The sequence below is a fragment of the Mesorhizobium sp. CAU 1741 genome (assembly GCF_039839275.1).
GTDB lineage: Bacteria > Pseudomonadota > Alphaproteobacteria > Rhizobiales > Rhizobiaceae > Aerobium.
In genome coordinates this window covers 277720-334801 of the sequence record NZ_JBDOQP010000003.1, presented here as the reverse complement: position 1 = coordinate 334801, position 57082 = coordinate 277720, and the positions used below count along the sequence as shown (strand labels likewise).

The 57082-nt window shown below is 61.9% G+C and carries 54 protein-coding genes, 1 tRNA gene and 1 pseudogene (1 of these 56 cut by a window edge); 41 read left to right on the top strand and 15 right to left on the bottom strand.

Annotated features, from left to right (window positions below):
- The 5 genes from parC to AAFN84_RS15255 all read left to right on the top strand — a co-directional run.
- Positions 1-1039 carry the end of a DNA topoisomerase IV subunit A gene (parC, locus tag AAFN84_RS15275; RefSeq protein WP_347515461.1) on the top strand. The gene continues 1244 nt to the left of window position 1, outside the view, so 1039 of the gene's 2283 nt are visible here — the last part of the coding sequence; the start codon falls outside the window, past its left edge; its stop codon occupies positions 1037-1039.
- Positions 1040-1170: 131 nt separating this feature from the next.
- Positions 1171-2118: a protein-methionine-sulfoxide reductase catalytic subunit MsrP gene (msrP, locus tag AAFN84_RS15270; protein WP_347515460.1), complete on the top strand. Its 948-nt coding sequence runs from the start codon at positions 1171-1173 to the stop codon at positions 2116-2118.
- 2 nt (positions 2119-2120) lie between these two features.
- Positions 2121-2750: a protein-methionine-sulfoxide reductase heme-binding subunit MsrQ gene (gene msrQ, locus AAFN84_RS15265; RefSeq protein WP_347515459.1), complete on the top strand. Its 630-nt coding sequence runs from the start codon at positions 2121-2123 to the stop codon at positions 2748-2750.
- A gap of 104 nt (positions 2751-2854) precedes the next feature.
- Positions 2855-3424 (top strand): DUF3592 domain-containing protein, encoded by a 570-nt coding sequence (locus AAFN84_RS15260; protein WP_347515458.1) that lies wholly within the window; start codon positions 2855-2857, stop codon positions 3422-3424.
- Positions 3425-3499: 75 nt separating this feature from the next.
- Entirely contained in the window at positions 3500-5014 is a 1515-nt protein-coding gene (locus AAFN84_RS15255; RefSeq protein ID WP_347515457.1) for an ATP-binding protein, read from the top strand.
- Here the strand turns inward: AAFN84_RS15255 and AAFN84_RS15250 are convergent, their stop codons facing one another.
- The 3 genes from AAFN84_RS15250 to AAFN84_RS15240 form a co-directional block, all read right to left on the bottom strand.
- Positions 5015-5914 carry a DMT family transporter gene (locus tag AAFN84_RS15250; protein ID WP_347515456.1) on the bottom strand — a complete coding sequence of 300 codons (900 nt, stop codon included), beginning with the start codon at positions 5912-5914 and terminating at the stop codon, positions 5015-5017.
- Between the two features lie 44 nt (positions 5915-5958).
- Positions 5959-6717, bottom strand: a complete 759-nt coding sequence (locus AAFN84_RS15245) for an arginyltransferase (RefSeq protein WP_347515455.1) — start codon at positions 6715-6717, stop codon at positions 5959-5961.
- A gap of 102 nt (positions 6718-6819) precedes the next feature.
- A complete protein-coding gene (locus AAFN84_RS15240) occupies positions 6820-7293 on the bottom strand; it encodes an RDD family protein (RefSeq protein ID WP_347515454.1) in 474 nt (157 codons plus the stop codon).
- A 177-nt stretch (positions 7294-7470) separates the two neighbouring features.
- On the opposite strand from AAFN84_RS15240, the gene sthA reads away from it, so the two are divergent.
- A complete protein-coding gene (gene sthA, locus AAFN84_RS15235; RefSeq protein WP_347515453.1) occupies positions 7471-8862 on the top strand; it encodes a Si-specific NAD(P)(+) transhydrogenase in 1392 nt (463 codons plus the stop codon).
- 9 nt (positions 8863-8871) lie between these two features.
- Here sthA and hemB read toward each other — a convergent pair whose 3' ends face one another.
- The gene (gene hemB / locus AAFN84_RS15230; RefSeq protein WP_347515452.1) at positions 8872-9903 is read right to left on the bottom strand and encodes a porphobilinogen synthase; all 1032 of its coding nucleotides are present in this window, start codon (positions 9901-9903) and stop codon (positions 8872-8874) included.
- Positions 9904-10073: 170 nt separating this feature from the next.
- Between hemB and AAFN84_RS15225 the strand changes: the two genes are divergently transcribed.
- From AAFN84_RS15225 to AAFN84_RS15170, 12 genes are all read left to right on the top strand, one after another.
- A complete protein-coding gene (locus AAFN84_RS15225) occupies positions 10074-10493 on the top strand; it encodes a DUF6163 family protein (RefSeq protein WP_347515451.1) in 420 nt (139 codons plus the stop codon).
- Between the two features lie 146 nt (positions 10494-10639).
- Positions 10640-11155: a MarR family winged helix-turn-helix transcriptional regulator gene (locus tag AAFN84_RS15220; RefSeq protein ID WP_347515450.1), complete on the top strand. Its 516-nt coding sequence runs from the start codon at positions 10640-10642 to the stop codon at positions 11153-11155.
- A gap of 247 nt (positions 11156-11402) precedes the next feature.
- Positions 11403-12656, top strand: a complete 1254-nt coding sequence (locus AAFN84_RS15215; protein WP_347515449.1) for a L,D-transpeptidase family protein — start codon at positions 11403-11405, stop codon at positions 12654-12656.
- A 168-nt stretch (positions 12657-12824) separates the two neighbouring features.
- Complete coding sequence (gene glyA, locus AAFN84_RS15210; RefSeq protein ID WP_347515448.1) at positions 12825-14138, top strand: serine hydroxymethyltransferase; 1314 nt, start codon at positions 12825-12827, stop codon at positions 14136-14138.
- A gap of 45 nt (positions 14139-14183) precedes the next feature.
- Entirely contained in the window at positions 14184-14648 is a 465-nt protein-coding gene (nrdR, locus tag AAFN84_RS15205; protein WP_347515447.1) for a transcriptional regulator NrdR, read from the top strand.
- A 6-nt stretch (positions 14649-14654) separates the two neighbouring features.
- On the top strand, positions 14655-15764 hold the full coding sequence (gene ribD / locus AAFN84_RS15200) for a bifunctional diaminohydroxyphosphoribosylaminopyrimidine deaminase/5-amino-6-(5-phosphoribosylamino)uracil reductase RibD (RefSeq protein WP_347515446.1): 1110 nt from the start codon (positions 14655-14657) through the stop codon (positions 15762-15764).
- Complete coding sequence (locus AAFN84_RS15195; RefSeq protein ID WP_347515445.1) at positions 15764-16381, top strand: riboflavin synthase; 618 nt, start codon at positions 15764-15766, stop codon at positions 16379-16381. Before ribD ends, AAFN84_RS15195 begins: the two co-directional genes overlap by 1 nt.
- 89 nt (positions 16382-16470) lie before the next feature.
- The gene (locus tag AAFN84_RS15190) at positions 16471-16911 is read left to right on the top strand and encodes a 6,7-dimethyl-8-ribityllumazine synthase (RefSeq protein WP_347515444.1); all 441 of its coding nucleotides are present in this window, start codon (positions 16471-16473) and stop codon (positions 16909-16911) included.
- Between the two features lie 2 nt (positions 16912-16913).
- Positions 16914-17420 (top strand): transcription antitermination factor NusB, encoded by a 507-nt coding sequence (gene nusB, locus AAFN84_RS15185; protein WP_347515443.1) that lies wholly within the window; start codon positions 16914-16916, stop codon positions 17418-17420.
- Positions 17417-18634 (top strand): MFS transporter, encoded by a 1218-nt coding sequence (locus AAFN84_RS15180; protein WP_347515442.1) that lies wholly within the window; start codon positions 17417-17419, stop codon positions 18632-18634. The genes nusB and AAFN84_RS15180 overlap by 4 nt, the downstream gene beginning before the upstream one ends.
- 55 nt (positions 18635-18689) lie before the next feature.
- Positions 18690-19463 carry an NYN domain-containing protein gene (locus AAFN84_RS15175; protein ID WP_347515441.1) on the top strand — a complete coding sequence of 258 codons (774 nt, stop codon included), beginning with the start codon at positions 18690-18692 and terminating at the stop codon, positions 19461-19463.
- Positions 19464-19636: 173 nt separating this feature from the next.
- Positions 19637-21775: a sodium-translocating pyrophosphatase gene (locus tag AAFN84_RS15170; RefSeq protein ID WP_347515440.1), complete on the top strand. Its 2139-nt coding sequence runs from the start codon at positions 19637-19639 to the stop codon at positions 21773-21775.
- A gap of 76 nt (positions 21776-21851) precedes the next feature.
- Here AAFN84_RS15170 and AAFN84_RS15165 read toward each other — a convergent pair whose 3' ends face one another.
- Complete coding sequence (locus AAFN84_RS15165; protein ID WP_347515439.1) at positions 21852-22367, bottom strand: outer membrane protein assembly factor BamE; 516 nt, start codon at positions 22365-22367, stop codon at positions 21852-21854.
- 111 nt (positions 22368-22478) lie between these two features.
- On the opposite strand from AAFN84_RS15165, the gene AAFN84_RS15160 reads away from it, so the two are divergent.
- The 7 genes from AAFN84_RS15160 to AAFN84_RS15130 all read left to right on the top strand — a co-directional run bounded on the left by AAFN84_RS15160 (position 22479) and on the right by AAFN84_RS15130 (position 27894).
- Complete coding sequence (locus AAFN84_RS15160) at positions 22479-23030, top strand: ubiquinol-cytochrome C chaperone family protein (RefSeq protein ID WP_347515438.1); 552 nt, start codon at positions 22479-22481, stop codon at positions 23028-23030.
- A complete protein-coding gene (locus AAFN84_RS15155; protein ID WP_347515437.1) occupies positions 23027-23575 on the top strand; it encodes a DUF177 domain-containing protein in 549 nt (182 codons plus the stop codon). Before AAFN84_RS15160 ends, AAFN84_RS15155 begins: the two co-directional genes overlap by 4 nt.
- 109 nt (positions 23576-23684) lie before the next feature.
- Positions 23685-24749 carry a phosphate acyltransferase PlsX gene (gene plsX, locus AAFN84_RS15150; protein WP_347515436.1) on the top strand — a complete coding sequence of 355 codons (1065 nt, stop codon included), beginning with the start codon at positions 23685-23687 and terminating at the stop codon, positions 24747-24749.
- A gap of 9 nt (positions 24750-24758) precedes the next feature.
- On the top strand, positions 24759-25730 hold the full coding sequence (locus AAFN84_RS15145; RefSeq protein ID WP_347515716.1) for a beta-ketoacyl-ACP synthase III: 972 nt from the start codon (positions 24759-24761) through the stop codon (positions 25728-25730).
- A gap of 112 nt (positions 25731-25842) precedes the next feature.
- Positions 25843-26166, top strand: coding sequence for an integration host factor subunit alpha (locus AAFN84_RS15140; protein WP_347515435.1), 324 nt, complete (start codon positions 25843-25845; stop codon positions 26164-26166).
- Positions 26167-26280: 114 nt separating this feature from the next.
- Positions 26281-26835: a MerR family transcriptional regulator gene (locus tag AAFN84_RS15135; RefSeq protein ID WP_347515434.1), complete on the top strand. Its 555-nt coding sequence runs from the start codon at positions 26281-26283 to the stop codon at positions 26833-26835.
- A 111-nt stretch (positions 26836-26946) separates the two neighbouring features.
- Complete coding sequence (locus AAFN84_RS15130) at positions 26947-27894, top strand: DUF4214 domain-containing protein (protein WP_347515433.1); 948 nt, start codon at positions 26947-26949, stop codon at positions 27892-27894.
- 58 nt (positions 27895-27952) lie between these two features.
- On the opposite strand, the gene AAFN84_RS15125 is transcribed toward AAFN84_RS15130, so the two are convergent.
- Positions 27953-28381 carry a DUF4431 domain-containing protein gene (locus AAFN84_RS15125; protein ID WP_347515432.1) on the bottom strand — a complete coding sequence of 143 codons (429 nt, stop codon included), beginning with the start codon at positions 28379-28381 and terminating at the stop codon, positions 27953-27955.
- A gap of 303 nt (positions 28382-28684) precedes the next feature.
- Here AAFN84_RS15125 and AAFN84_RS15120 point away from each other — a divergent pair, with 303 nt between their 5' ends.
- From AAFN84_RS15120 to AAFN84_RS15075, 10 genes are read left to right on the top strand one after another with little or no spacing between them, the layout of a single operon-like run.
- Entirely contained in the window at positions 28685-29665 is a 981-nt protein-coding gene (locus tag AAFN84_RS15120; RefSeq protein ID WP_347515431.1) for an ABC transporter substrate-binding protein, read from the top strand.
- Positions 29666-29720: 55 nt separating this feature from the next.
- The gene (locus AAFN84_RS15115; RefSeq protein WP_347515430.1) at positions 29721-30587 is read left to right on the top strand and encodes an ABC transporter ATP-binding protein; all 867 of its coding nucleotides are present in this window, start codon (positions 29721-29723) and stop codon (positions 30585-30587) included.
- A gap of 1 nt (position 30588) precedes the next feature.
- Positions 30589-31350, top strand: a complete 762-nt coding sequence (locus tag AAFN84_RS15110) for an ABC transporter permease (RefSeq protein ID WP_347515429.1) — start codon at positions 30589-30591, stop codon at positions 31348-31350.
- A 3-nt stretch (positions 31351-31353) separates the two neighbouring features.
- Positions 31354-32178: an ABC transporter permease gene (locus AAFN84_RS15105; protein ID WP_347515428.1), complete on the top strand. Its 825-nt coding sequence runs from the start codon at positions 31354-31356 to the stop codon at positions 32176-32178.
- Positions 32179-32208: 30 nt separating this feature from the next.
- Positions 32209-34266, top strand: coding sequence for a hydantoinase/oxoprolinase family protein (locus AAFN84_RS15100; protein WP_347515427.1), 2058 nt, complete (start codon positions 32209-32211; stop codon positions 34264-34266).
- A gap of 8 nt (positions 34267-34274) precedes the next feature.
- Positions 34275-35978, top strand: a complete 1704-nt coding sequence (locus tag AAFN84_RS15095) for a hydantoinase B/oxoprolinase family protein (protein ID WP_347515426.1) — start codon at positions 34275-34277, stop codon at positions 35976-35978.
- A gap of 11 nt (positions 35979-35989) precedes the next feature.
- Entirely contained in the window at positions 35990-37087 is a 1098-nt protein-coding gene (locus tag AAFN84_RS15090) for a Xaa-Pro peptidase family protein (protein WP_347515425.1), read from the top strand.
- Between the two features lie 10 nt (positions 37088-37097).
- On the top strand, positions 37098-38186 hold the full coding sequence (locus AAFN84_RS15085) for an aminopeptidase P family N-terminal domain-containing protein (RefSeq protein WP_347515424.1): 1089 nt from the start codon (positions 37098-37100) through the stop codon (positions 38184-38186).
- Complete coding sequence (locus tag AAFN84_RS15080) at positions 38186-39487, top strand: MmgE/PrpD family protein (protein ID WP_347515423.1); 1302 nt, start codon at positions 38186-38188, stop codon at positions 39485-39487. Before AAFN84_RS15085 ends, AAFN84_RS15080 begins: the two co-directional genes overlap by 1 nt.
- Positions 39474-40487: an amidohydrolase family protein gene (locus AAFN84_RS15075; protein WP_347515422.1), complete on the top strand. Its 1014-nt coding sequence runs from the start codon at positions 39474-39476 to the stop codon at positions 40485-40487. The genes AAFN84_RS15080 and AAFN84_RS15075 overlap by 14 nt, the downstream gene beginning before the upstream one ends.
- Here the strand turns inward: AAFN84_RS15075 and AAFN84_RS15070 are convergent.
- The 4 genes from AAFN84_RS15070 to AAFN84_RS15055 form a co-directional block, all read right to left on the bottom strand.
- A complete protein-coding gene (locus tag AAFN84_RS15070; RefSeq protein ID WP_347515421.1) occupies positions 40441-41388 on the bottom strand; it encodes a LysR family transcriptional regulator in 948 nt (315 codons plus the stop codon). The two genes, AAFN84_RS15075 and AAFN84_RS15070, sit on opposite strands and share 47 nt — an antisense overlap.
- Positions 41389-41524: 136 nt before the next feature.
- A tRNA-Pro gene (locus tag AAFN84_RS15065) sits at positions 41525-41601 on the bottom strand.
- Positions 41602-42014: 413 nt separating this feature from the next.
- Positions 42015-42230 (bottom strand): hypothetical protein, encoded by a 216-nt coding sequence (locus AAFN84_RS15060; RefSeq protein WP_347515420.1) that lies wholly within the window; start codon positions 42228-42230, stop codon positions 42015-42017.
- A 474-nt stretch (positions 42231-42704) separates the two neighbouring features.
- Positions 42705-44054 carry a YARHG domain-containing protein gene (locus tag AAFN84_RS15055; RefSeq protein WP_347515715.1) on the bottom strand — a complete coding sequence of 450 codons (1350 nt, stop codon included), beginning with the start codon at positions 44052-44054 and terminating at the stop codon, positions 42705-42707.
- A 502-nt stretch (positions 44055-44556) separates the two neighbouring features.
- On the opposite strand from AAFN84_RS15055, the gene AAFN84_RS15050 reads away from it, so the two are divergent.
- The 4 genes from AAFN84_RS15050 to AAFN84_RS15035 all read left to right on the top strand — a co-directional run bounded on the left by AAFN84_RS15050 (position 44557) and on the right by AAFN84_RS15035 (position 51817).
- A complete protein-coding gene (locus AAFN84_RS15050) occupies positions 44557-44961 on the top strand; it encodes an XRE family transcriptional regulator (protein ID WP_347515419.1) in 405 nt (134 codons plus the stop codon).
- Positions 44962-45054: 93 nt separating this feature from the next.
- Positions 45055-45900, top strand: a complete 846-nt coding sequence (locus AAFN84_RS15045; RefSeq protein WP_347515418.1) for an NYN domain-containing protein — start codon at positions 45055-45057, stop codon at positions 45898-45900.
- Positions 45901-46630: 730 nt separating this feature from the next.
- Entirely contained in the window at positions 46631-47044 is a 414-nt protein-coding gene (locus AAFN84_RS15040) for a hypothetical protein (protein WP_347515417.1), read from the top strand.
- 69 nt (positions 47045-47113) lie between these two features.
- Positions 47114-51817 carry a DUF3320 domain-containing protein gene (locus AAFN84_RS15035; protein ID WP_347515416.1) on the top strand — a complete coding sequence of 1568 codons (4704 nt, stop codon included), beginning with the start codon at positions 47114-47116 and terminating at the stop codon, positions 51815-51817.
- A 166-nt stretch (positions 51818-51983) separates the two neighbouring features.
- Here the strand turns inward: AAFN84_RS15035 and AAFN84_RS15030 are convergent, their stop codons facing one another.
- The 3 genes and pseudogenes from AAFN84_RS15030 to AAFN84_RS15020 all read right to left on the bottom strand — a co-directional run.
- The gene (locus tag AAFN84_RS15030) at positions 51984-52481 is read right to left on the bottom strand and encodes a hypothetical protein (protein WP_347515415.1); all 498 of its coding nucleotides are present in this window, start codon (positions 52479-52481) and stop codon (positions 51984-51986) included.
- A 199-nt stretch (positions 52482-52680) separates the two neighbouring features.
- The gene (locus tag AAFN84_RS15025) at positions 52681-53214 is read right to left on the bottom strand and encodes a hypothetical protein (RefSeq protein ID WP_347515414.1); all 534 of its coding nucleotides are present in this window, start codon (positions 53212-53214) and stop codon (positions 52681-52683) included.
- Positions 53215-53290: 76 nt separating this feature from the next.
- A pseudogene (locus AAFN84_RS15020) lies at positions 53291-53475 on the bottom strand (integrase core domain-containing protein); the annotation flags it as partial.
- 104 nt (positions 53476-53579) lie between these two features.
- Here AAFN84_RS15020 and AAFN84_RS15015 point away from each other — a divergent pair.
- Positions 53580-53930, top strand: coding sequence for a hypothetical protein (locus tag AAFN84_RS15015; RefSeq protein WP_347515413.1), 351 nt, complete (start codon positions 53580-53582; stop codon positions 53928-53930).
- A 151-nt stretch (positions 53931-54081) separates the two neighbouring features.
- Here AAFN84_RS15015 and AAFN84_RS15010 read toward each other — a convergent pair whose 3' ends face one another.
- Positions 54082-54906 (bottom strand): hypothetical protein, encoded by an 825-nt coding sequence (locus AAFN84_RS15010; protein ID WP_347515412.1) that lies wholly within the window; start codon positions 54904-54906, stop codon positions 54082-54084.
- Positions 54907-55043: 137 nt separating this feature from the next.
- Positions 55044-55514 carry a hypothetical protein gene (locus tag AAFN84_RS15005; RefSeq protein ID WP_347515411.1) on the bottom strand — a complete coding sequence of 157 codons (471 nt, stop codon included), beginning with the start codon at positions 55512-55514 and terminating at the stop codon, positions 55044-55046.
- A 145-nt stretch (positions 55515-55659) separates the two neighbouring features.
- Here AAFN84_RS15005 and AAFN84_RS15000 point away from each other — a divergent pair, with 145 nt between their 5' ends.
- On the top strand, positions 55660-56889 hold the full coding sequence (locus AAFN84_RS15000) for a hypothetical protein (protein ID WP_347515410.1): 1230 nt from the start codon (positions 55660-55662) through the stop codon (positions 56887-56889).
- Positions 56890-57082: the final 193 nt, after the last annotated feature.

Here is a 57082-nt window from a genome sequence, read left to right as displayed (position 1 = left end):
CATCCGTGAGGAGGACGAGCCCAAGCCGGTGATGATGGCGCGCTGGGAGCTGACCGACCTGCAGGCCGAGTCGATCCTCAACATGCGGCTGCGCGCCCTGCGCAAGCTCGAGGAATTCGAGATCCGCAAGGAATTCGATGCTCTCACCGCCGAGAAGGAGCAGATCGAGACCCTGCTGGCCTCCGAGGCGAAGCAATGGAAGACGGTGCGCTGGGAAGTCGAGAAGCTGCGCGACCGCTTCGGCTCGCACACCGAGCTCGGACGCCGCCGCACCCAGTTCGCCGATGCGCCGGAGCACGACGAGCAGCACATCGCCCATGCGATGATCGAGCGCGAGCCGGTGACGGTCGTTGTCTCCGACAAGGGCTGGCTGCGCGCCATGAAGGGCCATATGTCGGACTTCTCGACGCTCACCTTCAAGGAAGGCGACGGGCTGAAGATGGCGTTCCACGCCCAGACCACCGACAAGATCCTCGTGCTCACGACCGGTGGCAAATTCTTCACCCTGGGGGCCGACAGGCTGCCGGGCGGACGCGGCCACGGCGAGCCGATCCGCATCATGGTCGACATGGAGAATGACCAGGCGATCGTCACCGCCTTCGTCCACGACCCGTCGCGCCGGCTGCTCCTGGCGTCTCACCAGGGCAACGGCTTCGTCATTCCCGAGACCGAGATCGTCGCCAACACGCGCAAGGGCCGTCAAGTGATGAACGTCAAGGCACCCGACGAAGCCAGGCTCTGCGTGCCGATTTCGGGCGACCACGTCGCGATCGTCGGCGAAAATCGCAAGCTGCTGGTGTTCCCGCTGACGGAAATTCCGGAGATGACGCGCGGCAAGGGCGTCAGGCTGCAGAAATACAAGGATGGCGGCATCTCCGACCTCAAGACCTTCACGCTGGAAAACGGCCTCTCCTGGCAGGATTCCGCCGACCGCACGTTCACCCGCGGCCGCGAGGAACTGGCCGAATGGCTGGGCGCGCGTGCCAGCGCCGGGCGCATGGTTCCCAAGGGTTTCCCGAGGACCGGCAAGTTCGCGTGAGCCGGCCTTCACCAAAAAGTGGTGGAGGCCGGCTTTCCCCGTGAATGAAACTCTGCTCTTGCTTCCTACGTAAATAGGGAGAGGGAGCAGGCAGGCTGCTCGGCTCCCGGCAACACAGGCAGGAGGGCATGATGGCCGTTTTTAGAGTTCCGCCGATCCCCGGCTCGGAAATCACATCTGAGGCGGCATATCTCAACCGGCGCGCACTTCTTGTGGGCGCTGCCGCCTCGATCCCCGCTTTCGCGGCGCTGCCGGCGTTCGCCGCCCCGCTGGCCGCAGATCCCGGCCCTTTCGGCACGGATGAAGCGCTGACCAAGCGCGAGGACGTGACCAACTACAACAATTTCTATGAATTCGGCACCGGCAAGACCGATCCGGCCACACGCTCCGGCGATTTCCAGCCTGAGCCATGGACGATTGAGGTCGGCGGCATGGTCGCCAAGCCGCGCACCTTCGACCTTGACGCGCTGCGCGGGTTTCCGCTCGAGGAGCGCATCTATCGCATGCGTTGCGTGGAAGCCTGGTCGATGGTCATCCCGTGGATCGGCTTTCCGCTTTCGGCCCTGCTCGACCAGGTCGAGCCGCTGGGCAGTGCGAAATACGTTGCCTTCGAGACCGTGGTGCGTCCCGAGGAAATGCCCGGCCAGAGCGGTATCTTCCAGCCCATGGCGTGGCCCTATGTCGAAGGGCTGCGGCTCGATGAAGCGCGAAATCCGCTGACCATCCTGTCGCTGGGCCTGTTCGGCGAGACCTTGCCGAAACAGAACGGCGCGCCAGTTCGGCTCGTCGTTCCGTGGAAATACGGCTTCAAGGGAATCAAGTCGATCGTCCGTATCTCGCTGGTCGAGCAACAGCCGCCGACGAGCTGGTCGACGATGCAGCCGAGCGAATACGGCTTCTATGCCAACGTCAATCCGGCCGTCGACCACCCGCGCTGGAGCCAGGCGACCGAGATCCGCATCGGCGAAGGCGAGGGCGGTTTCTTCAAATCTGGTCGCCGCGAAACGCTGCCGTTCAATGGCTATGCCGAACAGGTCGCGAGCCTTTACGACGGCATGGATCTGACGGCCAATTACTGATCATGGCCGCCGCCCCCTCGAAGTTGTGGCGCTCGGGTAGCGTCTGGTTGCTGTACGCCGTCGGCTTCGTGCCGGCGGTCTGGTATTTCTACCTCGGCGCGACCGGCCAGATACCGGGGAATTCCGTCAAGGAGTTCGAGCACATCCTCGGCATCTGGGCGCTGCGTTTCCTGATCGCCACGCTGGCCGTGACGCCGTTGCGCGATCTCGCGGGCGTCAATCTGATCCGCTTCCGCCGGGCGCTCGGCCTGCTGGCGTTCTGGTATGTGGTGATGCACTTCCTCACCTACATGATCCTCGACCAGAGCCTGAACATGTCCGCGATCGTCCAGGACATCGCCAAGCGACCGTTCATCACCATCGGCATGGCCTGCCTCGTGATGCTGATTCCGCTCGCGGCAACCTCGAATTCCTTTTCGATCCGCAGGCTCGGCCCGCGATGGAGCAAGCTTCACAAGCTGGTCTACGTCATCGTGCTCGGCGGCGCGCTGCACTTCGCCATGTCGGTCAAGGTCATCACCGCCGAGCCTTTCATCTACATGACGCTGGCGGTCCTGCTTGTGCTCTACCGGCCCCTGCGGCCGCGTGTCATGCGCTGGCGCAAGCAGCGCAAGCTTGCGCCGGCACGCTGATCGGCATGATCGATACAATTTGAACGCTTTCCTTGCCCGTTCTGCAATGCGCGTCGGCTAATCTCTTCCCCGGGTAAAGATTTCAATCGGCGGGGGCCGACACAATGAGCACGCTGGGCTTCGAGGGAGCCGGGAGAAGGCACGCACCGACCGCGTGGAAGCATGGGGTCGCCGCGCTCTTCGCACTTATCGGGCTCGCCATCGCCGGTCTCGGCGCGACGATCCTTTCCGACCTGCCATGGAAGCAGGTGCTGGTTGACGTCCAGACGCGCCACTGGCCGACAACGGATGCAACGGTGCTCTCGGTCTCGTTGCACGAGGAACGCCCTTTCGCCGCGACGGGCAACACTGTCGGTGCCGAGCTCGTCCTCGGGGTGAGCTACCAATATAGTGTCGGAGGGGCGACATATGATGGTGTCGCCGCGAGTTATTCAGATCGCGCCGCTGTCGATGACCGCCGTCTGCCCACGCTCTATCGCCGCCTCGACTTCGCCCGGCTTACCGGCCGCGCGGTTCCTGTCTCTTATGACCCCCACGCGCCTGCCAGTGCCTATCTCGCGCGCGACTTCGATTGGCGGCCGATCGCCCCGAGGGCCGGCCTTGCGGTCATCGCACTCGTGTTTGGCCTCGCCTTGGTCACGCGCGCCATGCGCTCCCAGCGCTCTCTCTTGTGAATTGCGTCGTTGGCGCCGCGCATCCCATGCGCGGTGTGCTATGCCTGCTGCAATGCAATACGCACCGAGGCATCAATGAAAGTCGGCATCGATCTGGGAACGGGCGCCGGCGGCGCAGCCGCGACCGTCGATCTCGAGGAACTGCTTGCCACGCGCCTGCTGGTGCAGGGCAATTCGGGGTCCGGAAAGTCGCATCTTCTGCGTCGCCTGCTCGAGCAATCGGCCCCCTGGGTGCAGCAATGTGTCATCGATCCAGAAGGTGATTTCGTCACCCTGGCCGACAGGTTCGGCCATGTCGTCGTCGATGCCGCGCGCACCGAGGCCGAACTGACCCGCATTGCCGGCCGCATCCGCCAGCATCGTGTCTCCGTCGTGCTCAATCTCGAGGGGCTCGACGTCGAGCAGCAGATGCGCGCCGCCGCCGCCTTTCTCGGCGGCATGTTCGATGCGGAGCGCGACCACTGGTATCCCGTTCTTGTCGTTGTCGACGAGGCGCAGCTCTTTGCGCCCGCCGCTGCCGGAGAGGTGTCGGACGAGGCGCGGAAACTATCGCTTGGGGCGATGACGAACCTGATGTGCCGGGGTCGCAAGCGCGGGCTCGCCGGCGTGATCGCCACGCAACGCCTCGCGAAACTTGCCAAGAACGTTGCCGCCGAAGCGTCCAACTTTCTTATGGGCCGCACATTCCTTGACATCGACATGGCGCGTGCCGCCGATCTCCTCGGCATGGATCGCCGTCAGGCCGAGCAGTTCCGCGACCTCGATCGTGGCCGCTTCGTAGCCCTCGGCCCGGCGATCGCCCGCCGTCCGCTGCCGGTCGCCATCGGTCCGGTCGAGACGTCGGCGCGCTCCGTCAGCCCGAAGCTGATGCCGCTGCCGGAAACGACGTCCGAGGATGCGGCCGAATTGATCTTCAAGGTCGACCCGGCCGAACTTCGTCAGTCCGTTCGCAGGCAGGCGCCTCCGCCGCCCACACCAACCGCCGACATTCTGGCGCAACTCGTCAAGGCGCGGCCGGACCCCGCTGCCGCCGAACCAACGACGCTGTTTCCGGAGATCGACGAGGTCGAGCGCGAGGCAGCACTCGATAGCGTGATGCGTGAGATCGTTGCAGATCCCGACGCGTCGTTTCGTTCGGTGGCGGTGCTTTATCAGGATTTCCTGGTCCGTTGCCGGATCCATCGCGTACCGGGCAGCGCGCCGGACCTTGCGGCTTTCAAGCGAAGGCTCGCGATCGCACGCGCCGGCGCGGACGAGCACATGGCCGACGACGATTCCTGGCACCAGGCGCTGGCGATGTCGGAGACGCTTACCGACGACATCCAGGGCGTCTTCCTCATCGTCGCGCGTGCAGCGCTTGCCGGCGAGCCGTGCCCTTCGGACGCCGCGCTGGCGCGCGCCTATGGGACGCACTCGCCGTCACGCGCGCGCCGCTTGCTCACCTATTTCGAGGAGCGCGGACTGCTCGTCGTGCGCACCGATTTCCACGGCAAACGCATCGTCGTGTTCCCGGATCTCGACGCCGAGAGCGCGCCCGGCGATCCGAACGCACCGGACGATGCCGGGCAGGGCAGGGACGCGGCCGAGTGATCACGGCGCGTGGCGCACCACCGCGGCGGCGCGGCGTCGGCGCCCCTGGCTGATCTGCCACAGCGAGTGGGCGAGCAGCGTTGCGACCAGCAGTGCCCCGCCGATGAGGCTCTGCGTGCTCGGCACCTCCGCGAAGATCAGCCACACCCATATCGGTGCCAGCACGGTTTCCAGCAGATAGAACATCGCCACTTCCGGCCCGGAAATGTATCTCGGACCGGTGGCGAGCAGGAAGAACGCTATAGGGATCACGACGAAGCCGTCGAGGATGATCCACCATGGTGCGTCGACGTTGAGGCCGTTGGCGTAGACCATCGCGCCGCCGATGGCCATCGGCAGGATCACTGCCACCAGCGGCGTGAAGCCCATGTCGCGACCGCTGGCGCGCGACACCACGATTGCAGCGGCAACGCAAACCGCGGCACCCAGAGCCAACAGATCGCCGAACCATCCGTTTGAAGTGAGCCCGTCCTGGACGATGATGGCGATGGCGACGATCATCATGGCCATCGCCGCAAGGGTCTGGGGTCTCGGTCGTTCCCCGAGAAACAGCCACGAAAATGCCATCGCGAATACGGTGCTGAATGCGACGATGAACACCAGATTGGCGGTCGAGGTGTAAAAGACGGCGCTGATGAAGCACAGCGACGTGATCCCGTAGAGCCCGGCGACGGCAAGACCGGCCCTGCCGGGTATCAGCGGCGGCGCATTGCGGGCAACGGCACGCCATACGACCCACAGCAGCAGGGCTGCAGCCAGCGTCGAAATCCCGCGCAGCAGCAGGATCGACCAGACGTCGCCGCCGGCAAGCTTGATCAGCGGAATGTCGGCGGTCAGGGCGAGCCCGCCGATCGCGGTCAGCAGCAGGCCTTTAGAATGGTCAGTAAGTGGAACGGTCATGGATGGATGGCCACGCTGGCTTCGGGTTCGGCGGGAACCGGCGGTCAGCCCTTGGCAGGCACGTATCGTTCCCAGCCCTTCGGGCCGAGATGCTCCTGCGGCTCGAAGCGCACCTTATAGGCCATCTTGCGCGAGCCGTTGACCCAATAGCCGAGATAGACATGGGGCAGTCCTGCCGCCCGCGCCCGCGCGATATGGTCGAGGATCATGAAGGTGCCGAGCGACCGATCTTCCATCTCGGGATCGAAGAACGAATAGACCATCGACAGCCCGTCGCCCATGCGGTCGGTGAGGGCGGCGGCGATCAGTTCGCCTTCGCCTTTGCCGGTGATGAAGCTGTCGGGTCCGCGCTTGCGGTATTCGATGATCTTGGTGTCGACATGGGTGTCTTCCACCATCATCGCATAGTCGAGAACCGTCATGTCCGACATGCCGCCGCGCTTGTGGCGCGAATCGAGATAGGTGCGGAAGAGCGAATACTGTTCCGAAGACGGCTCGGCGCTGTAGGCCGTGCCGACCAGGTCGCTGTTGCGCGCAATCACCCGCCGCATGTTCTTCGACGGTTCGAACTCGTTGACCAGCAGGCGCACTGACACACAGGCGCGGCAGTGCTCGCACGCGGGACGGTAGGCGATGTTCTGCGAGCGCCGGAAACCGCCCTGCGTCAGCAGGTCGTTCAGTTCAGGCGCGCGGTCTCCAACGAGATGCGTGAAGACCTTCCGTTCGAACTGGCCCTCGACATAGGGACATGGCGATGGCGCAGTGAGGAAGAATTGCGGCGATTGTGTCGAATGGTGCGTCATGGACCGTTGCTGCGATTCAAGCTCATACGCTTGCCACGCCGGACGATAACGTCAACATCAAAATATTGAAAGAAGGTGTCCGTGGCGGATGTCCTTCACCGTTCAACGGATGTCGTCGCGCGTGACCACGGTGCCGAGCAGCAGGTCGTGGGCAGTGCGCTTGCGATCGAGGAACAGGCTGGCAAGAAGTATCAGCGGCGTCAGGAGTACGTTTCCGGCCCAGAAAAGCACCGTATGCACCACGGCCAGCAAACCATCGATGGGGCGGCCGTCGAGACGTTCCAGCCGGATGCCCATCATCTTCATGCCGATCGTTGCCTGGTTCGGGCCGCCCATCGTGTTCCACACATAGGCGAGTGCGACGGCGGGCCCCAATACGGAGAAAAGCATCCAGCCAAGGCCGAGCGTCAGCAGGCCGAGGAAGAAAACGAGGATCGCGAAGGGAATCAGCAACAGCGCAATCGTCACGTAGTCGATCACGAACGCCATCACGCGGCGTGTCCGCACGCCTTCATAGGCGCGCATGTCGTCGAGATGCGACGTGATGATTTCGCCGTCGAGAGTGCGTGTGTCCATCATTCTTTCCCTCATTACGCCAGTTTAGGTGGGGTTTGGTGCTGCGATTTCAAGATTTGGCGCTCCGCCGCCACGATCCGTCGGTGACGAAACGGACGTTCAACGGATTGAAAGGGTTTCGGGTCTATGTGTGCTATTGTGCGGCGCAGCATGGGGATGCCGCGAGGTTGGGGAAGCATGGAACATTTCGAGATGCTGGTCATCGGCAGCGGTCCGTCGGGCAGGCGCGCCGCCGTCCAGGCCGCCAAGCTGGGTCATACGGTGCTCGTGGCCGACAAGGGGCGCAATCTGGGCGGGGTTTCCGTTCACACCGGCACGATACCGTCCAAGACCCTGCGCGAGACGGTTCTCAACCTGTCGGGCTGGCGCGAGCGCGGCTTCTACGGGCGCGGCTATCGCGTCAAGCAGGACATCTCCTCCCATGACCTGATCCAGCGGCTGCACAAGACGCTCGACCACGAGGTGGAGGTGCTGCAGCATCAGTTCATGCGCAACGGCGTGCGCCACGCCCGTGCGACCGCCCACTTCATCGACGCCAATCGTGTGCGGCTCACCGCCGACACCGGCGAGATCAACGAAGTGACGTTCGACCACGCGATGATTTCGGTGGGAACGCGTCCCTATCGTCCCGCCACAGTGCCGTTCGACGGCGCGCGCGTGCTCGACAGCGACGAAGTGCTGGAAATGGACCGCCTGCCGCGAACGCTCACCGTCATCGGCGGCGGCGTGATCGGCGTCGAATATGCCACCATCTTCTCCGCGCTCGACGTGCCGGTGACGCTGATCGAGCCGCGCGAGCGCATCCTCGATTTCGTCGACCGCGAACTCGTTGACGACTTCATCCACCAGCTTCGCGACCGTGGCGTCACGGTCAGGCTCGGCAGTGCCGTGCAGACGGTCGAAATGGGCGCCACCGGCCCGGAAGTCACGTTGACAGACGGCCGTACCGTGCGGTCCGACATGCTGCTTTACGCCGCCGGCCGCGTCGGCAATGTCGAAGGCCTGGGGCTGGACACCGTCGGCATCGCCGTCGACGCGCGCGGCCGCATCAAGGTCGACGCCGAGACGTTCCAGACCTCGGTTTCGCACATCTACGCTTGCGGCGACGTCATTGGCTTTCCGTCTCTCGCATCGACGTCGATGGAGCAGGGCAGGGTGGCCGCATGCCATGCCTTCGGCGTACCGCTGCCGCCGCCACCCGAGACCTTTCCCTATGGCATCTACGCGGTGCCGGAGATTTCCACCGTCGGCCAGTCGGAGGAGGAGGTTCGCAAGAGCGGCGTTGCCTATGAGTGTGGCGTCGGACGCTTCCGCGAGACGTCTCGCGGCCACATCATGGGCGTGCATGCAGGCTTCCTGAAACTCATCTTCTCGCAGGAGACACGCCGGCTGCTCGGCGCCCACATCGTCGGCGAAGGCGCCACGGAACTCATCCACATCGGCCAGGCCGTCATCAACCTCGGCGGCACGGTCGACTTCTTCGTCGAGAATGCCTTCAACTATCCGACCCTGGCCGAAGCCTACAAGATCGCCGGCCTCGACGCATGGAACCGCATGGGGCGTCGCTAAGGCAGCGCGTCAGCCGCGCAGCATCTCGGCGACGCGCGGCGCGAAATAGGTCAGGATGCCGTCGCAGCCCGCCCGCTTGAACGCCATCAGGCTTTCCAGCATCGCCTTCTCGCCGTCGATCCAGCCATTGGCGGCGGCGGCCTCGATCATCGCGTACTCACCGGACACCTGGTAGGCGAAGGTCGGCATCGCGAATTCATCCTTGGCCCGGCGGATGATGTCGAGATAGGGCAGGCCGGGCTTGACCATGATCATGTCGGCGCCCTCGGCCAGATCCTGCTCGATTTCGCGCATCGCCTCGTCGGAGTTGGCGTGGTCGAGATAATAGGTCTTCTTGTCGCCCTTCAGCAGGCCCTGCGTGCCGATCGCCTCGCGATACGGGCCATAGAAGGCCGACGCGAACTTGGTCGCGTAGGACATGATGGCGACATCCTGGTAGCCGGCGGCGTCCAGCGCGTCGCGCACCGCGCCGATACGTCCGTCCATCATGTCCGAGGGGGCGACGATATCCGCGCCCGCTTGTGCCTGGAACACGGCGGCCGCTGCCACGGTCGCCACCGTCTCGTCATTGACGATCACGCCGTTGCGCAGGATGCCGTCATGGCCGTGGTCGGTGAACGGATCGAGCGCGCCGTCGGTGATGACGCCGATTTCCGGCACCGCCGCCTTGATCGCGCGCGTTGCACGATTGATGAGATTTTCAGGGTTGAGGATTTCGGAGCCTGCCGCGTCGCGCAGCGCCATGTCGACATTGGGGAACGTCGCCAATGCAGGAATGCCGAGTCTCGCCGCCCGTTCGGCTTCCTTGACCGCCAGATCGACGGACAGGCGGAACACGCCCGGCATGGCCGCTACCGCCTCGCGGCGGTTTTCGCCCTCGGCAAGGAATATCGGCCAGATCAGGTCGTCGACCGTCAGTCGGTTTTCCTGCACCAGCCGGCGTGACCAGTCGGCCCTGCGCATGCGCCTCAGGCGGCGCGAGCCAGTGATCTCGTCGACGTTTCTCGACGGGGTGAAGCGGGCGGTGTGCATCCTGTTCATCGGTATCTCCGTGCGCGAGGGCCTTCTAGCACGCGCCCGGGCCCGCGACAAAGCCCGGCAGCCCACCGCCATGGTCGACGATGTCGCAGGCAGAGCGCCTTTGCGCCTTTGCGTATCGGCCCGGCGAAACTATGCTTTGCGAATCGTATCGAGGAGAGTTTCCGCCTTCCATGCACGAGGCTTTCGAACGCCCGCCTTTGCGAGCGACGACGCTCGAACTGATTTATCAGTGGTTTCATCGCGTGGTGGCCGTCTACAGCCTGCTGTTCGGCGTTCTGTACTGGGTTCGCCTCATCGGTCTTTATGAAGGCACGTCCTGGCGCTTCGACCTGATGCCGGTGCATTGGCAAATCGCTTCCGTCAGCCTTGCCGTGCTTTTCCCCTTCGCGGCCAGCGGCCTGTGGATGCTCGCATCCTGGGGGCCGGTGATCTGGTTCATCTGCGCCGCGATCGAAACCGCGATGTATCTCGGGTTTCCCGAACTCTTCGGCTCCGGGCTGCAGGTTGTGGTGTCGCACGCCGGCGTGGCGCTACTCTATTGCGTTTTCCGCCTCGTTTTCTTCCTGCGCGCGCGAAAGGAGGCGCCTTAACCCTCTATTTAGCCTCTTTTGCAGACCCGCCGTGGTAAGCTGCTGTTAAGCCTGCGGTTTAAGTCGAATTTTATGTGCATTCGATAAGGTCGGGCCAAGGTGAGAACAAAAACAAGATCACCGGGCGTTAAACGAGAGGCAAGACCATGATGACTTCGCGACAGGCGGCGAAGCCCGCTGAAAACCATGACGACCGCAAAGATGCGATCCGTTCCCTTTACCTCGAATCTCTTCAACTTGTGGAGCGGCTGCACCGTCGCCTGCTCGACGTGATCAAGGACGAGTTCGACCGCAACGGCCGCAGCGACATCAATTCTATCCAGGCGCTGCTGCTGTTCAATATCGGCTCTGCCGAACTGACGGCCGGTGAACTGCGCTCGCGCGGTTACTACCTCGGTTCGAACGTGTCCTACAATCTCAAGAAGCTGGTCGATCTCGGCTTCATCAACCACCAGCGCTCGCGTGTCGACCGCCGCTCGGTGCGTGTCAGCCTGACCCCGAAGGGCCAGGAGATCGCCGAAGTCGTCGGTCGCCTCTACGAGCGTCACGTGGGTTCGATCGAGCAGGTCGGCGGCATCAATTCCGAAGAATTCCAGCAGATGAACCGGGCACTCCAGCGCCTCGACCGCTTCTGGAACGACACGATCGCCTACCGGATGTAACGGAAGAATACTGGTCTCCTCTTCGGGTTGCGGAGACGATCCCGCAACCCGCTTTCGGAGAGTCACGACATCTTGACGTGCATCGGCCACGATGCTGCCATATTGGAATGGGAGCGAAAGGGACGCCTCGTTCGTTACGATGGCGGCAACCTTTATGTTCGGTGAATCTTAACCATCCCGGACATCATAATGGCCGAAGTCATTCGCGGCCCGTGCCGCGACACTCAAGACCAGTTCGGGACCTTTGATGAAGACATCTCGCCGTACATTCCTCACCGGTACCGGCGCGCTCGCGGCAACCGCTCTGTCGCAGACCGCCTATGCCCAGACCGCGATCGACGAGATTCTGTCGTCCTCACAGCGTGGCCTGTGGGATGACCAGTTCGACGCGCGTGCATCGACTCAGGATGGCAAGGTCGTGTCGACCGAGCCGATCTTCAGCCCGGCCACGGTCAGTCACATCGAGCAGACCCTTCTCCAGTACCAGGACATCGTCGCGCGCGGCGGCTGGCCCATGGTGCCGGGAGAAAAGGCGCTCCGTCTGGGCGTCGTCGATCCCGACGTGGAGCACCTCCGCCGCCGGCTGATGTATTCGGGCGACCTGTCGGAACGCGCCGGCATTTCTCAGGCTTTCGACACCTATGTCGATGCCGCCGTCAAACGCTTCCAGACGCGCCACGGCCTGCCGGCCGATGGTGTGACCGGCCGCTTCACCTTCGCGGCCATGAACGTGACCGCACCCGTACGTCTCGGCCAGCTCGAGACCAACCTGGTGCGCCTGCGCTCCATGTCCGGTTTCCTGGGCGACCGCTACGTCATGGTCAACATTCCCGCCGCCCAGATCGAGGCGGTCGAGGGCGACCGCGTCGTGTCGCGCCATGCCGCGGTGGTCGGCAAGATCGATCGCCAGACGCCGATCCTCAATTCCAAGATCCACGAGATCATCGTCAATCCGTACTGGAACGCGCCGGAGTCGATCGTTCGCCGCGACATCATTCCGCTGATGCGCAAGAATCCGAACTATCTCGCTGAAAACAGCATCCGTATCCTCGCCGGCGACGGAACCGAGGTCGACCCGATGACCATCGACTGGTCGACGGAGGAAGCGGCAAAGCTGCGGTTCCGCCAGGATCCGGGCCGCATCAACGCCATGGCGTCGGTGAAGATCAATTTCCCGAATCCACATGCCGTCTACATGCACGATACGCCACAGCAGAGCCTGTTCAACGGCATCGAGCGCTTCCATTCTTCAGGCTGCGTGCGTGTCCAGAACGTCCGCGATCTCGTCACCTGGCTGCTGCGCGACACCGAGGGCTGGGACCGTCGCCGCTTCGAGCAGACGATCCAGAACGATGCCGACGTGCCGGTCCAGCTTTCCAACCCGGTGCCGGTCTACTTCACCTATATCTCCGCCTGGGCGACGGGCGATGGCGTGGCGCATTTCCGCGACGACATCTACGGCCGCGACGGCGTCGACGAGCTGCAGATCTCCACCCTCTGACGTCTCGTATCGCAATCTTCTCGAAAGGCCGCCCCAGGGCGGCCTTTTGCATTGCTACGGCGCAAAGCGGCGATCAAAATTCGCTCCGCGGACATGGCAGGCATGGGGGAAGTGTGTTAATGCGCCGACGACTTTTCCTGCTTTCAGGCATATCGAAGGACTGATCCCATGGCCCTTGACATCGAAGCGTCGGCCTCCGCCTCCGCCTTCTTCACCGAGCCTCTCGAATCGCGCGATCCGGAGATTTTCGACGCGATCCGAAAGGAACTCGGCCGCCAGTGTGACGAGATCGAGCTGATCGCTTCGGAGAACATCGTGTCGCGTGCCGTACTCGAGGCACAGGGCTCGATCATGACCAACAAATATGCCGAGGGCTATCCGGGAAAGCGCTATTACGGCGGCTGCCAGTTTGTCGACATCGCCGAGGAGCTGGCGATCGAGCGCGCCAAGAAGCTGTTTTCGTGCAACTTTGCCAACGTGCAGCCGAATTCCGGCAGCCAGATGAACCAGGCGGTGTTCCTGGCGCTGCTGCAGCCGGGCGACACCTTCATGGGCCTCGACTTGAACTCCGGCGGCCACCTGACACACGGTTCGCCCGTCAACATGAGCGGCAAGTGGTTCAACGTGGTCTCCTACGGTGTCCGCGAGGACGACCACCTGCTCGACATGGATGCCATCGAGAAGCAGGCGCACGAGACCAAGCCCAAGCTCATCCTGGCAGGCGGCACTGCCTATTCCCGCACTTGGGACTGGAAGCGTTTCCGTGAGATCGCCGATGCGGTCGGCGCCTGGCTGATGGTCGACATGGCCCACATCGCAGGTCTCGTGGCCGGTGGGCAGCATCCCTCGCCGATCCCGCATGCGCATGTGGTCACCACCACGACGCACAAGTCGCTGCGCGGGCCACGCGGGGGCATGATCCTGTGCAATGACGAGGCGATCGCCAAGAAGATCAACTCGGCCGTCTTCCCGGGCTTGCAGGGCGGTCCCCTGATGCACGTCATCGCGGCCAAGGCCGTCGCTTTCGGCGAGGCGCTCAAGCCGGAGTTCCAGGGCTATGCGCGTTCTGTCGTCACCAACGCCAAGGCGCTGGCGTCCAGCCTTCAGGAGACCGGCCTGGATATCGTTTCAGGCGGCACTGACAACCATCTGATGCTGGTCGACCTGAGGCCGAAGAACGCCACCGGCAAACGCGCGGAGGCAGCCCTTGGGCGCGCCCACATCACCTGCAACAAGAACGGCATCCCCTTCGATCCGGAAAAGCCCTTCGTCACCTCGGGCGTCCGTCTTGGAACACCGGCCGGTACAACGCGTGGGTTCGGCGAAGCGGAGTTCCGCGAAATCGGGGCGCTCATTTCCGAGGTGCTCGATGGTCTGAAGGCAGCGAATTTAGACGAGGGCAACGCTTCGGTCGAGGCTGCGGTGCGCGCCAAGGTCGAGGGCCTTTGCCAGCGCTTTCCGCTCTACCCATATCTGGGCTAAGCCTCTGGCGGGATCGATTCGCCGGACACCAGATAGAAGAGAGCCATGCGCTGCCCGTATTGCCAGTCCGAAGACACGCAGGTTAAGGATTCCCGCCCCGCCGAAGACGGGGCGGCGATCCGCCGCCGCCGCGTCTGCCCGGATTGCGGCGGGCGCTTCACGACATTCGAGCGCGTGCAGTTGCGTGATCTCGTCGTGGTCAAGAAATCCGGCCGCAAGGTCCCTTTCGACCGCGACAAGCTCGCCCGCTCTCTCGAAACGGCCGTGCGCAAGCGCAATGTCGACCCCGAACGCATCGACCGCGCCGTCACCGGCATCCAGCGGCAGCTCGAAAACTCCGGCGAATCCGAGATCGTCTCCGGCGAGATCGGGCGTCTCGTCATGGAGGCCTTGAAAGCCATAGATGACGTTGCCTATGTGCGCTTCGCCTCGGTCTATCGCAATTTTCGCGAGGCCAAGGATTTCCACGAAGTGCTCGGCGAGTTGCGGGGCGACGAGGACGAGGAGTAGCGGTCGATGGCGGAAGCGCGCGAGGAAGCCCGGCAGGGCGAGACCGACCGCCGCTTCATGGCCGCCGCGATCAGGCTGTCGCGCCGCCATCTTGGGCTGACCGGAACCAATCCCTCGGTCGGTACGCTGATCGTGCGCGACGGCGTCATCGTCGGACGCGGGGTGACCGCCGTCGGCGGCAGGCCGCATGCCGAGACCCAGGCGCTGGCGGAAGCCGGAGATCTGGCGCACGGCGCCACCGCCTATGTCACGCTGGAGCCCTGTGCCCATCATGGCCGCACGCCGCCTTGCGCCAACGCACTCGTAGCAGCAGGTGTCGCGCGTGTCGTGGGTGCCGCCAGCGACCCGGACCCGCGCGTCGCCGGCAAGGGCTACGCCATCCTGCGTGCCGCCGGCATCGACGTGGTGGAGGGCGTGCTGGATGCGCCTGCAGGCGAGGTGCTGGCCGGATACCTTAATCGATCGCTCAGCAAGCGTCCCGAAGTGACTCTGAAACTTGCTGTTTCGCCCGATGGCATGATCGGTCGTCAGGGCGACGGGCAGGTGGCCATCACCGGTGCCGTTTCGCGCCGGCAGGTCCACCTCATGCGTGCGGAAGCCGACGCGATCCTCATCGGTATCGGAACCGCGCTCAATGACGATCCGGAACTGACGTGCCGTTTGCCGGGCCTGGAGGGCCGATCGCCGGTCCGCATCGTGATCGACCGCTCGTTGCGCCTGCCGCTATCGTCGAAGCTCGCTTCGAGCGCGCGCCAGACACCGGTCCTGCTCGCCGGCGGCGGCAGCGCCGACCGGCGCGGCGTGCTGGCTGAAAAGGGCATCGGATTTCTCGCCGTCGAGGCGCACGAAGACAAGATCGCTCTGCCTGAACTGTTGGAGGATCTGGCTGCGCGCGGCATCGCAACCGTCATGGTGGAAGGCGGCGCGCTCACCGCAAGCCATTTTCTCGACGAAGACCTCGTCGACCGTATCGTGCTGTTTGTCGGCTCTGCCGAGATCGGCGAACGGGGCGTCCGCTCGCCGCTTCTTCCAGGGCCGATGCCGTCGGGCTTCGCGTTGGTTCGCCAGGACAGCTTCGGCGATGATCGTTGTTTCGAATACGTTAGGAAGCGCTGATGTTCACCGGGATCGTCACCGACATAGGGACCATCGCCGCCGCGTCGCCGCTGCCGGAAGGCGTCCGGCTGCGCATCGACACGGCGTATGATCCCGCCACCATCGACATCGGCGCATCCATCGCCTGCAGCGGCGTCTGCCTCACCGTCGTCGGCTTGCCGGAGCAGGGGTCGAACCAGCGCTGGTTCGAAGTCGAGGCGTGGGAGGAGGCGCTGCGCCTGACGACTGCCGCGCGCTGGCAGCCGGGCACGCGCATCAATCTTGAGCGTGCGCTGAAAGTCGGCGACGAGTTGGGTGGACATATCGTTTCGGGCCATGTCGACGGCATGGCGGAGCTCGTCGAGCGCAGGGACGAGGGCGACGCCGTGCGCTTCACGCTGGAGGCGCCCGCCGCTCTCGCGAAATTCATCGCCCCGAAGGGCTCGGTGGCGCTCGACGGAACGTCGCTGACGGTCAATCGCGTCGACAGGACGCGCTTCGACGTGCTCCTGATCCACCACTCGCTGTCGGTGACGACATGGGCGGACCGCATGGTTGGCGATTTCGTCAATCTGGAGATCGATACGATGGCGCGCTACGCGGCGCGGCTCAGCGAAGCCGCCGCGCAGGGGCTCTGAGCCGAGCACCACGGACCCGTCAATTTCAAGGAACGGCTTGCTAAGGCCTGATCTTCGGCCTAAGTCAGCCGCGATTGCCGGAGACCATCATGCCAAGCACAGATCCCCTCAAGATTCTCATCGTCGAGGCGCGCTTTTACGACGACCTGTCCGATGCGCTGCTGGCCGGCGCCAAGGCGGCGCTCGACGAGGCCGGCGCGCGCTACGAGGTGGTGACCGTTCCCGGTGCGCTGGAAGTGCCGGCGGCAATCTCCTTCGCTTTGGATGGAGCAGACTATGACGGCTTCGTCGCGCTCGGCTGCGTCATTCGCGGCGAGACCTATCATTTCGACATCGTTGCCAATGAATCGTGCCGCGCACTAATGGAGCTTTCCGTCGCGGAGTCGCTGGCCATCGGCAACGGCATACTCACGGTCGAGAACGAGGCGCAGGCATGGGCGCGCGCCCGGCGTGAGGAAGGCGACAAGGGTGGCTTCGCGGCCCGCGCCGCCCTCACCATGATTGACCTGCGCAAACGCCTCGGAGCGTGACATTGACCTCCAACCCCGACCCAGCCAAGCCGAACCAGCCGCGCCAGGCCAACAAGCGGGGCGCCGCGCGTCTGGCTGCCGTGCAGGCGCTTTACCAGATGGACGTGGCGGGAAGCGGCATTCTCGAGATTACCGCGGAATACGAACAGTTCAGGCTCGGCAAGGAAGTCGACGGAGCGCAATACCGCGAAGCGGACGCGCAGTGGTTCCGCGCGATCCTCGCGGGCGTCGTCGAGAACCAGAAGACCGTCGACCCGGTGATCCGCCAGTCGCTGACGGAAGACTGGCCGCTGTCGCGGCTCGATTCGACGCTGCGCGCCATCCTGCGCGCTGGCGTCTACGAACTGATGAACCGCTCAGACGTGCCGGTCGCCGTAATCGTGTCGGAATATGTCGACATCGCCAACGCATTCTACTCCGAGGACGAACCCAAGCTCGTCAACGCTGTGCTCGACAGGGTCGCCCGTCGCGTGCGCGGCGAGGGCAGGGGCAGGGACCCCGGGACATGAACGCAGCGCAGGATGCCGGCGCGCGGCGCACCGCGCTGATCCTGGCCGCCTCGCAGGCGATCATCGGCTCGGCCGCACCCATCTCGATCTCGATCGGCGGCCTTGCCGGTTTCTACCTTCTGGGTGACGACAAGTCCCTCGCGACCGTCCCGGTTACCGCCTACACCGTGGGTGTGGCGATCGGTGCGATCCCCGCGGCCACGATCATCAAGGGCATGGGACAGCGCGGCGGCTTCATGACCGGCACCGGCATCACCGCGCTCGGCGGCGCGATCGCCACGCTCGGCCTCTACGAATTTTCCTTCTGGCTGTTCGCGCTCGGCCTGCTCGCCATCGGCCTGGGCGGCGCCTTCGTCCAGCAATTCCGTTTTGCGGCTGCCGACAACGCGCCGCCGGCCTTCAAGGCAAGGGCGATCTCCTTCGTGCTCGCGGGCGGCATCGTCACCGCCATCCTGGGGCCGCAGGTCGTGATCTTCACACGGGAGATGCTGGCGCCGGTAATGTTCGCCGGCTCATTCGTCTCGGTCATCGCGCTCGCCGCGGTCGGCGCGGTGATCCTCGCCTTCCTGCGAACGCGGACCAGCGGCAGTCAAACGTCTGCCGGAGCGGACGAGCCCGCGCGGCCATTGGCCGAGATTGTCCGGCAGCCGATCTTCGCGGTCGGCCTGCTGTGCGCCGTCGGCACCTACGCGCTGATGAGCCTGGTGATGACCGGCGCGCCGCTTGCCATGGTCGGCTGCGGCTTTTCACCTGACGAAGCGGCGCTGGGCATTTCCTGGCACGTGATGGCAATGTTCGGTCCAAGCTTCTTCACCGGTCGCCTGATCGCCCGCTTCGGGCGCGAGAAGATCGTCGCGACGGGTCTGCTGCTGCTCATCGGATGCGCCATCGTCGCGCTGTCAGGCATTGCCCTGTGGCAGTTCTGGACCGCGCTCATCCTTCTCGGGCTCGGCTGGAATTTCGGTTTCATCGGTTCGACGGCCATGGTCGCCGACGCCTATCGCAATTCCGAGAAGGGCAAGGTGCAGGGCTTCCACGATTTCGTGCTGTTCGGCTCCGTGGCGGTCGCGTCCTTCATGGCCGGCGTGGTCTATAACCACTGGGGCTGGGAAATGCTCAACTGGATCGTCTTCCCGGTGGTCGGGCTGTGTCTCGTCGGGCTGGGTGGCCTCTATGTTCTGACGCGGCATGAGCGGGTCGCCGCCGTCCACTAGGCCCGATCGCCTTGCCGGTCGAAACCATCTACGCTGCTTGCGAGAGGATTTGACGATGCCTGAAGGTTCCCTGACGACGCCGCGCGCGCGGTTGGCGCTTCTGATCGACGCCGACAATGTCCGCGCCAGTTTCCTGCCGATCATCATCCGGGAGGCCTCGGCGCTCGGGACCGTGACCGTGAAGCGCGTCTACGGGCACTTCGCCAGTTCCGCCATGAATGCCTGGCAACCACTGGTGCACGATTACGCTCTGACGCCCGTCCACATCCCGCCGGCGGCGACCGGCAAGAACGCGACCGACATGAAACTCGCCATCGAGGCGATGGACCTGTTGCATCGGGGCCAGATCGAGGGCTTCTGCATCGCCTCGAGCGACAGCGACTTCACGACGCTCGCCAGCCGCATCCGCGAGGACGGGGTCGCCGTTTACGGCTTCGGCGAGCAGAAGGCCACGGTGGCTTATGTGCGCTCCTGCGACCGCTTTTTCTATTGCGACCTGCTGATGCAGGAGGAGAAGAAGCCGGAGGCCCAGGACACCACGTCGCCAAAGGCCAGCGATCCTGCCGCCGGCGAGGTGAAGGCTGATCCGACGCGCCTTCCGGTGGACGACATTCTCGCGGCGATCGATGATCTTTCCGGCGACGAGGGCTGGTCGCATCTGGGCGAGGTGGGGCAGATCCTCAACAAGCGCCGGCCGGATTTCGACCCGCGCAATCACGGCTTCAAGAAGCTCAGTGCCCTGATGGAGAGCCTCAAGCCGGTAGAAGTTCGCCGCAAGAACACGTCGGGCGGCAGCAGCATGATCGAGGTCCGCGTCAAGACGCGCTGAGCGGCGACCTCGCGCCCGGCTGCGAAAGCCGGGCAAAATTCCCAATGGAACCTTGACGTTAGGAATACCGGACAGCAAGCTGCGCCCGAAGGGTGGAGGCCGACTGGATTCTGCTCCGTTCAAACCGGTCCGGGGAGGGGTCTTTCGGGCCACCAATCGAGGAAATCCGTGAAATGACAATGCTTTATGTCGTCATGTTCTGCGGCGTCTTGTCCATCGTCTACGCAGTGTGGGCGACGCAGTCGGTCCTGGCGGCCGACCAGGGCAATGCGCGCATGCAGGAAATCGCCGGCGCGATCCGGGAGGGCGCGCAGGCCTATCTGAACCGCCAATACACAACCATCGCCATCGTCGGCGTCATCGTCTTCATCCTGGCGTGGTGGCTTCTCTCCGCCGCCGCCGCGTTCGGCTTCCTGATCGGCGCCGTGCTGTCGGGGGCTGCGGGGTATATCGGGATGCACGTCTCGGTGCGCGCCAACGTGCGTACCGCACAGGCCGCCTCCAACAGTCTTGCGGCAGGCCTCGACGTCGCCTTCAAGGCAGGCGCCATCACCGGCATGCTGGTCGCCGGCCTCGCGCTGCTGGGCGTGTCCGTCTATTACTGGGTCCTGATCGGACCGATGGGCCACGCCCCGAGCGACCGTGCCGTCATCGACGCTCTGGTCGCGCTCGGCTTCGGCGCATCGCTGATTTCGATTTTCGCGCGCCTCGGCGGCGGCATCTTCACCAAGGGTGCGGACGTCGGCGGCGATCTGGTCGGCAAGGTCGAGGCGGGTATTCCGGAGGATGACCCGCGCAACCCGGCCACCATCGCCGACAACGTCGGTGACAATGTCGGCGACTGCGCAGGCATGGCAGCCGACCTTTTTGAAACCTACGCTGTCACCGTTGTCGCCACCATGGTCCTCGCTGCCATCTTCTTCGCCGGCACCGAGATTCTGTCCTCGGTGATGCTCTACCCGCTTGTCATCTGCGGCACCTGCATCATCACCTCGATCATCGGTACCTTCTTCGTCAAGCTCGGAGCCAACGGCTCCATCATGGGCGCCCTCTACAAGGGACTCATCGTAACCGGCCTGTTGACGATCGTCGGAGTCGGCGCCGCCAACTCGCTGACCATCGGCTGGGGTGACCTGACGCTTGCCAATGGCGAGGTGCTGAACGGCACCAACCTGTTCATCTGCGGCCTCATCGGCCTCGTCGTGACGGGTCTGATCGTGGTGATCACCGAGTACTACACCGGCACCAACAAGCGCCCGGTCAACTCGATCGCCCAGGCCTCGGTAACCGGCCACGGCACCAACGTCATCCAGGGCCTCGCCGTCTCGCTGGAATCAACGGCGCTCCCGGCGATCGTGATCGTCGGCGGCATCATCGCGACCTTCCAGCTTGCCGGCCTGTTCGGCACCGCCATCGCGGTGACGACAATGCTCGGCCTTGCCGGCATGATCGTGGCACTGGACGCCTTTGGCCCTGTCACCGACAATGCCGGTGGCATCGCCGAGATGTCCGGCCTTCCGCCGGAAGTGCGTCACTCCACCGACGCGCTCGACGCGGTTGGCAACACCACCAAGGCGGTCACCAAGGGCTACGCGATCGGCTCGGCCGGTCTCGGCGCGCTGGTCCTGTTTGCGGCCTACTCCTACGATCTGGAGTATTTCATCGCCAACAGCGACCAGTATCCGTACTTCGCCGGCATGGAGAACGTATCGTTCTCGCTGTCGAACCCTTACGTGGTCGCTGGCCTGATCTTCGGTGGCCTGATTCCATATCTGTTCGGCGGCATCGCGATGACTGCCGTTGGCCGTGCCGCAGGCTCGATCGTCGAGGAAGTGCGTCGCCAGTTCCGCGCTGATCCGGGCATCATGGCCGGCACGTCGAAGCCCGACTATGCACGGGCCGTCGACCTGCTGACCAAGGCGGCGATCAAGGAGATGATCATTCCGTCGCTGCTGCCGGTGCTGGCGCCGCTCGTCGTTTATTTCGGCGTGCTGCTGATCTCCGGCTCCAAGGCTTCCGCCTTCGCGGCACTTGGCGCCTCGCTCTTGGGCGTGATCGTCAACGGGCTCTTCGTCGCCATTTCGATGACCTCAGGCGGCGGTGCCTGGGACAACGCCAAGAAGTCGTTCGAGGACGGCTTCGTCGACAAGGACGGCGTCAAGCACCTCAAGGGGTCGGAGGCGCACAAGGCGTCGGTAACGGGCGATACGGTGGGTGATCCCTACAAGGACACCGCCGGCCCCGCCGTCAACCCGGCGATCAAGATCACCAACATCATGGCGCTCTTGTTGCTGGCCGTGCTCGCGCACTGAGCCACGCCACGTTCAAACGAAAGAGGCCGCGGCGTTCGCCGCGGCCTCTTTGTTTTCGTAGCCGATGTTTTCGCGGTCAGATGCCCGGGAAGCTTGGTGCGCTCGTGCCGCCGGCAACGCCGGTGATCAACTGACCGATGAACGATTCTTCCGCACCGCCCGTGGGCGTCGTGCGCGAGATGAAGTCGAACACCTTGCCGTCCTGCAGGCCGTAATTGGCCAGGTTGGTCACGCGTCCGTCCTCGCCGAGATAGACTGCCAGCACCGACTGGCTGACGACCTGAGGCCGTGAGAAGGCGAAACTGCGCTTGCGCGTCTGCGAGACATAATAGAGCACTTCGTTGCCAAACGTCGCCGTCGTTGACGGGCTGCCAAGCGCCAGCAGCACCTGCTCGCGGCTCGATCCGACCGGCACCATGGCGATCGTCTCTTCATCGACGACATAGCCATGCGAAATCGTCTCACTGGCCCTCAGCGCTTCGCCGGCATTGCACCCGGCAAGCAGCAAAGCCGTTCCTGCGGCGACCAGCGCCATGCGTGCCGGAAACACGGCTCCTGCCTTAAAAACGCGCGATTGCACAAGCAACTCCATGATCAATCTCTTCCCCCGCGCCGCTTGCACCGGGCGGCAAAAGCGGTAAACCAGCTTGCGTGGCGATGCAACCACGCCGCAATTGGAAACAGAGCCTCGGAAGCGTACGGCATGTTCAAGTCACTCATGAATTTTGGCCGTCGCCCCAACCTCGCGGTCATCGAAGCCCTCTACGGTGAAATCGTGGCATCCGCGCGGCAGCCTGTCTTTTATGCGCAATGGGACGTGCCCGATACCCCGCTTGGCCGGTTCGAGATGATGTCGCTGCACATGTTCCTGTTTCTCGAACGCGTGCGTGGCGCGTCCGCGGCGCTGTCGGACGTCGCGCAGGACATCACCGACGAGTTCTTCAAGGATGTCGAGCACTCGTTGCGCGAACTTGGGATTGGCGATGTTGGTGTGCCCAAGCGGATGAAGAAGCTTGCCCGCATGTTCTATGGCCGCGCCGAAGCCTATCGCGGGGCGGTGGCGGCCGACGACGATGCTGCGTTCGCCGCGGCGCTGGCACGAAACGTGTTTCCCGGTCGCGGTGACTGGCCGCACGGCGCCCAAGTGGCGGCCTATGCGAGGCGTGCGCTGGCGCATCTTGCGACGCTGCCGGAATCGGATCTGCTGTCCGGACGTATCAGTTTTCCCGACGCGCAAGGGGAGGTGCGGACGTGAACGAAAAGCCGGTCAGTCCCGTCTCGCTCCTCGTTCAGGTGTCGCGCCTGCCCAAGAAAGGCATGGCGGTGGAGGTGGGAGCCGACGCAGCCCAGCGCGAGGCGCTGGCGCGTGAGCATGGCCTCCGCGGGGTCGAGCGCTTCAAGGCCGATCTCGACGTCGTCGGCTGGAAGAAGGGCGGCGTGCGCGTCACCGGCCGGGTGCGCGCCGACATCGTCCAGTCCTGCATCGTCACGCTTGAGCCGGTTGCGGAGCGCATCGACGAGGATGTCGCGGCGCTGTTCCTGCCAGAAGGGTCGCCGCTGGCCGTGCCGCGCACCGGTGCGGATGGAGAGATCGTTCTTGAACCCGAGGGGGAGGACGGGCCTGAACTCTTTACCGGCGACACGATCGACGTCGGCCAGCTCGCCGAGGAATTCTTCGCGCTGGGAATAAATCCCTACCCGCGCAAGGCTGGCGTTCAGTTGGACGTGGCCGTTGCCGATGAGGATGAAAAGCGCGGACCGCTGTACGAAAAGCTTCAATCGTTGAAGAAGAAACTTTGAATCGCTGGGCAGCGACCCCAAATTCGGTTGTGCGGCGGGCCAAAACCGCTATTTTCGCCAAACATTTTTCCAGCCGGTCCGCTTCCGGAAACAGAAGAGACGTTGCCGCTTGATACGCATAGCCATTGACGCAATGGGTGGAGACCATGGCCCGGAGGTCGTGATCCCCGGTCTCCAGAAGGTAGTCGAGCGCAGGCCCGACATACGCTTCCTGCTGTTCGGTCGCGACGAGGCAGTCCGTCCGCTGCTCAACCGGTATCCCGCCGTTGCCGCGGTCAGCGAGTTGACCCATTGCGATGTCGCCGTGCGCATGGACGACAAGCCTAGCCAGGCGCTGCGCCAGGGGCGGTGGAAATCGTCGATGTGGAAGGCCATCGAGGCGGTCAAGACCGGCGATGCCGATGTCTGCGTCTCGGCCGGCAACACCGGTGCACTGATGGCGATGTCGAAATTCTGCCTGCGCACCATGGCGGCGATCGAACGGCCGGCCATCGCCGCCATATGGCCGACCATCAGGGGCGAAAGCGTCGTGCTCGACGTCGGCGCCACCATTGGCGCGGACGCGCACCAACTCATCGATTTTGCCATTCTCGGCTCGGCGATGGCCCGCGCAATCTTCGGCATAGAGAAGCCCTCGGTCGGACTGCTCAATGTCGGCGTCGAGGAGATCAAGGGCCAGGAAGACGTCAAGGAAGCCGGCCGTATCCTGCGCGAGGCCAATCTGCGCTCGATGGACTATCACGGCTTCGTCGAAGGCGACGACATCGGCAAGGGGTCGGTCGACGTGGTCGTCACCGAGGGTTTTGCCGGCAACATCGCCCTCAAGACTGCCGAAGGCACCGCGCGCCAGATCGGCGGCTACCTGCGCGAGGCCATGAGCCGCGGCCTCATGGCCAGAATTGGCTACGTCTTTGCGCGCGGCGCCTTTGCCCACCTGCGCGAGAAACTCGACGTGCGCCGCTCCAATGGCGGGGTTTTCCTCGGGCTCAACGGCATCGTCGTGAAGAGCCATGGCGGCGCCGACGACGAGAGCTTCGCGGCCGCCGTCGAACTGGGTTACGACATGGGTCGCAGCCGCCTGATCGACGGGATCCAGCGTGAACTGGAAGCATTCCATGGCCACCTTGCCGACAAGCGACTGGCGGCGGCGAAGAACTCCGCTGAGGATGACTAGGACAATATGATGATCAGATCAGTCGTGCGCGGCGTGGGAACCGCCCTGCCGCGTCGCCTCATGAAGAATGCGGAATTCGAGGAACTCGTCGACACCTCGGACGAGTGGATCGTCCAGCGCACCGGCATCACACAGCGCTACATTGCCTCCGAGGACGAGACCACGGCGTCGCTTGGCGAAGCCGCCGCGCGCGCCGCCCTCGACAATGCCGGGCTCACCCCCGCCGACATCGACCTCATCATCCTGGCGACGTCCACGCCCAACAACACGTTCCCGGCCACCGCAGTGGAAATCCAGGAGCGGCTCGGTATCCATCACGGGTTCGCCTTCGACATGCAGGCGGTGTGCAGCGGCTTCGTCTATGCGGTCACGTCCGCAGATGCGCATCTGCGCACCGGTCTTGCACGGCGCGCGCTGGTCATCGGCTCGGAGACCTTTTCGCGCATCCTCGACTGGACCGACCGCACCACCTGCGTGCTCTTCGGTGACGGTGCCGGCGCGATCGTGCTGGAAGCAACGGAGAGCGAGGGCACGCCGGCTGACCGTGGCATCATTGCTGCCAGCCTGCGCTCCGACGGCGCCCACAAGGAAAAGCTTTTCGTCGATGGCGGTCCGTCGACCACCGGCACCGTCGGGCACCTGCGCATGGAGGGCAAGGAAGTCTTCAAGCATGCGGTCGGCATGATCACCGACGTCGTCGTCGACGCGCTCGACAAGGGCGGCATCGGCGCTGACGATCTCGACTGGTTCGTCCCCCACCAGGCCAACAAGCGCATCATCGATGCATCCGCCAAGAAACTGGGCATCGACGCCGACAAGGTCGTGGTTACCGTTCATCTGCACGGAAACACGTCTGCCGCCTCCGTCCCCCTGGCGCTCGGCGCCGCCGTTGCCGACGGCCGCATAAAGCAGGGCGACCTCGTGCTGCTGGAGGCGATGGGCGGCGGCTTCACCTGGGGCGCCGTGCTGTTGCGCTGGTAAACGCGGTATCAACCATAGGCCGAAGTTCGGTTCTTGACCTCGGCTGGCCAATTCCTTAACGTCTCGTAATATTGTGGATTTTTCAGTTATTACGACATGGTTGGACGGCCGGATGGGGGGAAACACTTTAACGCGCGCTGACCTTGCCGAGGCCGTCTACCGCAAGGTGGGGCTCTCGCGCACGGAGTCGGCGCAGCTTGTCGAGATGGTGCTCGACGAAATCTGTGAGGCCATCGTGCGCGGGGAGACGGTCAAGCTCTCCTCATTCGCCACATTCCACGTCCGTGACAAGAACGAACGCGTAGGCCGCAATCCCAAGACAGGAGAGGAAGTGCCCATCCTCCCGCGTCGGGTGATGACCTTCAAGGCCTCCAATGTGCTGAAGCAGCGTATCCTGCGCGCGCACCAGGGCACCAAGGCCAAGTCACGCAAGTAGCTGACAGCCTTCCGCAACGTAACAAAAAGTGAATCCCGGGCCAACGAAGAGCTTGAAAGCGGCGTCTTAAATCGCTGGTATGTCTGCTGATTCGTAGCTGGAGCCCCGTACTGCATGGACAAGAGCCCGGACGCTTTCCGCACCATCAGCGAAGTTGCTGAACAGCTTGATCTGCCGCAGCATGTGCTGCGCTTCTGGGAGACGCGTTTCACCCAGATCAAGCCCATGAAGCGCGGGGGCGGACGCCGTTATTACCGGCCACAGGATGTCGAGCTCATCAAGGGCATCCGTCACATGCTCTACGATCAGGGCTACACCATCAAGGGCGTGCAGAAGCTGCTGCGTGACAATGGCAGTCAGTTCCTGGTGGCGATCGGCAATGGCGACATGGCCGCCGTGGAGGCGATCGCCCAGCGCAAGCAGGCCGAACTGGACGCCGCCGAAGAAGCGGCAGTGGCGCGCGAGCGCAGCGAGCGTGGCGACGACGAGATGCTCGTCGGTCAGCCCCGCGTGCGGCCCGGACGGCGCTTTTTCGGGCTCGGCAAATCCGAGGAAGACGGGCCGGTGCAGGAGGGCGAACAGCGCCTGTCGCGCGATAACCGCGCCCTGCTGCAGGAGGCATTGTTCGATCTTCTCGAATGCAAACGTCTCCTCGACCAGGTCCGCTGACCCTTCGCCCTGACCATTCTCTGCGTCGCGTATGGAACCTTTGGCGTTGACCCCGATTCATGTTCTTGCGAGCATCGCCCGCGAAGGGTGATTGAAACGGAGGCAGAGACTATGGCGACAGTGCGGGCCGAAACCAGCATCAACCTTATTGATCCAGCCGTGTGGTACGGCGATCTCGTTGCGGCGTATTCAAATGAGATCGAGGTCAGCGACGGTTACCTGACGGCGGTTTATTCAGGTTATGGGTTCCAGTTCAGCGGCGACTACCTCGTCGGCGGCACGCTTACGGGATTCGAGCAATACGATCCCTATGGCCTGCAATACGGGATCTACGACTTCGCGGTATCGGCGTCGCTTGCGGCATCGTATCTGGAGAACAATGACACCCAGGGGCTCTATTCCCTCGCGCTGTCGGGACGCGACACGGTCTACGGCTCGAGCGTTGACGACGATCTGGCCGGCTATTCCGGCAACGACATCTTCTACGGCGGGGGTGGCCAGGATTACGTCGATGGTGGCTCTGGCGTGGACATGGTCATCTACGATCATCCCGGGGACGACTATGTGGTCGATATCTTCTCCGGCAACATGATCGTCAGCGACCTCTACAGCAACGACGCGGACAATCTTGTCTCAGTCGAGCGGCTCGGCTTCACCGATGGAACGCTGGCCTTTGACGAAGGCGCGGCACAGAACTATCGTCTTTATCAGGCTGCTTTCGGACGCACGCCGGACAAGGCCGGCCTTTCCTATTGGGTCGACCACATGGACGATGGCGGAACGCTTCTGTCGGCGGCCGGCAATTTCCTTGGTTCGGCCGAGTTCCAGGGACTATACGGCTCGAACCCCACCTCGGCCGAATACGTCAACCTGCTGTACCTGAACGTGCTTGGCCGCGAAGCCGACCAGGGCGGATACGATTACTGGCTCGGCGCCATGTCGAGCGGCCTGGGTCGCGACAGCGTGCTCGTCGAATTCTCGGAAAGCTTCGAGAATCGCGACAACGTTGCGAGCGAGATCGCCAGCGGCATCTGGCTAGACTATTACGTCACCGTCTGATTTCGACGTTAAGGCGAACTGACGCGCCGGCCCGTAAAACCCGTGCCGGCGCGTCGTGCTATTCGCATAGCAGCAGCACCGGCGTTCGGTGGTAGCCCGTATGTTGCGAGAATAAGCTGCCGTTGAAGCTGACTACCCGGCCGCGCATCTGCGAGAGCGGCATGCCGGAGCAGGCGAGTTGCACGAGCTCAGTGGATTCGACCGGTTCCGCGTCCATCGCGTCCGGACCGTCGACGCAGATCGGTTCGAGCAGGTAAAGCATCTCTGCGTGCAATTCCATGTCGCCGTTGGCAATGTCCTCGTAGCCGGGCGGTCCGGGAAAGATGCCTTCGACCACATAGCCTTCCAGGGTCGCTGGTCCGTCCCATTTCAGGCATGAGCCGGGGGCGCCAGCCATGGCTTTACCCGCCGCCAGAAGACTTGCCACAGCGCTGATGACGCCCACGGCGAGCCGCATTCTCAGACCGATACGTTCATGGCCCGTCATACTTCGCCTCGCTGGCAGTCAGCCTGGGAATGTTGGCGTCATCGCCTTTGGAATGGAGCGCCAAACCGCAAAACTTTCAAGCTGAAAACGAAGCGCAACGAATCTTCCCTAAGGGCAACAGGCAATGGGACTCCTAGGCTTGTCATTATGTCCACGCCACAATGATTACCCTATGACTCGTGATAGTGCGGGGGCGGGTTGCTCGGCGCGGCCCCAGGTGAAAAGCTTCGAGTGTCGGTGGGAGGAAAGCTGCCGGCGTCTCACGGGACCCGGAATGGCGGTTCCGCATCAGGGAGGAAGATCATGAAAGCTACGAGGCGAGCCATATTGGCCGCTGCTCTCGCGCTGGGAGCAAGCGTACCGCTTGCAGGCGGCGCATTCGCGCAGGAGCTGGATAAGTTGCGCGTCGGCAAGTCGGTGACCAGCTCTCTTGCATTTTCGACGCTTCAGGTTGGCGAGGCTGCCGGCATCTGGGAGAAGGTCGGGCTCGACATCGAGTTCTACGCCTTTGCCGGCGATGCCAAGATGCAGCAGGCCTTTGTCGCGGGCGAGCTCGACATCGGGCTTGGTTCGGGGCCGAGCATGGCCTATGCGGCCAAGGGCGTGCCGATCACCACGGTGGCAACGCTTGCCGGACCGCCGCGCAACATGGCGCTCGTCGTCGGCGCCAAGTCCGACTTTCACGCCATCGATGACCTCAAGGGCCAGCGCGTCGGCGTAACCACCGCCGGCTCGCTGACCGCCTGGATCGTCGACGAACTGAACCGCCAGAAGGGCTGGGAAGGCGACGACCTCTTGGAACCCGTGGCGATGGGCGAGATGCGCACGCGTCTGGCGGCAATGGAGACCGGTGAACTGCCGGCCAGCGTCACCTCGACCGTCCAGGGATACGACCTTGAGGATCGCGGCATGGCCCGCGTTCTTGTCGATTTCGGCGATCTCGTTCCGCACTTCCACACCCACGTCATCTTCGCGCATCTCGACGTGGTCGAGGAGCGGCCGGAAGTGGTCGAGAAGTTCCTCAAGGGCTGGTTCATGTCGGTCGCCCACATGAAGGCCAATAAGGAAAGCTCGGTGAAGGTCTCCGCCGAGGAAATGAAGGTCAGCGAGCACATCGTCGAGAAGGTGTTCGACACCGAGATGGGCATGATGTCGACCGATGGCAGCTTCGATCCCGATGCGATCGACGTGCTGAAGAAGTCCTATGTCGAACTCGGCATCCTCGACTACGAGCCCGATGTTTCGGAGCTCTACACGGACCAATTCATCCCGGTTCAATACTGATGTGCCGCGCGGCCGGCTCGTCCGGCCGCCGACCCCTCTTTCGACAGGAACGACGATGAACGCGCTTGCACCACGAGCGACGGCGGATGCCGTACAGGCCCCCGTTGTCATCTCGGTTGAAAATGTCAGTAAACGTTTCGGCGACGAGAATTCCAGCCAATCTGTCCTGGCGCTGGACAATGTCTCGCTGGACATCCGCAAGGGCGAATTCGTATGCCTTCTCGGGCCTTCGGGCTGCGGCAAGAGCACGCTCTTGAACATCATCGGCGGGCTGACCAGTGCAAGCAGCGGAAGCGCGAGCATCAACGGGCGCCAGATCAAGGGCCCGACGCCGGACGCCATCTCCTTCGTCTTCCAGGAAAGCACGCTGTTCCCCTGGTACACGATCATCGAAAATTTCAACATCGCGCTGAAATTCCAGGGTGTTCCCCAGTCGGAGTGGTCCGACCGGACCATGAAGGCGCTGAAATCCGTCGGCATGGCGACCTTCGCCAACCATTATCCCAATCAGCTCTCCGTCGGCATGCGCCAGCGGGTCAACATGGCTCGCGGCATCGCCTTGAAGACCGACGTCCTGCTGATGGACGAGCCGTTCGCGGCCCTCGATGAACAGACCCGCATGGTGCTTGGTGAGGACTTGTCGATCCTGCTCGCCGAAACCGGCAAGACGATCGTGTTCGTCACCCACAGCCTTGCCGAAGCCGTTTTCCTGTCCGACCGCATCATCGTGATGTCGGCGCGGCCCGGCAAGATCAAGACCGTGGTGGAAGTTGGCGAACCGCATCCGCGCTCGCCTGACTTCATGCTCGAACCGCGCTTCAGCGAGATGCGCAACGATCTCTACGCCTTGCTCCGCGACGAGATCCGCGCTGCCACCGCAGCGATGCGCGATCCCGCGGATGCGCCGGCGAGCGGAGGCTGAGATGGGCGGCAAGGAAGGCAATACGCTTTCGACGCGCGCGATCCAGATCGGCTTTCTCGTTCTGGTGGGCGCCCTGTGGTACTGGCTCGCCGCCAATCGCATGGTGACGCCGCTGTTTCTGCCGCGTCCCGACGTGGTCTGGCGTTCCTTCGTGGCGCTCGTCTCTGGTGGCGAGTTCTGGTCGGCGGTCAGCGTCACGCTCACCTCCATCATGCAGGCCTACGGCATCGCCGTCGTTTCGGGATTGCTGGTAGGCTACCTGGTCAGCCGCTCGCGCTATTCGACTCGTCTCTTCGAACCGCTGATTGCGGCATCCTTCGCTGTACCAATCACGCTGTTCTTCCCGATCTTCATCCTCGTCTTCGGCATCGGCCCGGCGTCCAAGATCGCCTATGGCGCGGTCTATGGCTTCTTCCCCGTCGCCCTCAACACGATCGCAGGATTTTCCGGCGTGGGCGAACACTACATCAAGGCGGCAAAATCGATGGGCGCCTCGCAGGCGCAGATGTTCCGCCATGTGCTGCTTCCCGCGGCATTCCCGGTCGTCGTCACCGGCCTGCGCATAAGCTTCTTCATCTGCTTTGCCTCGGTGCTGGGCGGTGAGGCGATCTCGTCGGCTTCCGGCGTCGGCAACAACATCGCCCATGCCGCCGAACTGATGGAACCGGGTCGCATGTTCGCCTGGATCGTCTTCGTGATCGTCACCGCCATCATCCTCAACATGATCGTCTCGCATGTCGAGAGCAAAGCCGGGGAGCGCTGAGCCGTGTCCATTGCCGACAACACTCCCGTGCGCCGGGTGAAGACAGAAGGTTCGGACAGGTTCGCCGCCTTTTTCACCGGCACCGTCGGGATCATCCGCGCACGTGTCACGCTGATCCTGCTGATCGCGGTGGCGCTCGAGATCTATGCCCGTCTGTTTGCCAACCCGACCTTCTTTCCACCACTCACGATGGTGGCGCGCAGCCTTTTCGATACAGTGCTGGCCGACGCGAACATCCGCGCCGCGGTCGTCACGGCGATCTGGCAGATCGCCATCGCCTACGGACTGTCGATCGTCGTCGGGCTTTCGCTGGGACTTGCCATAGGCTGGACCAATTTCGGCCGCCGGGCGACATTTCCGATCGTCCTGCTGCTCTATGCCATTCCGCAGGTGGTGCTGCTGCCGCTGTTCGTGCTGGGCTTCGGCCTTGGCACCGGATCGAAGATCGCGTTCGGCTTCAGCCATGGCGTGTTTCCGATCCTGGTCAACGTCATTGCCGGCATGCGCAACGTCAACCAGCTTTATATCCGTGGCGCGCAGTCCATGGGCGCGAGCCGGATCGAGCTTTTCCGGCACGTCATCTTCCCGCACATGGTGCCGAGCTTCTTCGCCGGCCTGCGCCTGGGAATGACCATGACCCTGCTGGGTGTCATCCTGGCCGAGCTTTACGTCTCGACGCGCGGCATCGGCTACTACACCAAGGTGTTCGCCGAGACGATGGACCCGGCGCCGCTTTACGCGATCATCTTCCTGCTGGCCGTGATCGCCATCACCTTCAACGAAATAGTCCGCATCGCAGAACGCCGCTTCACACGCTGGAAGGCCTAGGCGCGCGCGATCTTCGGGAGAATTGATGACATGAACATTGTTGGAACGGACATCGGTGGAACGTTCACCGATCTGGTCGGCTGCGTCGACGGAAAGATCGTGACGTCGAAGACGTCGACCGTCCCGGCCGACCCGACAGAGGGCGTGGCGACCAGCCTGCGGCTCGCAGGATGCGACATGCAGACGCTGACGGAAGTGCTGCACGGCTCGACGATCGCGATCAACACCGTGCTTGAACGCAAGGGCGCCCGAACCGCGCTGATCACGACGCGCGGCTTTCGCGACGTCTATGCGATCGGGCGCGGCAATCGCATCGAGGCGTTCAACCTGTTCTTCCACCGTCCCAAGCCGCTGATCGCACGCGAGTTCAGCTACGAGATCGACGAGCGGGTCAACGCGGCAGGGGACGTGCTCACGGAACTGGACGAGGCATCTGTGGAAGCGGTGCTTGAGGAAATCCGGGCCAAAGACATCCAGGCGGTGGCCGTGTGCCTGCTGCACGCCTACGCCAATCCCGATCACGAGCGCCGCGTCGGCGAAATGCTGCGCAAGGCGCGGCCGGACATCTTCGTCACGCTCTCTCATGAGATCCTGCGCGAGTACCGCGAATACGAGCGGACCTCGACGACGGCACTCAACGCCTTCATCGGCCCGCGCGTGAAAGCCTATCTCGGCCGGCTGGAAGACCATCTGCGCGCGGCCGAGTTCGGTGGCAAGATCCACATCATGCGGTCGAACGGCGGCGTGATGTCGATCAACCTGGCCCAGGGCCAACCGGTCTCGATGATGGAGTCCGGTCCGGTTGCAGGCATGATCGGCGCGGGGCGTCTGGCGTCGCTGCTGGATTATGACCGCTGCATCGGCTTCGACATGGGCGGCACGACGGCGAAGTCCTCGCTGATCACCGACGGCGCGCCGGCGATCGAGGAGGGCTACGTCATCGGCGACCACGCAAGCGGCCAGCCGATGCAGTTGCCCGTTGTCGACATCGTCGAGGTGGGAGCCGGCGGCGGCTCGATCGCCTGGATCGACGAGGGCGGCGGCGCCCATGTCGGCCCGCAGAGCGCGGGCGCCGATCCGGGGCCGGCCTGCTACGGCAAGGGCAACACGGACCCGGTCGTCACCGACGCCAACCTCGTGCTCGGCCGCATCAACGCCAAACGGTTCCTCAATGGCGGCATGCCGCTCGATGTCGAAGCGTCGCGCCGCGCCATCCAGGAAAAGATCGCCGGCCCGCTCGGCCTGAGCGTGGAGGAGGCGGCCCTCGGGATCATCCGCATCGCCGACAGCGCCATGTCGCTGTCCGTCCGTGCGGTCTCGGTCAACAAGGGCGTCGACCCGCGCGACACCGCGATGATCGCCTTCGGCGGCGGTGGGCCATTGCATGCCAGTTCTATCGCCCGGGAAATCTTCATTCCCACGGTCATCATTCCGAAGCTGCCCGGCACCTTCTCGGCACTTGGCATGTTGATGGCCTCCTGGCGTCAGGATTTCGTCCGCACACTGATCGGTCGGCTTGGCTCGCTCGACGCTGCGACCGTGCGCACCGTCTACGAGGAACTGGAAGCGTCGGGCCATCAGCATCTTCAGGCCGACGGCATTTCCGCGGACGCCGCCCGTTTCGAGTTCTTCGCCGACCTGCGCTATGTGGGCCAGGAACATGCGATCCCTATCCCGATTTCGGCGCCGGAGGACCTGACCGAGGGCCACGCAGCCCTCAAGGCGGCCTTCGACGTCGAGCACGAGCAGCGCTACAGCCAGTCTGCGCCCGACGAGTCGATGGAGGTCGTCAACGTCCGGCTCATCGTCACGTCCGATCGTGCAGACACGCTTGCCGAGCGCTGGCTGAGCGAACCGTGGACGGCCGAGGCTGAACGTCAGGACGAAACCCGTCAGGTAATCTTCGACAAGGCCGACAAGCCGCTCGATGCCCGCATCGTATGGCGGCCGGCGCTCAAGGCCGGGGATGTCGTTGAAGGCCCCGCCGTGATCGAGGAACAGAACTCGACCACGCTCGTCGCTCCCGGAGATGTGGTGACGGTGGCCGATACCGGCCATCTGATCATCCGCATCGGTCTGTTCCACTGAGGCCCCAAATGACCCAGATCAATCCAATCACCGTCGAAGTGGTCCGCAATGCCATCGTGGCCTATGGCGACGAGATGGCCCACGTTCTGGCCAAGTCGGCCTACAATATGATGATCTACGAAGTCCGCGACTATTGCTGCGGCCTGATCGACACCAGGGGCCGCATGATCTCGCAGAACCGCGGTGGCCTGCCGATCTTCCTCGCCGATCTCGGCGTGGCGGTCGAGGACGGCATAGAGCGCTACGGCCTCGACGGTTTCGAACCGGGCGACGTCCTGGTCATGAACCACGGCTATGTCTGCGGCCAGCACCTCAACAATGTCGTGCTCTATGCGCCATGCTTCCACGAAGGACGCCTCGTCGGCTTCGCCGCCAACCGCGCCCACTGGGTCGACATCGGCGGCATGCGGCAGGGCTTCGGCTCGTCCGCCACGACGGAGATTTTCGGCGAGGGGCTGCAGATGCGCTCGCTCAAGATCTTCCAGGCGGGCAAGCCCAACGAGACGCTGTTCCAGATCATCCGCGACAATGTCCGCTATCCCGATGCCAGCCTTGGCGACATGCGCGCCCAGATCGCCTCGTGCCAGGTGGGCGCCAGGCGCTATGGCGAACTCCTCGCCCGCTACGGGCAGGAGACGGTCGAGGCCTGCGTCGAGGAAGTCTGGAACCAGGCCGAGGCCAGCACGCGCCGCGTGATCGAGAACATTCCCGACGGCCTCTACGAGGCCGAGAGCTTCCTCGACAATGACGGGCGCAATCTCGATAAGCCGCTGCGCATCAAGATCGCCGTCACGGTCAAGGGCTCCGATCTTACCATCGACTACACCGGCACCAATCCGCAGGTGCAGAGCCCGCTCAATTCGGGCCGTTCCGGCGGTATCGCCGGTGCGCGGGTCGCCTTCAAGGCGCTGACCTCTCCGGATGTCGACGTCAACGAGGGCTGTTTCCGCCCGCTCAACGTCGTGCTGCCGGAAGGCACCATGCTCAGCGCCAAGCCGCCAGCCGCGCTCGGCCAGTGGAGCATCGCGCTGCCGACCGTCATCGACACCATCCTCAAGGCGCTGGCCCCGGCCATGCCGGACAAGGTGCCTGCCGCGCACAAGGGCGACATGGGCGGCTGCTCGTTCTTCGGTTTCCGTGAGGACGGCACACGCTTCCTGCTGATGAACATTTTTGGCGGCGGCTGGGGCGGCCGTCCGCACGAGGACGGTGAATCGGCATCGGTGTCGGTCTGCCAGGGCGACGTGCGGAACTCGCCGGTGGAACTGCAGGAGATCAAGTATCCGGTGCTCATCGAGCGCCATGCAATGCGCCAGGACAGCGGCGGCGCCGGCGAGCATCGCGGCGGCCTCGGCCTCGAGCTTACCTATCGCGTCCTGGAGCCCTGCAAGGTCAACATCAATTTCGAACGCACCCTGAACCCGCCATGGGGTCTCAATGGCGGCCACGAAGCGGCCATCAACGAGGGTCGCGTGCGCAAGAAGGGCGGCACGGAACGCATCGTTTACAAGGAGACCGAAATTGCGCTCGAAGAGGGCGATGAGGTCACCTTCCTGACCGCCGGCGGCGGCGGCTTCGGCGATCCGGCGAAGCGCGCGCGGCGCGAGGTGGAGGCCGACCTGCAGGCGGGCTTCATATCAGAGGAGGCCGCTAGGTCCGCTTACGGTTACGCGCCGTCGAAGGCGCGCGCCGAACTGGCGACGGCCAAGTGACGGGGGCGGCAATGCTTGCGCGCGACCGGGTCAACCGCGTAGCCGAGGTGATGGACGAGGCGGGCGTCGACACGCTCGTCGTCTATGGCAATGCCTGGCAGAACGACTGCATGCGCTACGTGGCCGATTTCGGCATCCTGGAGGGGCAGGGGCTTGCGGTGATGCGCAAGTCCGGCGAGGTCACGCTCTATCTCGACAGCCCGCTGGAGGTCGATCGGGCGACCGTCGAAAGCCCGGGCCTGACGATCGTCTATACGCCCGACCTCGTGACGGCGGTGGGCAAGGTGCTGACGAATGCGGCCAATACACACATTGCCGCCGCACCCATGCACCTGCTGCCGCGCGGCATCGCTGCCCGCTCCGCCGAATTGCGGCTGACGGACCTGACGCCGCAGCTCGAATTCCTGCTGATGAGAAAGCTCGACGCCGAGGTCGATGCGATCCGCGCGGCCGCCCATCTCGCCGACGAGGGCTACGAAGTCTTCCTCAAGGCCGCACGGCCGGGCAGGGCCGATTATGAGCTCATCGCAGAGGTCGAGGCGTTTTACCGCTCCAAGGGCGTCGACGACAACTTCATGATCATCGGCAGCGGCGGAACCGAAGTGCGCGGCATGTCGCCACCCAGCGGCAAGCTGCTGAAAAAGGGTGATCTGGTAACGACCGAATTGACGCCGTGCATCGGCGGGTACTACGTCCAGATCTGCCGCACGCTCGTCATGGGCGAGCCCAGCGACGAGCAGCGCGCAGCCTTCGCCATCTATGACGAGGCCCTCGAGGCCGGTATCGCCGTCGTGCGCGACGGGACTCTGGCTTCCGACGTCGCCAGGGCGGAGAACGATGTCTTCCGCCGCCATGGCCTCGGTGAATATGTCACCGATGCCTATACCCGCGTGCGCGGCCACGGGCTCGGGCTCTATGTCGACACCAAGCCGCAGATCCTCGAAGACGTCCACATTCCGCTCGAAGCCGGCATGACGATCATCGTCCATCCGAACACCTACCATCCGGTAGTCGGCTACATGGTGCATGGCGATGCGCTGATCGTGCGTCAGGATGGCGCGGACGTGCTGACAGGCACGCCCCGGCGTCTGTTCAGCGTGCCGGCCTAGGGAGAGCGAGATGAGACGTGGACTGATCGTCTGGGACGCCGAGGAGATCACCAGCAGCGCGCTGGACGCGCGGCTGGAGCGCCTGCGCACGGCAATGGCCGGGCAGGGGCTCGATGCCATCATCCTCTACACCAACTTCGTGCGGCCGGCCGCTGTCGCCTATATGAGTTCGTTCTCGCCCTATTGGGCCGACGCGATCCTCTTCATTCCGCTCTCGGGGGAGCCGATCTTCTCGACATCCATGTCGACGCGCATGAACCGATGGATCAAGACGGTGAATCCGGTCGGCGACATCGTCAACACCCGCCGCCCCGGCGTGCATGTCGGCGAATGGCTCAAGAAGAACACGCATGTCTCCGCCATCGGCGTGGTGGAGATCGACGGCCTGCCCGCGGGCATCTACAACGATCTCGTCGCCACCGCGCCGGACGTTGAACTGGTGGATGCCACGGCGCTGTTCTCCGAGTTCCGTGGCCATGTCGATGCGACCGAACACGCGCTTCTGTCCTATTGCAACGCGCTGGCGGAGCGCGGCCTCGCAGCGGTCGATCCCGAAGGCATGACCGATGCCGGTGCCGCAGTCGGACGCGTGGAACAGGTCGCCCGGCTTGGCGGCGCGGAAGAAGCCTATGTCGCCCTCGCGCCCGACACCGGCGCCGATCTGCGTCTGGCGCGCGTCTCCGGAGCCGTCCCACTGGGCCGCACCTTCGCCATTCGCGCTTCGGTCGCCTATAAAGGGGCCTGGCTGCGCCGCACGCGCAGCTTCTCCGCCGATGCGGCGATGTCGGCTCGCATCGCCGACATTGATCACTGGTTCTCCGGACTGCTTGCCGATCTCGACACGACGCGCGGTATCGGACCGCAGATCGCGGACGCGGCGGCCGCCAGAGGCGGCAGCGACATCACGCTGCTGGTCGAAAGCTGCAGCGGCACCTATCCGCTGCAGCCCGTGGCCGACCCGGCCCAGCCGCCGCGCGAAGGCGCGCTCTATGTGATCAGCCTCGCCATGCGCGTGGATGGGCTCGGCTGGGTCGGGGCGGCTCCGCTGATACAGGGCAATCCACTGGTCGATCAGGCCCTGGTAAAGGGGCGAAGCTGATGTTGAAGGCGATGGCGCAAAAGGTCATGTCCGAGACGGTCACGTCCGGCGAGATCGATCTGCGCGTTGCCGACATCTTCAATGCGGCCTTTGCCGGCATCGCATCACAGGAAGGGCGGTTCCTGCTGAACAGGCTCGATGCCGGACGTCACGGCGACGCGCCGCTGGTCGCCGCGCTGGTCCGCCTGGCCGAAACCGACGACATCCATCTCGCCTCCTGCATTACCCCGGGCTCGGTCGTGATCCCGGTGGCCTTGGCGGCATCGGCGGCCGGCGACGGGACGCGGTTCGACCGCGCCGTAGCAACAGGCTATGCGGCGGGTATCCGCCTCGGCCTGGCCATCGGCGGCGCGCGGGCGATGGAAGTCGGCGTCTGGCCGACGATGGTCGCCGCCCCGGTGATGGCCGCCGCGACCGCAGCCGTGATGCGCGGCGGCGATGCCGCGCACATGGCCAACGCGATGGCGATTGCGCTTGCAGGGCGAGGCGGCCGGATCGGCCGCCCGGTCGGATCGAGCACGGCCCGCTGGCTGAACTTTGCCCGCGCGGTGGCGGCAGGTGTCGAGGCGGAAGCCGATGCAGCCGCCGGACTTGCCGGAGATGTTGATATCGTGTCGCCGGCATGGCTGTCTGCGCAGTCGAACGCTGGCATGATCGCCCCGGACGTCCTGGTGGCCGACCACGGGCCGGGCATTGCCGATACCGGCTACAAGCCATTTGCCACCGCGCGGCAGGGCGCCGCCGCGATCGCGGCGTTCCGCCAACTGCTCGATGAAGAAGGCTTTGGCGCGGACCAGATCGACCATCTGCTTGTCGAGGTTCCATCCGCCAGCCATGCCATGGTGTCGCGTCCTCTCAACCCCGCCGACCGGCTGAGCACGCTGTCCAGCCTGGGCTATCAGTTGGCGCTTGCGGCGCTTTCGCCCGACCGCCTCTTCGACGCGGCGCGCCTTGACGCAGCCGCCGAGAATGTCCTCTCCTTTGCCCGGCGCGTGGATGTGCGGCCGGCGCCCGACCTCGACGATATCTGGCCGGAACTGTGGGCAGGCCGGTTCACGGTGCAAGTGGCGGGCCGAAGCCTGCGGCGCGAAATCAAGCGGATGGACACCGATGCGGGCAGCCCGGCCGCCGAGGCGGCTGTGCGCGAAAAATTTGCCCGAATGTCGTCATACCGTCCGGCGCTGGTCGATCTAAGCCCAGGCTCCTGTTCCGATCCCGACGGCAGGGCGGCGATCTGGAGCGATCTTCTCGCCCTGTGTGCAACCCGACGCAAGGAGCTTCTGGCCGATGAATATCATTGATTCGCATTTTCACTGGTGGCCGCGCCCATTCTTCGAAGAACTCTGCCGTCGCAAGGACTTTCCGCGCGCCGTCGTCAACGATGCCGGCGGCTACACCTACATGCAGCGCGCCGACGGCGGCGGCAGCGTTAAGAGCTGGGCCGCATGGTACGACCTCGACGAGCAGTTCGCGCATATGGACGGGCTCGGCCACCGTGTCGATGTCGTCTCGTCGATCGGGCCTTTCTCGGTCTACTTCTCCGAGCTTGAGCCGTCTGAAGGCCGCGACCAGGCGATGAAGTGGAACGAGCACATGGCAGCCGCGCAGCGGCAGCATCCCGGCCGGTTCTGGGGCAGCGCCGCGATCCCGCTCGCCGACACCGACGTTGCGCTCGAGGTTCTCGAACACGCCGTGGGCACTCTGGGCCTCATGGGTGTCAATTTGCCCGGCAGCATCGGTGCCGATCCCAATATCGATGCACCGCGTCTCGAGCCATTCTACGCGCGCCTTGCCGAACTGGGCATCCCGGCCTTCCTGCATCCGACGGACGCGATATTCGCCGACATGCTCGCGGGCTATGGCGGTGCGCTGCACCTGAGCCTCGGCCGCGTGATCGAGGTCAGCGTGGCAGCCTCCCGCCTTGTGCTTTCGGGCATGATGGAGCGGAATCCGGGGCTCAAGCTCGTCCTGTCGCACACTGGCGGGGCGCTGCCCTACCAGTCCGGGCGGATGGACAAGAACACCAAGCACGCCCAGTTGCCGCGCCCTGTCAGCACCTATCTCAAGCAGATGTATACCGACACGGTCTCCCCGCATTCCGCCGGCATGAAGTTCGCGATCGAATATTACGGCATCGACAACGTCATGTACGGCACCGACTATCCGTGTTGGGATCCGGCGACCTGTCTCGCCCTGCTGGACGAGATCGAGCTGTCTGCCGCCGATCGCGAAAAACTGTTCCGCACCAACGCGATCAGGATTCTTGGCTTGAAGGGAGCTCAGGCCGCCGTGGCCGCATAGGGCCGCGCCCCAACGGATAGCCGCGCAGGAAGGCGAGGAACGGCTCGGCAGCAACTGGAATGTCGCGATGCTCGGTGAGTGCGATGCGCAGGTCGAGCATCATCGGCTCGCTGTCGACGTCCAGCATCGCAAGGCGGCCGTTCTGCACGTCTTCCTCGACGCTGGTCCAGAACGAGCAGGTCAATCCGACGCCGGCCAGCACGAGTTCGCGCAAGGGCGTATATTCCGTCGTCTGGGCGACGACATTGACGTTCGGCACGCCGGCATTCTGCAGCACCTGGCGCACGGCGCGGCCGAACATCGAAGGCGGGGGTCCGACGAACGGAAAGGTCGCAAGCACCGACGGCGCGATGCGCCGCGCTCCGGCCAGCGGATGGTTTGGTGACGCGACCACCACGAGTTGCGTGCGCGCCACGATCTGCGACTTGACGTCGGTCACCGGATCGTAGCTGACGAACTGGCCGATATCCGCAGTGCCGCTGCGTACGTCGCCGATGACGTCCTCGATGGTGCCGATGCGCAAGACCAGCTCGATCGCCGGGTTTTGCGACGCAAACCGTGCCAGGTCGGCCTGCATGCGCAGCGCCAGCGACCGCTGGCATGAGAAGACGATCCGCGTCGCCTCCCGTTTCGTCGACTGATCCAGTGCCTGCTCCAGCGCCCGCGCCGACGCCAGCATCTGCTTTGCGTGGCGCAGCACCAGTTCGCCCGCTTCCGTCAGTGAGGGGCGCTTGCCGGGGCGCCGTTCGAAGATCGCTGTGCCAACCTGCGCTTCCAGCGTCGTCACATGGGCGCTGATCGATGCCTGCGAGATGTCCAGCCGCGTCGATGCTGCGCCGAACCCGCCGAACTGCACGATCGCTTCCAGCACTTCGAGCTGTCGCAAGGTGATCGACAGCATGGCGAGCCTCCCGAACCTGGTCGCATCCTTATCGCAGCAAATGGGCGCGCTTCACAATGCGCGCGACGCCTTCGCCCATACCTGGATTTTCGTGAAACTTCGGCTTGGACCGGTAGAAGCCAAGCCTTTCTGAAAATGGTCGGAGCGGCGGGATTCGAACCCACGACCCCTTGACCCCCAGTCAAGTGCGCTACCGGGCTGCGCTACGCTCCGAACCGCCGGAAGCCCTATTATCTCTAGGGTTCCGGCGCAAGGGGCAAATTCATGAAATCGCTCTGGTGGGGAACAAAAGGGGTGCTGGTGTGGATTTGGCGACAGAAATCCACACCGGAATCCACACCGGATGATCTACATTTGTTCGGGCGATGCGAACGCATCACCGACCCGTCGCATTGGCCCTGGACCCTAGGTGCAGGCGCACCAGGTGGCACAGAAATCCGGATTGATGGAACGAAGGCATCTGACATGCGACGGCAGCCAGGATTTCGTCATCCTCAACCCTTCGGCCCGCCGATGACCTGGCGGAGCGTTTCTAGGTCTGCCTCGCTAAGGTTACCTCCGCGGCACGCTCCGTGGGGGCCTTAGCGGGGACTATGCTCGGCACAGGCGGGTAGTCGGGAATGTGGTCAGTCGTAGGCGCCGCCTAGGGCAGCTATGAAGATGATAATGCCGCCTAGAATGCACCACCCAAGCAATCGTTCGAAAAACGTGGCCTTCTTTGGAAGGTGCCGCTGCTTCTCGGCATGCTCCTCCTTGAGGATCTCGATTGCACGCAATTCTACCTGCTCCTCGTGCCGCAGGCGTGCCAGAAGCTCGCGCGCGTCCTTGTCGACGTCATTCATGGCTTCAACCCTCGTCGTAACGATGAAGGTCGACCAGTGCCGTCACGCAGGAAGCGAAGATGACGAGCGTCGAGAGAGCCGTCGCCCAGGAGGCTTCCGCTCCTGCAAGCACAAGAATGATCACCGCAGCCGCCCCGACCGCGTAGCAGCACACCACGGCATGGCCACCAAGACGCGCCCCTCAGGCCATGCAAGGAGTCATTCATGATTTCTGCACCCTCATCTTCAGTAATCGCTCGTTGGCCGCCTTGCCGCAGTGGTGTCGTCGGCGAATGTGTTGTCGATACAGCCCCGGCGCCGGCGTCCTCGATTTTCTTGGTGATGTGCTCGTGCTGAGGTAGTTTGAGTTTTCGTTCCTGCGCATGAGCTAGATGGATCGTCCCGTAGGCTGTTTAGCTGCCGTGCAATTTGCCCGCGCGTGTCCTGAGTGAATTGCTTCGGGAACAGTTTGCCGCGAAAATTCAAACTTCCGTCTTATTCAAACAGCGCGTCAAGATCGTCGTCAGTAGCAGTAGCCGCCCGATACTCTCGACTGCTTTCTGTCAAGACACGATGGAAGTAGGTTGCCATAACCTCCGTGCTTTCCATCGAGAACGCATAGAAGCGGTCCAGCGGCCCTTGGGTGCGCTTCACGACGGTCGACGTGGAGCCGTCGAGCCCGATCCGGAACATTAGCCTTGTAGCTGTGCCAGGACCCTGCACGTCATCGCAGCCGATTGCCGGAAAGCAGGCCGCTTCCTTCTCAAAAGCACGACGGACCCTGTTCTTGCGTGCCGTCTCCGACCAGTTCACCACCTGCTGGAGAGCGGATGATAGCTGCTCTAATTCCTCTGGCACCATCGGGATGGCAAGTTCAATCTTTTGATATTCCGCGGCTGGGTCGACGAAGTTCCACGAAAAGCGAAGCTCACCTTCATCGGAAACCGTCGGCTCTATCCATACTTCTCCCACGGTGCTCGTTCCCGGGATGAAGTAGGGCACTTTCTGAAAGTCTTCCGACGCCTGACGTGCGTTCGGATCCGACCCAGCGTCTTCCGGACGAACGGGGGTGGCGTAACGGCGTAGGATCGCGTTCGCCTCGTCCCGTCGCTCTTGTAATTCAGCAACTCTAACAGCGGCTCCATCGCCATCGACGTCAGCCGCGGACACCGTGGTGGCGTTGGACGGGTTCTTCTCAATTATCTCGGTCAGTTCAGATATTTGAGCCGTCATCGCGGCTATGTCTCTTCGAAGGGATGTGAGCTCTTCGTCGTTCGGCGATGGATTGTCGCTGCGTTTCACAGATGCCGAGACAGCAATTGGAGCCAACCAATAGGAATGAGACCAGCCTTCGCCTCCCCAATAGCCCACGCGCCGCCAGTCACCAGATACTGCCAGGACTGTAGCGCGGTCGCCTTGCAGTAGGCGTCCGACCTCGGGAAAAGATGCAGATGGCCCGGTCCGGACAGCGAGAAACCCATCGCCTTCGGGATCAAGCCTCACGACTTCCACCTGATGCGTGGACTCGGCGGATGTAAGCGATGGACCTGGAGCTGCCTCGAAAGACCGAATCAAATCGACGTTTGCTTTCTCCACCGCGGAGAGCCGGACGTTCTTTGTCCTTGGAAACCAATAGTTCTTCGCCGAAAAATAGCCGCGTGCGCGGGGCGTAGTGAATGCGTAACCGTGCCGGGCGAGGATCTCGTTTCGCGCTTCCCAAAGCGTGTCTCGTGATAGTCCTCGTAACAAAGAGGGATCCAAGCTCATCGTCGAGGACTGCGGAAAGTGAAAATCGCATCGAGGATTTTCGACGCAATGAGTGTCAGCCGACGCAGTGCAAGCCATCATGCAGGATCCAACAAGTATCCAACGAGCGATTCTCATAAAAACCTCCAGCGCACTTCTCCTCTGGATGTTGCACTTTGCCATTCTATGTTCAATCCAACCGCCTTAATTTGCGTTAAGATCAACGCCCGTGGGGCAGTGTTGCACAACATGATGAACGCACCGGGGACGAGTGTTCACTAGCGAGTAAGCATCTCTTGTGCAGCCGCCTATGAGCACCTCGCCGAGATCTCCATGTGTTGAATTGGGGCGTGATGAGATCAGAAGGCCAGGATGCGTCGCGGTTCTTGAAGATGAGTCTCAAGGCGCGGCAGGAAACATCGCGGCACAGAATACACAATTCGCCCGAGCTCGAAATGGGAGCGATCTACTTTTCGCACGACTTACATACAGGAAACACGTCACGAGCTGGCAGAACGCATTTGTCCGTATCCGTCTCACAGCACCCCTCACTCCTCTCGCTATATCGTCAGTAGTTCGATTGATTGCGACAGGAGATATAATGAGCAGACGGCATCGTTATGAGGACACCAGGCTCACGCGCTTTCTCGAGAAGCGCATTCTCGAGCTGCGGCCACAGAAGAGCCAGGCTGACATCGCTGTCGAGGCGGGTTTCGTCAGCACGAACATGCTCACCATGATCAAGACCGGAGCCGCCAAGCTGCCACTCGATCGCGTGCCGGGTCTCGCCAAGGCACTAGACTGCGATGCGCGCCGTCTATTTCAGCTCGCGCTGGAGCAGGGCGGTGGCGATACAGTTGAAGTCGCTGTCCGGGAGATCTTCGGCGCCGTCGTCACGCGCAACGAAGTCGCGTGGATCGATGAGATCCGAGCTGCATCCGACAACAGTGATCCGAGCCTCACCTTGAGAGGAAGGGCAGCCATCAGAGGGATTTTCGGCAAGTGAAGAGCAGTGGCATGAAACACGCACGCCATCCGCGACAGGTGAGTCTCACAGAGCACGAGCGCTACTGGGTCGACGTCATCCGGTGCGCTTCCAATGGCAACGATCCACGGCCGACGCTCGCTCGCACACAGGCACTGCGGCAGCTGTTCCGACACTCGCCCGGCACAGCTCTCGACATCCAGGACCTCGGCACCGCCCCCGCAGGAGAGCTACGTGAATAGTCCAAGCTGCGTGCGGCGCCTGGCTCTCCTTATCGATTGTGACAACGTGCCTCCGGGATGTGCTGACGGGGTCATGGACGAGGTGACGGCTCTTGGCGCCGCCATCGTCAAGGAGGCCTATGCCGACTTCAAGCTCACGCAGTCGGAGGCGTGGTCGAAAGCCTGTAGCAAGCACGGTATCCAGAAGGTGCAGCTCGATCGGCTTGCCAGCAACAGGAACGGTGTCGATGTAGCTATGGCGGTTCGCGCAATGGATCTACTCTACCGCCGAGAAATCGATGGACTGTTGCTCGTTTCGAGCGACACCGATTTCATGCCTTTAATGGCCAGGTTCGACGCAGAAGCTCTCCCGGTCTATCTGGTCGGACAGCGACACACGCCTGACCGCCTCCGAGAGCTCTCGACACGCTTCATCTATGTGGACAGCCTTCTGAAGAAGAACCCCGCAAACACGCCGGGGTCAAAATCCAAGCCACCGTTGCGAGTGCAAGACTTTGCACCAATCGTGAAGCGATGCATCCATGAACACGCAGAGAATGATGGGTGGATTCTGCTTGAGGAACTGCAACGGCAGCTTCTCCAGGAGGATCGGCACTTTGATCCTCGCAGCTATGGGTTCCGCGTGCTGGTTGATCTTTGTGCTGTGCAGCCACGCGTCGTCATCGAGCGAACGGTCAATGGCGAGGTTCGTCTGCGTCTGTCCCGTCGGAAGCGCTAGATCCGAACTGGTAGTGCGCGCCCGGAAAACGAGATCGCCACGGCCCGGCCGGGCCAGGAACCAAGGGGAAACAAGCGCCCGGCCGGGCCAGGAACCAAGGGGAAGCAAGCGCCCGGTGGACCCCACAAGAACCGCACCACGATGCGCTCCAGCGATTGGGGCGGAACGTGCACCGCCGCGTCACGGAGGAGGACTAACGAAGCCCTGGTAAAGAAGCCTCCATCGCCGTTCTCGAGCTCTTCGGTGTCGAATGTCGAAGTCCTAGACAATCCCGCGCATTGCCATCCGGATACCTCGGGTCCCCAGAGATCGGGGTGAACCCTAACCTCCTAACCTTCCCAGCGGCCGGTCGGTGCGTTCCCGATGACAACCAAATTGAGATCTTCGTGTCCTTGGATCCGAGAACCGCCGGCGTTTTGGTTGTCACCATGTTGTCGAGAACGAGCCGCTCACGAAATTTACTCTCGAGGGAAACATGTCAATTTCGACAGGCGTGTCGCTGTATTCGCCCAGCATCCCTTGGACGACATAGGGTCCGGCATGGGATTGATGTGGAAGAAGATAGTCAGATAGTTCGATATTGCTGCCTGGTTGGCGCCTTTGTATTTGTCGCGGCAGTTCGGTGCTCACAGAGCCACCTCTCCTTTGGCCAGCTATCTCCATCGACGCAATCAAGCATTTTAGCATTTCCGGAAACCGGATCTTTCCGGGTCACGGATAATACTTCGCCATGGGCAAGAGCGAGTATCGAGCGAACTGGCGAGGTGTGCGTCGCAACGTTTCGCCTTGGCGCCGGCTGAAGCATGGTGATCCTGTGAAGCTCAAGGTGCTCGCTGAGGACATATGGCCAAGGCGGTTCGGTGGACCATCCGTTCCAGCACTCCTTGTCGCCGCGATGCTCGTCAGTGCAGTCGGCATTGGATATACAGCCGACGAGTTGTCCTGGAGCGCTCTGAAACCTCTCGTTCCCGGATCCGGCTGCATGATCAAGGGCAATTTCAGCTACACCACCGGCGAGCGCATCTATCATGTGCCTGGGCAGCCCTACTACAGCCGAACGATCATAACACTGGCCTATGGCGAGCGCTGGTTCTGCAGCGAGCTCGAGGCGCGACACGCCGGGTGGCGCAAGGCGAGGAATTGAGGCTGCTTGTATTGACAATATGTGCGTGCGAGCGTGAGAAATGCTTCATGCGAGGGGGGATGAAGAACAATGCTTGATCGTGCCGAAAGATTGTCAGTTCGAGTCTTAGAAAGTGCTCGTCTCAAGCTTCTCGAGACTGGCACTAGAAACAGACTTGTTCATGTAAACCGCGCAAATCAAAGAGCGAATTGCCTCAACATCGTGAATGAAGACTCGGATGCAGTTTTCGACCTTCTGCGTATTCAGTCAAAGAGGATGCGGTTTAAGGCGATGGGCAAGGACCGCCATCAGGATGAGGAGACCGTTGTTCTCTATGACGGTGATGTTGTGGCGCTTGCGGATCCACCAGGAAGTGACCGCTTAACCGATCTGCTTCTAGAGACGCCTCTCGGGCCAGAGGCGCAGACACGCCGGCTATTGCGGTTAGCCCATGATGCTAAAACAGCTGAAGAAGAGCAGGGCCTCAATATACTTTATCTCGCACTCGGATTCTTGAAATGGCGGGAAAGTAGCAGTTCAGAAATCTGGCGTGAAGCGCCCCTAGTCCTTTTGCCGGTCGAGCTGGTGCGCAATGACCGCACCTCAACTTTTGACGTCCGATCACGCGACGACGAAATAACGACAAACTTGCCGCTTCAGGAGAGGCTGCGTCAAGACTTTGGGATTTTGCTTCCCGAAGTCGAGGACGCAGAAGAGTGGTGCCCCTCAGAATATTTTTCCGACGTTGTCGAAGCAGTGTCGGGACAACCCGGGTGGTCAATCGATGGGAACGGCATTCAGTTAGGCTTCTTCTCGTTTGCGAAGCTGCTAATGCATCGAGATCTGGATCCTGCAACTTGGCCGGACGGGGAGCTAACCGACAATCCCTTGTTATCAGGGCTACTGAAAGAGGGGTTTGAGCCCGACGAACCGATGTTTGGACCAGAGGACAAGTTGGATCAGTTTCTCGATCCAGCCGATATCATTCAGGTCGTCGACGCAGACGCATCACAAACTAAGGTCATTGAGGAGGTGAGGCGCGGCGCAAATCTTGTTGTTCAGGGACCGCCCGGCACTGGAAAGTCACAGACGATCACGAATTTGATCGCAGCCGCAGCTCACGACGGCAAGACGGTGTTGTTCGTAGCTGAAAAGATGGCGGCTCTCTCAGTCGTTCACCAGCGGCTTGTTCGGGCGGGGCTTCGGGACGTCTGCCTTGAACTTCACTCACGTAGTGCAAACAAGAAGGCATTGGCACAGGAACTTGGTCGGACCCTCATGGCTAGTGGCTCGGCCGTCGTCACTGCAAATGAAGCCGACGCTTTGCGAGCGAAGCGGGATCGCTTGAACCAGATTTCGGATTTGCTCCACTCTCCTATCGCCGGCACCTCAGACACGCCGTTCGACGCGATGTCAGAAATCATTGGATTGATTGGAAAGGGCGTCCCTCCACCGTCACTCACCCTCGATGGCTTGGAAAAACTTGATAAGAACGCGAGACAACGTGCTCGAGAAACCATTCGCCGACTCCTCGAGGCTTTGCAGACGGTAGGCTGCATTGAGGCCCATCCCTTTAAGGGCACAGGCAACCACCACCTGCAGCCAACCGATCTATCGAGACTTGAGGGCGAACTAGCAGCTGCAACTAAGTGTCTATCTCAGTTGCTTGAGATGATAGAGCGAAACGCGGTAGTAATTCGACAACCCAACCCGGAAAATATCGTGGATATCGAAAGATTGCTGCGCGCTCTTGATCTTTTCGCGAATGCTCCAGACTTTGCATCAGAGCAGCTTACACCATCGCTTTTTGATTGTGTCGGGCAGCCGCGACTGGAAGAGGCTCTATTGGCAGGCGCCGAATGGGCGGCCGCTCACAACGCCGCCCAAGACGTCTTCACGCAGGTCGCTTTCTCCAGTGACGCACGGCAAATAAGAGGTGCTATCGCAGAGGGCAGTAGGTCGCTTTGGGCCCGAGTCTTCGGACCTTATCGAAAGGCGTGCTCGGAGTTATCGACTTTGACGTCGATCGCTATTCCGAAGTCGCCTTCCGAGCGTCTCGCGATTGTTGATCAACTGGTAGAGGTTCAGGAGTTGCGCCGGCGACTTGCCGACGATGAGGGTTGGTTGCCCGGTGTCCTCGGATCAAACTGGCGTGGCGAACGCACTGATTTCGCTCGGCTCCAGGCGCTGGTTGAATGGGCGAAGAATGTTCGCAGCGCCGGATATGAGTCAGCCTCAGAGATCTGTGCTGTCTTGAATGGCGTCAGGGCTCCCTCTGAAACTGCCAATAGCCTGCGCGGTTTGAGGAACGAGATGCTATCGGGGGCGCAGAGGGTAGTAGATAGGTTGTCGCTCGATATTGCTGTTGCAGGCTTCGGGAGTGAACTGGCACACGCATCGCTATCTCAGCTCTTGAGGGCAATGGAGTCGATGCGCGACGCGCCCGACCGCTATACCGAGTGGGCAACCCTTGCGCGGGTCTACGGCGAGGTTCAGGAGATTGGTGCCGGTCGTCTCATCCAGGCACTAGATGAAGGGTCTGTCCTGCCAGAGGGAGCAGAAGAGGAATTTTTCTTCGCGTGTGCAGAAGCGCGTTGGAACGCCGCCCGCGCATCAAGGCCGGAGCTGGCGCAGCTTGAGGGGCTTGACCGGAGCGAGTTGGTTAGACTGTTTCAGGAAAGCGAACGAAAACGTCTTAGCGACGCACAGAAGCTTATTCTCTCTCAACACTACGCCCAAATCCCGCGTGGCAGCATGGGCGAAATGGCTATCATACGTGGTGAAATCGGAAGAAAAAGCCGACATAAGCCAATTCGATGGGTGATGAAGAACGCTGGTTCCATGCTCCAGCGGATCAAGCCGGTAATGCTAATGAGTCCGATCTCCGTCGCACAGTTTCTGCCGCCGGGCTCGGTAACTTTCGATTTGTTAGTGATCGATGAAGCATCGCAAATTCGACCTGAAGACGCACTTGGTGTTGTCGCACGGGCGCGCCAGATCGTCGTGGTCGGTGACCAGAAGCAGTTGCCTCCTACATCGTTCTTTGACCGCCTCATCGACGAGGGCGAAGATCTTGAAGACGAGGACGATGAGGTGCCAGTCGGGGCGACAGCTGCCGATATGGAAAGTATACTATCTCTGTGTGAAGCGCGTGGTTTGCGATCACGGATGCTAGAATGGCACTATCGGTCACGCGACCCCTCGCTGATACGCGTGTCGAACGCCGAGTTCTATGACGACCGGCTGGTTCTGCCACCCTCGCCATTGCAGTTGGATCCGAATTTCGGACTTCGTTTCCATCGAGTGCCGGGCGTCTACTCGCGTGGCAAAGCGGCAGCAGCAAGGGCTGGAACCAACAGGATTGAGGCGGAGCATGTCGCGAGGGCTGTTGCTGAGCACGCTCGGACGCATCCGGAGCTTTCACTTGGCGTTGTAGCGTTCTCCAAGTCCCAATCAAGCATGTTGACAGAAGTCCTGGAGCACGAGCGTCGCAAGGATGCGGTTCTCGATGCGTTCCTGCGGGAAGGTTACGCGGAAGACGTGTTCGTCAAGAATATTGAGAATGTTCAAGGCGACGAACGCGATGTGATCCTCATTTCGGTAGGCTATGGCCCTCAGCAGCCCAACGGACGCTTGGCCTCCCAATCGTTCGGGCCAATTAATGGTGAGGGCGGCGAGCGACGCCTCAATGTGCTATTTTCAAGGGCTCGTGTGCGGTGTGAGGTATTCGCCTCATTTGATCCAGGAGACATTAACGCGACACGCTCGTCTCGAGACGGACCAAGGGTGCTTAAACGTTTCTTGGATTTTGCTCGGACAGGAATCATCGAAGAGCGAGTGCCGACGGGTCTAGCATCAGACAGTCCATTTGAAGAGGATGTTTTGGAGGTCATTCGGAGGTTTGGCTACGAAGCCGATCCGCAAGTTGGAACGGCTGGTTTCCGAATTGACATCGGGGTGCGTCATCCAGACCGACCAGGGCACTATCTCATTGCAGTAGAATGCGATGGTGCTGCTTACCACTCTGCACTATGGGCGCGGGAACGAGATCGACTTCGGCAGGATGTGCTGGAGGGACTAGGTTGGCGCTTTCACAGGATTTGGAGCACGGACTGGTTCTACCGACGGAGCTTCGAAATCAAGAAACTTGAGAAGATTCTTCGTGAAGCAACGGTTGCTGCGTCCGATGGGATCGAACTTCGGGGCTCAAGGGGGCACGGACATTCCGTAGTTGCCGAGCTTGAATCTGCGGCGCCGGAACAGTTCGATGTGGATCATCTTCAGCTGTCAGCTCCCGCCTACCAAAGAGCCGATATTGCGTCTTCAAGGATGGAAGAACCACATGAGGCGCCGATGGAGCATCTCGCCGATCTCGTTGCTGAAATCGTTTCGGTGGAAGGTCCGATACACGCTGATGAGGTCGCTCGTCGCATTTCTGCCGCCTTCGGTAAGGTGCGCACTGGCAACCGCATCGTAGAAGCAACGATGCGCGCTGTGCGGGTTGCGCGGCAGCGGGATGCCAATCTGCTGCAGCTCGGCGCCTTTCTTGCAACAGCTGATCAGGTCGCAGCGCCTCCGGTGAGGGACCGACGGGCGGAGACAGGTTCGGTTTTGAAAGCCGAGTATCTGCCGCCGATCGAGATCGAGGCGGCCGCGAAGAAGATTCAGGCTGAAAGTGGCATGATGCTGCCTGAGGAGATGACACGTGCAGTGGCGCGGCTTCTTGGCTTCCAGCGTGTCGGTCCGGATCTATCGGAAGCGATTATTTCTGTAGTGGTTGATCGCGGGTCGTAATCTGTTGTGGGCGCCTTTGGGCTTGCGATCCAGTCCGTGGCGCACCGCAATCTCCGGTGCTTTCTGACTCGCTCGGCAAGGCTTGGAAACGCGGTCTTGGCCTTCCTAATCCTATTCTTGTCATGCTGCTCATCCTCGAAGCGACAGCTGTGGCGTTGGTAGTGCGTTAGAATTCCACTTTCTCGCGCATCTGCTCAATCCACTCGCCCTGAGCAACGTAGGCATCTGCGTTGTGCCAATAGCCGCTGAGCCTCCTCTCCTCGCCGTAGCGTCGCGCAATGATGCAAAGCTCGAAGACAAGCTTCGACATCTGACAATAAGGAGCCTCGAGTTCATCACAGTTTTCGCAACCATAGACCAGATAGACGTGCTCATAGGTGGCCCCAGATGGCTCCGAACTTGAGCTCTTTGTGACATATGGCATACCATAGCTTGAGAATTTTTCTCGAGCGTCGGCCGCAATTTGCTCCACAGTGAGTGTCTGCAAGAGCGTCAATTCCCAATGGAATTCAAGAGTGTCTCCGATGATGCTTTTTATGAAGCTAATGTATAAGCCGTCATTATCGACTGGCGCACGACTGTAAATCGTCATCTCCCCATGGGGAGTCCTTAGCCAGGTCTGTTGCGAAAAGCCACGAGTGCTTCTGATCTGGTCAACCGTCATGTCGGCGGATATTCCGCGTATTGTTGGAGGACTCGACCTACTATCTGCGAAGGGATTGCATCCAGTTGCGAGCAACACAAGCAGCACTGCTGCCACCTTATATGTTTTGTTCATCTGCGTTGGCCCCACGCAACAATGACGGTATGGACGGCTACTTCTGGCTTGTCGATTGCAGTGCAAGTATCGTCGAGGCTCCGATTCACCCTCGGACTGGAACGATTAGACTCCGAACCAGCCCCATGACCACATCGATCTTCTCAATTCGCAAATGCCGGCAACTACGGACTCTCCCGTTCTTGGGGAGCCGTAGCTGTTGCACCGCACGTCGAGCTATCGTTCCGTGCGCGATGATGCCCTTGAAACCTGGCATGTTGTTTATCATGGCTTGTATCAAGGGGAGATTGTTGCGTTGGAACTGGGAGCCATTTGGGCCGGGATCGCGGAACACATTCGTCTCGATCACTCTGTAACCCTCCTTCCTGACAGCGTCGAACCGCAGGCGAGTTCCGTAGAGCCGAGGTTTTCGCCTGTGATAGTCGCCCATGAAGCGATCATAGTCGAACCCATGACCTTCATCCCAATATGACCACCAGTCCGTATCAAGATCAGTCGATGAATTCTCTCCAATGATCACCACGAGACAATGGTCAGGGAAGCCATCGCAGACCACGGGGCGATCGTAGCTTGGCCGCGGAATATGCTTTTCAAATATTGTGGTCCAACTGGCACCCATATTTCCCTCCGCAGTCAGCAGCCCTCAGTATTTTAGCATAAGCGACTTGTTCTTGCCCCGGAATGTTCGGACACGATCAAGGTTGGGTTTCGTCCACGATAAACTCGCGATAACCGAGGGCCTTGCGCGGATGACGGCTGTTGTAGTGCTCGATCCACAATGTCAGCGTTTGCAACACGGTTCTGGCGTCGGACGCGATGAGGCGCGGACATAGTCGCGCTTTTTGTTTTTCACGGCCTCGGCCAATCCGTTCTACTGCGGGGGCGGTGACGTCCCTGGACGTGGTGTAGCCGGGGTAGCGCTGATCATTGGCGCTTGCCGGTAGGGTCTGGTTGCGATGCCGACCTTTCTGGAGAAACTCACCGATGACCGACGACATGATGAACCTGCGCGCGCTCGTGGAGAAAAGCGCGGATGATCGCCTTGTCCAGCTTTGCGAAGATCTGAAGATTCACGGCGTCGCCGGCGCCTATGGCTCCGTGACCGCTGCAGCCGCGGAACAGGGCCAGAGCTTCACCGACTATCCGGACTCCGTCCTGCATGCAGAGCGGAACCTACTCGTCGCCAAACGGCAATGCAGGCTGCAACCGTTCCGCGCGCGCATACTCACCCATGATCAGTATCAGGGTTTCACGATGCTAACCTCGAAGGCGGTTGGAAACTACTACGCCACGCCGGACTATGCGCCTGGTTGCGAGCTACGATTAGGGCCGTGAGGTTCCTGCCATAGTGGGCAAATGCTCACACCGGTGGAGCCCCCACGTCGTAGTGCCTCGGACTAACCGAGAAGCCCGCCGAAATATTCCGGCGGGCGTGGTTAAGCTGCAGCTAAAGCTCGTGGACGAGGGCAGCGTATATCAGATCGAGTTATGCAGCCTCCATATTAGAAGATGCCCCAAAAGACCGGGCAATTCCCTTCTGAAGAGTCTGGCCAAAGCTAGCAGCCCGGAAGCCAGAGTGATTTGCGATCTCGCGGCGGCGGGAGAGTGGAAGGGCGTCGGTTATCAATCTCGCCAGTTCCTCCGCTGCGTCATTGTTTGAATTTACCGGAGGTGACTTCGCAGCATTTTTCTCGGGCGACTTCTTAAAGTCGTCAGCCTTGATTTTGCTCCCAGACTTGGCAGCCAGTGCGACTTCCCGCTGCTGATCGCTTGTCAATTTCCCATAATCATAGAGCAGGGTAGGTGGCAGAGAGCCGAGCTTGGCTTCGGGCACACATTTGCGTATAGCCATCCATGCCTGCGCAGCGTTCATACGACGATTGACGGTCATTGCGTTCCAGCCAAACTCGCGCTCATACCACCTTGCGAACTCACCGTGCTTTAGCTGAGCCTTCATCTTCAACAAATGAGCGCCGATTCCGACTATGTTGGCGATCGCAGTTCCGTGCAGTTTGCGGATTTGGTCTGCCGCCTTGCTCATTTCTTTTTCTAGCGATGGCGGAATGATGATGTTGCCGTCAGCACCCTTCGTGATCCGGTCGGTAGGCCTAGTGGAGTTAGAAGGCAAATCTAACACCGTGTTAGATTTGGTAGTTGCCATCATCGATGAAGACGTCCCCGCTTTGTTCCCTTTGAGGGACTTTTGATGCGATTTCTCATTCAGATCTGTCGGGCTATTGAGCTCAAGCTCGTCAATCCCATCGATCGGCGCGGACAGCTTGCTGGCAGTGGTGGTGGATTCAAGGGTCATGTCTATTCTCCGGTGTCTTGGTTATGGTTACGTAACCACAGTAATTGAGTAACCGTTTGCGATCGTTTCCGCAAGAGGCATGACCAAAAAAAAGGAGCCGGCGATTTCGCCGGCTCCGATAAGCGCACTTGGTTTGGTCAGTGGTAGTTTCGAAGGTTGAGACGGTGCCTGCGCTCAAGCTCACGGCGGAGCACCTTGAAGCGCAAGATCGTGTCGAGGTTGGCGTCTAGCTTGGCTGGATCTGCCTTGCTCTCCGCACTTAACCGGGCGATTTCCTGGTCGATCATCTCGATCTGGTATTCGCTCAATGTGCCTGTGATTGTCTCGAGAGCTTCCGAAAGGCTGCGGATTGCATTCCGCGTCCATTGAACTTCATCGCCCTTCTGCTCGCATGTTAGAAACTGTGCGACCGGTAATCCTTCATCCTGGAACGATTCAAAGACCTCCAGCAGCTCCGGCTCTCTCGATTTCACAAAATCAGCAAGAGCTAGAGGCGTGGGGATTGTGAGAGGTTCCGGTGAAAGTTCCTTCTCTGGTTGGAGGCCAGCGGCTTTTGCGCGTTGACGTTGGCGCCATCGCGCTTGCTTCTCTGCATTGGTCAGCGCCATGTTGTAGATTCTCTTGTAACCGTTACCGTTAGTGTAGCGTAACCAATCGCTAATCGGGCTTCAAGGGGAAAATAGGGTTTTTATCCCCCTCGGAATCAAGCTAGTCCGCGCGATACAGGCCAACGCTGTGTTGCGGGAGAACCTATTGTATCTGACTGTCCCAATGGTCTCCCGGCGAGGGGGATTTCATTCGCTTGGCGACTTGCAGTTTCACCGGAAGGTTTTGAAGAAGTCACAACCTCGCTTGGCAGGTCGCTTCGCGCTCAAACCGGATGTGGATCTTGACGACTACACTTGCCGAGCAGTGATCGATTGGATTGAGATCCGCTTCTTCCTCGGGCGTTCAACGCAGTTCCAATGGCTCCGTCGAGAAATCGAGGAGGCCATTGAGGCAAACGCCTATGCCGTTGCGCTCGAAGAGAAAGCTGGCGGCGTAACAGATGTCTTCGACGTGCGGCTGCAGGAACCGTCGATCCTCCAGCTCCGGGAGTTGGAACGCCACTTCGAAAGGAAATATGGCCTTCATATGATCCCGCTCGTCCGGAGTATGGAGATTAGCGTAGACTTCTACCCGAGAGAACAAGGCGAGGAGGCACGTGCTCGCCTACATACCGCACTCACTCGCCATTTCTGGACAAGTCAGACGTTCTTCCAAGCACCAGGCAGCAGGCCCAGGTTCGTGCCAGGCTTGATCAAGAAGGTCAGTCACGTAGTCAGATACAAGTCAACCGCGTCGATGCAGACTAACGACCACTTCGCGATCTCTACTGAAGAAGATCAACCACCTTCCGTTGATACAACCTACTACATCGGACCAAAAGAAGGGCCGGTGTCGTGGCGCATCATGGACAAGGTGGTCGACAACCAAAATCGAGCAACAGGCACTCGACGTGAACTTGCCGAAGCTGAAAAGCGCACGCGAATTGAGGTGACGCTGGGCCAGACACCATTGTCTTCGGTGGGCGTCGAGCATCTGTATGATCTAGAGAAGCTGAACTTCGCACGCCTTCAGGGGGAGTTCTTCAAGTTCATGCTGCCGACTTTTGTAGACGAGCGTCAGCTCAAGCCAGGTCGCCGGGTAGCGATGATGGCGTGGACCGAGCGGCGGCGGGCAGAGAAATTCCGGAACGCCGGAGTCATCGGTCTCCAAGTCATGGACGATGCGCTGAAGAGAAAGGAGAAGCCGGTGCGTAAAGATCTCCTAGCTCATCTGGCGCGGAAGGGACTCAAGGCGCGACCAAGCCCAAGGCACGGGAAAGGGCCTGTGGGAAATTTGGTCGCCTATGAGGAAATAAACGAGAGGGTAGGCATTGCGCTCAGAAATCTCGGCAAACGAGTCGCCGGCGATTTTTCGGCTGTGCTTCATTCTTCGTAGATGTAAGGGAGCACATGGAGCGAACACCTACATAAGGCTAATAAGTTATTAGGCCTCCAGCCCCTTAAATCAGTTCGAGCCAGGCCCGATAAGGACCTGGAAACAGATTTCCCACGAAAACTGATAGGAAAAAGTTGTCGGGGGAGGTTGTGGTCATCGCCGATCAAGCTGCTGCCGTCGAAGTCGTGTTTAC

Coding starts and splice junctions, on each gene's coding strand:
- nrdR (WP_347515447.1), top strand. CDS start 14,184: ATGCGCTGCCCGTATTGCCAGTCCGAAGACACGCAGGTTAAGGATTCC.
- AAFN84_RS15110 (WP_347515429.1), top strand. CDS start 30,589: ATGGGCGGCAAGGAAGGCAATACGCTTTCGACGCGCGCGATCCAGATC.
- AAFN84_RS15195 (WP_347515445.1), top strand. CDS start 15,764: ATGTTCACCGGGATCGTCACCGACATAGGGACCATCGCCGCCGCGTCG.
- hemB (WP_347515452.1), bottom strand. CDS start 9,903: ATGAACAGGATGCACACCGCCCGCTTCACCCCGTCGAGAAACGTCGAC.
- AAFN84_RS15090 (WP_347515425.1), top strand. CDS start 35,990: ATGCTTGCGCGCGACCGGGTCAACCGCGTAGCCGAGGTGATGGACGAG.
- AAFN84_RS15240 (WP_347515454.1), bottom strand. CDS start 7,293: ATGGACACACGCACTCTCGACGGCGAAATCATCACGTCGCATCTCGAC.
- AAFN84_RS15170 (WP_347515440.1), top strand. CDS start 19,637: ATGACAATGCTTTATGTCGTCATGTTCTGCGGCGTCTTGTCCATCGTC.
- AAFN84_RS15055 (WP_347515715.1), bottom strand. CDS start 44,054: ATGGCTTGCACTGCGTCGGCTGACACTCATTGCGTCGAAAATCCTCGA.
- AAFN84_RS15145 (WP_347515716.1), top strand. CDS start 24,759: ATGATCAGATCAGTCGTGCGCGGCGTGGGAACCGCCCTGCCGCGTCGC.
- glyA (WP_347515448.1), top strand. CDS start 12,825: ATGGCCCTTGACATCGAAGCGTCGGCCTCCGCCTCCGCCTTCTTCACC.
- AAFN84_RS15175 (WP_347515441.1), top strand. CDS start 18,690: ATGCCTGAAGGTTCCCTGACGACGCCGCGCGCGCGGTTGGCGCTTCTG.
- AAFN84_RS15225 (WP_347515451.1), top strand. CDS start 10,074: ATGCACGAGGCTTTCGAACGCCCGCCTTTGCGAGCGACGACGCTCGAA.
- AAFN84_RS15040 (WP_347515417.1), top strand. CDS start 46,631: ATGGGCAAGAGCGAGTATCGAGCGAACTGGCGAGGTGTGCGTCGCAAC.
- AAFN84_RS15190 (WP_347515444.1), top strand. CDS start 16,471: ATGCCAAGCACAGATCCCCTCAAGATTCTCATCGTCGAGGCGCGCTTT.
- sthA (WP_347515453.1), top strand. CDS start 7,471: ATGGAACATTTCGAGATGCTGGTCATCGGCAGCGGTCCGTCGGGCAGG.
- AAFN84_RS15215 (WP_347515449.1), top strand. CDS start 11,403: ATGAAGACATCTCGCCGTACATTCCTCACCGGTACCGGCGCGCTCGCG.
- AAFN84_RS15010 (WP_347515412.1), bottom strand. CDS start 54,906: ATGACCCTTGAATCCACCACCACTGCCAGCAAGCTGTCCGCGCCGATC.
- AAFN84_RS15095 (WP_347515426.1), top strand. CDS start 34,275: ATGACCCAGATCAATCCAATCACCGTCGAAGTGGTCCGCAATGCCATC.
- AAFN84_RS15085 (WP_347515424.1), top strand. CDS start 37,098: ATGAGACGTGGACTGATCGTCTGGGACGCCGAGGAGATCACCAGCAGC.
- AAFN84_RS15120 (WP_347515431.1), top strand. CDS start 28,685: ATGAAAGCTACGAGGCGAGCCATATTGGCCGCTGCTCTCGCGCTGGGA.
- AAFN84_RS15005 (WP_347515411.1), bottom strand. CDS start 55,514: ATGGCGCTGACCAATGCAGAGAAGCAAGCGCGATGGCGCCAACGTCAA.
- AAFN84_RS15075 (WP_347515422.1), top strand. CDS start 39,474: ATGAATATCATTGATTCGCATTTTCACTGGTGGCCGCGCCCATTCTTC.
- AAFN84_RS15100 (WP_347515427.1), top strand. CDS start 32,209: ATGAACATTGTTGGAACGGACATCGGTGGAACGTTCACCGATCTGGTC.
- AAFN84_RS15030 (WP_347515415.1), bottom strand. CDS start 52,481: ATGACGGTTGACCAGATCAGAAGCACTCGTGGCTTTTCGCAACAGACC.
- AAFN84_RS15135 (WP_347515434.1), top strand. CDS start 26,281: ATGGACAAGAGCCCGGACGCTTTCCGCACCATCAGCGAAGTTGCTGAA.
- AAFN84_RS15260 (WP_347515458.1), top strand. CDS start 2,855: ATGAGCACGCTGGGCTTCGAGGGAGCCGGGAGAAGGCACGCACCGACC.
- AAFN84_RS15115 (WP_347515430.1), top strand. CDS start 29,721: ATGAACGCGCTTGCACCACGAGCGACGGCGGATGCCGTACAGGCCCCC.
- AAFN84_RS15070 (WP_347515421.1), bottom strand. CDS start 41,388: ATGCTGTCGATCACCTTGCGACAGCTCGAAGTGCTGGAAGCGATCGTG.
- AAFN84_RS15245 (WP_347515455.1), bottom strand. CDS start 6,717: ATGACGCACCATTCGACACAATCGCCGCAATTCTTCCTCACTGCGCCA.
- AAFN84_RS15180 (WP_347515442.1), top strand. CDS start 17,417: ATGAACGCAGCGCAGGATGCCGGCGCGCGGCGCACCGCGCTGATCCTG.
- AAFN84_RS15050 (WP_347515419.1), top strand. CDS start 44,557: ATGAGCAGACGGCATCGTTATGAGGACACCAGGCTCACGCGCTTTCTC.
- AAFN84_RS15250 (WP_347515456.1), bottom strand. CDS start 5,914: ATGACCGTTCCACTTACTGACCATTCTAAAGGCCTGCTGCTGACCGCG.
- AAFN84_RS15015 (WP_347515413.1), top strand. CDS start 53,580: ATGACCGACGACATGATGAACCTGCGCGCGCTCGTGGAGAAAAGCGCG.
- AAFN84_RS15125 (WP_347515432.1), bottom strand. CDS start 28,381: ATGACGGGCCATGAACGTATCGGTCTGAGAATGCGGCTCGCCGTGGGC.
- msrQ (WP_347515459.1), top strand. CDS start 2,121: ATGGCCGCCGCCCCCTCGAAGTTGTGGCGCTCGGGTAGCGTCTGGTTG.
- AAFN84_RS15130 (WP_347515433.1), top strand. CDS start 26,947: ATGGCGACAGTGCGGGCCGAAACCAGCATCAACCTTATTGATCCAGCC.
- AAFN84_RS15045 (WP_347515418.1), top strand. CDS start 45,055: ATGGCAACGATCCACGGCCGACGCTCGCTCGCACACAGGCACTGCGGC.
- AAFN84_RS15165 (WP_347515439.1), bottom strand. CDS start 22,367: ATGGAGTTGCTTGTGCAATCGCGCGTTTTTAAGGCAGGAGCCGTGTTT.
- ribD (WP_347515446.1), top strand. CDS start 14,655: ATGGCGGAAGCGCGCGAGGAAGCCCGGCAGGGCGAGACCGACCGCCGC.
- AAFN84_RS15025 (WP_347515414.1), bottom strand. CDS start 53,214: ATGGGTGCCAGTTGGACCACAATATTTGAAAAGCATATTCCGCGGCCA.
- AAFN84_RS15060 (WP_347515420.1), bottom strand. CDS start 42,230: ATGAATGACGTCGACAAGGACGCGCGCGAGCTTCTGGCACGCCTGCGG.
- AAFN84_RS15160 (WP_347515438.1), top strand. CDS start 22,479: ATGTTCAAGTCACTCATGAATTTTGGCCGTCGCCCCAACCTCGCGGTC.
- AAFN84_RS15140 (WP_347515435.1), top strand. CDS start 25,843: ATGGGGGGAAACACTTTAACGCGCGCTGACCTTGCCGAGGCCGTCTAC.
- msrP (WP_347515460.1), top strand. CDS start 1,171: ATGGCCGTTTTTAGAGTTCCGCCGATCCCCGGCTCGGAAATCACATCT.
- AAFN84_RS15255 (WP_347515457.1), top strand. CDS start 3,500: ATGAAAGTCGGCATCGATCTGGGAACGGGCGCCGGCGGCGCAGCCGCG.
- AAFN84_RS15035 (WP_347515416.1), top strand. CDS start 47,114: ATGCTTGATCGTGCCGAAAGATTGTCAGTTCGAGTCTTAGAAAGTGCT.
- AAFN84_RS15220 (WP_347515450.1), top strand. CDS start 10,640: ATGATGACTTCGCGACAGGCGGCGAAGCCCGCTGAAAACCATGACGAC.
- AAFN84_RS15080 (WP_347515423.1), top strand. CDS start 38,186: ATGTTGAAGGCGATGGCGCAAAAGGTCATGTCCGAGACGGTCACGTCC.